At 59.1% G+C, this 57,671-nt stretch carries 51 protein-coding genes (2 of these 51 cut by a window edge); 20 read left to right on the top strand and 31 right to left on the bottom strand.

Annotated elements, in window-relative coordinates:
- Nucleotides 1-640, top strand: the 3' portion of a protein-coding gene (locus QE435_RS01725) for an AAA family ATPase (RefSeq protein ID WP_349039997.1). 128 nt of this gene lie to the left of the window's left edge; only the last 640 of its 768 coding nucleotides appear in the window; its start codon lies off the left edge, out of view; the stop codon is at nt 638-640.
- A gap of 86 nt (nt 641-726) precedes the next feature.
- On the opposite strand, the gene QE435_RS01720 is transcribed toward QE435_RS01725, so the two are convergent.
- Complete coding sequence (locus QE435_RS01720; RefSeq protein ID WP_349039996.1) at nt 727-1,482, bottom strand: GntR family transcriptional regulator; 756 nt, start codon at nt 1,480-1,482, stop codon at nt 727-729.
- Nucleotides 1,483-1,641: 159 nt separating this feature from the next.
- On the opposite strand from QE435_RS01720, the gene QE435_RS01715 reads away from it, so the two are divergent.
- Both QE435_RS01715 and QE435_RS01710 read left to right on the top strand, forming a co-directional pair.
- Nucleotides 1,642-2,844 (top strand): mandelate racemase/muconate lactonizing enzyme family protein, encoded by a 1,203-nt coding sequence (locus QE435_RS01715; RefSeq protein ID WP_349039995.1) that lies wholly within the window; start codon nt 1,642-1,644, stop codon nt 2,842-2,844.
- A gap of 11 nt (nt 2,845-2,855) precedes the next feature.
- Nucleotides 2,856-3,626, top strand: coding sequence for an SDR family oxidoreductase (locus tag QE435_RS01710; protein WP_349039994.1), 771 nt, complete (start codon nt 2,856-2,858; stop codon nt 3,624-3,626).
- A gap of 20 nt (nt 3,627-3,646) precedes the next feature.
- Here QE435_RS01710 and QE435_RS01705 read toward each other — a convergent pair whose 3' ends face one another.
- Nucleotides 3,647-4,570 (bottom strand): MurR/RpiR family transcriptional regulator, encoded by a 924-nt coding sequence (locus QE435_RS01705; RefSeq protein WP_309769235.1) that lies wholly within the window; start codon nt 4,568-4,570, stop codon nt 3,647-3,649.
- A gap of 99 nt (nt 4,571-4,669) precedes the next feature.
- On the opposite strand from QE435_RS01705, the gene QE435_RS01700 reads away from it, so the two are divergent.
- The 3 genes from QE435_RS01700 (at nt 4,670) to QE435_RS01690 (ending at nt 7,947) form a co-directional block, all read left to right on the top strand.
- Nucleotides 4,670-6,034 (top strand): MFS transporter, encoded by a 1,365-nt coding sequence (locus QE435_RS01700; protein WP_349039993.1) that lies wholly within the window; start codon nt 4,670-4,672, stop codon nt 6,032-6,034.
- A gap of 114 nt (nt 6,035-6,148) precedes the next feature.
- A complete protein-coding gene (locus QE435_RS01695; RefSeq protein WP_349039992.1) occupies nt 6,149-6,625 on the top strand; it encodes a GAF domain-containing protein in 477 nt (158 codons plus the stop codon).
- 95 nt (nt 6,626-6,720) lie between these two features.
- Nucleotides 6,721-7,947, top strand: a complete 1,227-nt coding sequence (locus tag QE435_RS01690; protein WP_349039991.1) for an amidohydrolase family protein — start codon at nt 6,721-6,723, stop codon at nt 7,945-7,947.
- Nucleotides 7,948-8,144: 197 nt separating this feature from the next.
- On the opposite strand, the gene QE435_RS01685 is transcribed toward QE435_RS01690, so the two are convergent.
- From QE435_RS01685 to QE435_RS01660, 6 genes are all read right to left on the bottom strand, one after another.
- The gene (locus QE435_RS01685; RefSeq protein ID WP_309769232.1) at nt 8,145-8,840 is read right to left on the bottom strand and encodes an ROK family protein; all 696 of its coding nucleotides are present in this window, start codon (nt 8,838-8,840) and stop codon (nt 8,145-8,147) included.
- A gap of 18 nt (nt 8,841-8,858) precedes the next feature.
- The gene (zwf, locus tag QE435_RS01680) at nt 8,859-10,229 is read right to left on the bottom strand and encodes a glucose-6-phosphate dehydrogenase (protein WP_349039990.1); all 1,371 of its coding nucleotides are present in this window, start codon (nt 10,227-10,229) and stop codon (nt 8,859-8,861) included.
- Nucleotides 10,230-10,246: 17 nt separating this feature from the next.
- Complete coding sequence (gene gnd / locus QE435_RS01675; RefSeq protein ID WP_349039989.1) at nt 10,247-11,251, bottom strand: phosphogluconate dehydrogenase (NAD(+)-dependent, decarboxylating); 1,005 nt, start codon at nt 11,249-11,251, stop codon at nt 10,247-10,249.
- A 13-nt stretch (nt 11,252-11,264) separates the two neighbouring features.
- Entirely contained in the window at nt 11,265-13,682 is a 2,418-nt protein-coding gene (locus QE435_RS01670) for a glucan 1,4-alpha-glucosidase (RefSeq protein WP_349039988.1), read from the bottom strand.
- A 331-nt stretch (nt 13,683-14,013) separates the two neighbouring features.
- Nucleotides 14,014-15,384 carry a HAMP domain-containing sensor histidine kinase gene (locus QE435_RS01665; protein WP_349039987.1) on the bottom strand — a complete coding sequence of 457 codons (1,371 nt, stop codon included), beginning with the start codon at nt 15,382-15,384 and terminating at the stop codon, nt 14,014-14,016.
- Nucleotides 15,381-16,043, bottom strand: a complete 663-nt coding sequence (locus QE435_RS01660; protein WP_349039986.1) for a response regulator transcription factor — start codon at nt 16,041-16,043, stop codon at nt 15,381-15,383. Before QE435_RS01660 ends, QE435_RS01665 begins: the two co-directional genes overlap by 4 nt.
- A 134-nt stretch (nt 16,044-16,177) precedes the next feature.
- Here QE435_RS01660 and QE435_RS01655 point away from each other — a divergent pair, with 134 nt between their 5' ends.
- A complete protein-coding gene (locus tag QE435_RS01655) occupies nt 16,178-16,684 on the top strand; it encodes a hypothetical protein (RefSeq protein ID WP_349039985.1) in 507 nt (168 codons plus the stop codon).
- A 136-nt stretch (nt 16,685-16,820) separates the two neighbouring features.
- Here QE435_RS01655 and QE435_RS01650 read toward each other — a convergent pair whose 3' ends face one another.
- Complete coding sequence (locus tag QE435_RS01650; RefSeq protein WP_349039984.1) at nt 16,821-17,468, bottom strand: TetR/AcrR family transcriptional regulator C-terminal domain-containing protein; 648 nt, start codon at nt 17,466-17,468, stop codon at nt 16,821-16,823.
- 84 nt (nt 17,469-17,552) lie between these two features.
- Here QE435_RS01650 and tet(30) point away from each other — a divergent pair, with 84 nt between their 5' ends.
- Nucleotides 17,553-18,758: a tetracycline efflux MFS transporter Tet(30) gene (gene tet(30) / locus QE435_RS01645; RefSeq protein WP_349039983.1), complete on the top strand. Its 1,206-nt coding sequence runs from the start codon at nt 17,553-17,555 to the stop codon at nt 18,756-18,758.
- Nucleotides 18,759-18,829: 71 nt separating this feature from the next.
- Here tet(30) and QE435_RS01640 read toward each other — a convergent pair whose 3' ends face one another.
- The 8 genes from QE435_RS01640 to QE435_RS01605 all read right to left on the bottom strand — a co-directional run bounded on the left by QE435_RS01640 (nt 18,830) and on the right by QE435_RS01605 (nt 28,349).
- Complete coding sequence (locus tag QE435_RS01640) at nt 18,830-20,038, bottom strand: amidohydrolase family protein (protein WP_349039982.1); 1,209 nt, start codon at nt 20,036-20,038, stop codon at nt 18,830-18,832.
- Nucleotides 20,039-20,104: 66 nt separating this feature from the next.
- Nucleotides 20,105-21,082 carry an ABC transporter ATP-binding protein gene (locus tag QE435_RS01635; RefSeq protein ID WP_349039981.1) on the bottom strand — a complete coding sequence of 326 codons (978 nt, stop codon included), beginning with the start codon at nt 21,080-21,082 and terminating at the stop codon, nt 20,105-20,107.
- Nucleotides 21,079-22,077: an ABC transporter ATP-binding protein gene (locus QE435_RS01630; protein WP_349039980.1), complete on the bottom strand. Its 999-nt coding sequence runs from the start codon at nt 22,075-22,077 to the stop codon at nt 21,079-21,081. The genes QE435_RS01635 and QE435_RS01630 overlap by 4 nt, the downstream gene beginning before the upstream one ends.
- Nucleotides 22,074-22,970, bottom strand: coding sequence for an amidohydrolase family protein (locus QE435_RS01625; protein ID WP_349041108.1), 897 nt, complete (start codon nt 22,968-22,970; stop codon nt 22,074-22,076). Before QE435_RS01625 ends, QE435_RS01630 begins: the two co-directional genes overlap by 4 nt.
- 604 nt (nt 22,971-23,574) lie before the next feature.
- Entirely contained in the window at nt 23,575-24,768 is a 1,194-nt protein-coding gene (locus tag QE435_RS01620; protein ID WP_349039979.1) for an amidohydrolase family protein, read from the bottom strand.
- 21 nt (nt 24,769-24,789) lie between these two features.
- Nucleotides 24,790-25,737 carry an ABC transporter permease gene (locus QE435_RS01615; RefSeq protein ID WP_306929778.1) on the bottom strand — a complete coding sequence of 316 codons (948 nt, stop codon included), beginning with the start codon at nt 25,735-25,737 and terminating at the stop codon, nt 24,790-24,792.
- A 13-nt stretch (nt 25,738-25,750) separates the two neighbouring features.
- Complete coding sequence (locus QE435_RS01610) at nt 25,751-26,716, bottom strand: ABC transporter permease (RefSeq protein WP_349039978.1); 966 nt, start codon at nt 26,714-26,716, stop codon at nt 25,751-25,753.
- A gap of 73 nt (nt 26,717-26,789) precedes the next feature.
- A complete protein-coding gene (locus tag QE435_RS01605; protein ID WP_349039977.1) occupies nt 26,790-28,349 on the bottom strand; it encodes an ABC transporter substrate-binding protein in 1,560 nt (519 codons plus the stop codon).
- A 249-nt stretch (nt 28,350-28,598) separates the two neighbouring features.
- On the opposite strand from QE435_RS01605, the gene QE435_RS01600 reads away from it, so the two are divergent.
- The 4 genes from QE435_RS01600 to QE435_RS01585 all read left to right on the top strand — a co-directional run bounded on the left by QE435_RS01600 (nt 28,599) and on the right by QE435_RS01585 (nt 33,468).
- Entirely contained in the window at nt 28,599-29,288 is a 690-nt protein-coding gene (locus tag QE435_RS01600; protein ID WP_306929782.1) for a GntR family transcriptional regulator, read from the top strand.
- A gap of 11 nt (nt 29,289-29,299) precedes the next feature.
- Nucleotides 29,300-30,886, top strand: coding sequence for a gamma-glutamyltransferase family protein (locus QE435_RS01595; protein WP_349039976.1), 1,587 nt, complete (start codon nt 29,300-29,302; stop codon nt 30,884-30,886).
- A 4-nt stretch (nt 30,887-30,890) separates the two neighbouring features.
- Nucleotides 30,891-32,132, top strand: coding sequence for an amidohydrolase family protein (locus tag QE435_RS01590; protein ID WP_349041107.1), 1,242 nt, complete (start codon nt 30,891-30,893; stop codon nt 32,130-32,132).
- Between the two features lie 97 nt (nt 32,133-32,229).
- Nucleotides 32,230-33,468 carry a Xaa-Pro peptidase family protein gene (locus QE435_RS01585; RefSeq protein ID WP_349039975.1) on the top strand — a complete coding sequence of 413 codons (1,239 nt, stop codon included), beginning with the start codon at nt 32,230-32,232 and terminating at the stop codon, nt 33,466-33,468.
- A gap of 35 nt (nt 33,469-33,503) precedes the next feature.
- On the opposite strand, the gene QE435_RS01580 is transcribed toward QE435_RS01585, so the two are convergent.
- From QE435_RS01580 to QE435_RS01535, 10 genes are all read right to left on the bottom strand, one after another.
- Nucleotides 33,504-34,415, bottom strand: coding sequence for an ABC transporter permease (locus QE435_RS01580; RefSeq protein WP_349039974.1), 912 nt, complete (start codon nt 34,413-34,415; stop codon nt 33,504-33,506).
- Nucleotides 34,412-35,497 carry an ABC transporter permease gene (locus tag QE435_RS01575; RefSeq protein WP_309769212.1) on the bottom strand — a complete coding sequence of 362 codons (1,086 nt, stop codon included), beginning with the start codon at nt 35,495-35,497 and terminating at the stop codon, nt 34,412-34,414. Before QE435_RS01575 ends, QE435_RS01580 begins: the two co-directional genes overlap by 4 nt.
- A complete protein-coding gene (locus QE435_RS01570) occupies nt 35,494-37,080 on the bottom strand; it encodes an ABC transporter ATP-binding protein (protein ID WP_349039973.1) in 1,587 nt (528 codons plus the stop codon). Before QE435_RS01570 ends, QE435_RS01575 begins: the two co-directional genes overlap by 4 nt.
- A 6-nt stretch (nt 37,081-37,086) precedes the next feature.
- Entirely contained in the window at nt 37,087-38,187 is a 1,101-nt protein-coding gene (locus QE435_RS01565; protein ID WP_349039972.1) for a BMP family ABC transporter substrate-binding protein, read from the bottom strand.
- A 28-nt stretch (nt 38,188-38,215) separates the two neighbouring features.
- On the bottom strand, nt 38,216-39,595 hold the full coding sequence (locus QE435_RS01560) for an amidohydrolase (protein WP_349039971.1): 1,380 nt from the start codon (nt 39,593-39,595) through the stop codon (nt 38,216-38,218).
- Between the two features lie 5 nt (nt 39,596-39,600).
- The gene (locus QE435_RS01555) at nt 39,601-40,275 is read right to left on the bottom strand and encodes a glutathione S-transferase family protein (protein WP_349039970.1); all 675 of its coding nucleotides are present in this window, start codon (nt 40,273-40,275) and stop codon (nt 39,601-39,603) included.
- Nucleotides 40,272-41,117, bottom strand: coding sequence for an aromatic ring-hydroxylating dioxygenase subunit alpha (locus QE435_RS01550; protein ID WP_349039969.1), 846 nt, complete (start codon nt 41,115-41,117; stop codon nt 40,272-40,274). The genes QE435_RS01555 and QE435_RS01550 overlap by 4 nt, the downstream gene beginning before the upstream one ends.
- Nucleotides 41,114-41,767: a Rieske (2Fe-2S) protein gene (locus QE435_RS01545; RefSeq protein WP_349039968.1), complete on the bottom strand. Its 654-nt coding sequence runs from the start codon at nt 41,765-41,767 to the stop codon at nt 41,114-41,116. Before QE435_RS01545 ends, QE435_RS01550 begins: the two co-directional genes overlap by 4 nt.
- Nucleotides 41,768-41,942: 175 nt before the next feature.
- On the bottom strand, nt 41,943-42,176 hold the full coding sequence (locus tag QE435_RS01540; RefSeq protein ID WP_349041106.1) for an acylphosphatase: 234 nt from the start codon (nt 42,174-42,176) through the stop codon (nt 41,943-41,945).
- A 199-nt stretch (nt 42,177-42,375) separates the two neighbouring features.
- Nucleotides 42,376-43,896, bottom strand: a complete 1,521-nt coding sequence (locus QE435_RS01535) for an MFS transporter (RefSeq protein ID WP_349039967.1) — start codon at nt 43,894-43,896, stop codon at nt 42,376-42,378.
- Nucleotides 43,897-44,034: 138 nt separating this feature from the next.
- Here QE435_RS01535 and QE435_RS01530 point away from each other — a divergent pair, with 138 nt between their 5' ends.
- Nucleotides 44,035-44,976: a LysR family transcriptional regulator gene (locus QE435_RS01530; RefSeq protein WP_306929802.1), complete on the top strand. Its 942-nt coding sequence runs from the start codon at nt 44,035-44,037 to the stop codon at nt 44,974-44,976.
- A gap of 70 nt (nt 44,977-45,046) precedes the next feature.
- On the opposite strand, the gene QE435_RS01525 is transcribed toward QE435_RS01530, so the two are convergent.
- Nucleotides 45,047-47,323, bottom strand: a complete 2,277-nt coding sequence (locus QE435_RS01525) for an FdhF/YdeP family oxidoreductase (protein ID WP_349039966.1) — start codon at nt 47,321-47,323, stop codon at nt 45,047-45,049.
- Between the two features lie 70 nt (nt 47,324-47,393).
- Complete coding sequence (locus QE435_RS01520; protein ID WP_349039965.1) at nt 47,394-48,467, bottom strand: catalase family protein; 1,074 nt, start codon at nt 48,465-48,467, stop codon at nt 47,394-47,396.
- A 212-nt stretch (nt 48,468-48,679) separates the two neighbouring features.
- Between QE435_RS01520 and recQ the strand changes: the two genes are divergently transcribed.
- Together recQ and QE435_RS01510 are read left to right on the top strand one after the other, a co-directional pair.
- Nucleotides 48,680-50,539 (top strand): DNA helicase RecQ, encoded by a 1,860-nt coding sequence (recQ, locus tag QE435_RS01515; RefSeq protein WP_349039964.1) that lies wholly within the window; start codon nt 48,680-48,682, stop codon nt 50,537-50,539.
- Nucleotides 50,540-50,662: 123 nt separating this feature from the next.
- Nucleotides 50,663-51,385, top strand: coding sequence for a L,D-transpeptidase (locus tag QE435_RS01510; RefSeq protein WP_306929809.1), 723 nt, complete (start codon nt 50,663-50,665; stop codon nt 51,383-51,385).
- A gap of 7 nt (nt 51,386-51,392) precedes the next feature.
- On the opposite strand, the gene QE435_RS01505 is transcribed toward QE435_RS01510, so the two are convergent.
- Nucleotides 51,393-52,010, bottom strand: coding sequence for a hypothetical protein (locus QE435_RS01505; protein WP_349039963.1), 618 nt, complete (start codon nt 52,008-52,010; stop codon nt 51,393-51,395).
- Between the two features lie 203 nt (nt 52,011-52,213).
- Between QE435_RS01505 and QE435_RS01500 the strand changes: the two genes are divergently transcribed.
- The 5 genes from QE435_RS01500 to QE435_RS01480 all read left to right on the top strand — a co-directional run bounded on the left by QE435_RS01500 (nt 52,214) and on the right by QE435_RS01480 (nt 57,471).
- Nucleotides 52,214-53,743, top strand: a complete 1,530-nt coding sequence (locus QE435_RS01500; RefSeq protein WP_349039962.1) for an ABC transporter substrate-binding protein — start codon at nt 52,214-52,216, stop codon at nt 53,741-53,743.
- A 141-nt stretch (nt 53,744-53,884) separates the two neighbouring features.
- Nucleotides 53,885-54,826, top strand: coding sequence for an ABC transporter permease (locus QE435_RS01495; RefSeq protein ID WP_306929814.1), 942 nt, complete (start codon nt 53,885-53,887; stop codon nt 54,824-54,826).
- Between the two features lie 15 nt (nt 54,827-54,841).
- A complete protein-coding gene (locus QE435_RS01490) occupies nt 54,842-55,723 on the top strand; it encodes an ABC transporter permease (protein ID WP_349039961.1) in 882 nt (293 codons plus the stop codon).
- A gap of 1 nt (nt 55,724) precedes the next feature.
- Nucleotides 55,725-56,927: an amidohydrolase/deacetylase family metallohydrolase gene (locus tag QE435_RS01485; protein ID WP_349039960.1), complete on the top strand. Its 1,203-nt coding sequence runs from the start codon at nt 55,725-55,727 to the stop codon at nt 56,925-56,927.
- A gap of 46 nt (nt 56,928-56,973) precedes the next feature.
- Nucleotides 56,974-57,471 carry a RidA family protein gene (locus QE435_RS01480; RefSeq protein ID WP_349039959.1) on the top strand — a complete coding sequence of 166 codons (498 nt, stop codon included), beginning with the start codon at nt 56,974-56,976 and terminating at the stop codon, nt 57,469-57,471.
- A gap of 15 nt (nt 57,472-57,486) precedes the next feature.
- On the opposite strand, the gene QE435_RS01475 is transcribed toward QE435_RS01480, so the two are convergent.
- Nucleotides 57,487-57,671 carry the 3' end of an IclR family transcriptional regulator gene (locus QE435_RS01475; RefSeq protein WP_306929821.1) on the bottom strand. 634 nt of this gene lie beyond the right edge of the window, so 185 of the gene's 819 nt are visible here — the last part of the coding sequence; its start codon lies beyond the right edge, outside the window; it ends in the stop codon at nt 57,487-57,489.

Raw genomic sequence — 57,671 nt, 5'->3', positions numbered from 1 at the left:
TGATTTCGGCACGCCATTGACGATCATCGTGGGCGAAAACGGGACGGGAAAGTCTACTCTCATTGAAGCGGTGGCCGCCTTGTGTGGCTTTGACGAGGCCGGCGGGGGCAAGGGGTACATGCCTGTCGATCATTCCCGGGCGGTCGATCGCAGCGGCGCGTTGCTTGGCGCTGCACTCCGAGCGGCATGGTTGCCAAAGGTGACAACCGGCTGGTTCTTCCGCGCTGAATCCTTTTTTTCGGTGGCGCGCTACCTCGATGAAGCCGCGCGCGACGCCTATGCTGCGCCTCCAGACTTTTTGTCCTGGAGCCATGGCGAGGGCTTCGTCCGTTTCTTTGAAGAGCGGATGTCGAGGCAGGGATTGTATCTTCTGGATGAGCCCGAAAGCGCGCTGTCTCCCAATCGCCAGCTGGAATTGCTGCGGCTGCTTCACCGCGTTCAGCAATCAGCCAGCGCCCAGATTATCATGGCCACCCATTCCCCGATCCTAATGGCGGTTCCGGGCGCGCGACTTCTGGAGATCACGCGTGGCGGCCTCGTGGAGACGAGGCTGGAAGAGACGCGACACTTCAAGCTCTATCGTGACTTCGCAAGCGATCCGGGCGACTTCATCCAGCGGGCGTTGAGTGAGGAAATCTAAGGCCGAAGTCATGGACAGCTAGTGTCCTAACATTATCTGGCGCCCATGTTAGATCCTGGCGAATGTGGCTTGCCGCGACATCTTCATCAGGTCTTGAAGATCGGCTCGATGCTGCAATCCAGAAGCCGTGGATCAATGCCCGCCTCCATCTCCACGAACATGGAGTCGACAAAGCCGATCAACGTGTCGGTGGCGCCAAGTGCCGTCTCAAGATGCCTGTTGGCAACGGCGTTCAACACCGACAGATGACAGTCGACTGTAGTCGAAAGGTCGGCCTTTCCGGCCGTGACCGTGTGATGGATGAAACCGATGCGGCGGTAGATCGTGTGCAGCGGTCGCAACGTGTGCTCCAGAAACGGTTCACTCGCAGCAGCGAGCAAAAGCTGATCGATCCTACGATCAAGTACATTGAAATCGGTGAGCGTCATATCATTCCGGCGTTCGCGCAGAACATGTTCGATATGCAGCATCTGGTTGCGGTGGGACAGACTGGCACGGTCGATCGCCAGGCGCACGACGAAGCGCTCCATGTCGCGGCGCAGCTTTAGAAGCAGGCGTTCCCGCGCGAGATCAATCGGCGTCACCTTTAGACCATGACGCGGCAGAACCGTCAGCAGCGTATCGGTTGCCAATCGGCTGACCGCGTTGTGAACGGGCGTTCGTCCAAGACCTGTCGCGTTTTGCAACTCTTGCAAAGTCAGTTGCTGACCGGGCTTCAGTTCGCAATTGATCAGTAATTCCTCGATCTTTTCATAGGCCAGCTCAAAGAAATTGATCCTGTTGGCGCGCTTCGGCTTGACATCTTTCGTGACGAGCGTGGGCTTTGCCTGCTTGCGTACCATCTTTCCCTATTTCCAACCGGAGCAAAACGTTATGCCGGTTTATACCTAAAACATGTTGTGATATTTTACCACCAAGGATACGACTGCTGGCTGGAGGCGGCTTGGAGGGTTGCCACCATCATGCTGATGATCGTGGAACGACGTCGCCGGGAGGAGTACATGAAGATTACGTCTATCGAGACATTAAGAACGGAAGAGTTTGCGAACGTTCTTTGGGTCCGCGTTCACACCGATGCCGGACCGATTGGTCTCGGGGAGACCTTCTACGGCGCAGGTTCGGTCGAGGCTCATATTCATGACGTGCTTGCGAGCCGACTGTTAGGGTGTGATCCACTGCGGATTGAGGCGCACGCGCGTGAAATGGTCAACCTGCCGATGGCGCAGGCGTCTACCGGCGCGGAATACCGCGCGGCCTCGGCGATCGACCTTGCTCTATGGGATATTTTCGGGAAGGTGTGCGACCAGCCGGTCCATCAGATGCTGGGCGGTCTGTGCCACGATCGCATCCCTGTCTACAATACCTGCGCGGGTTACGGCTATGTTCGTTCCAACAAGATCAGGCCAGTCGATACCTGGAACTTCCGCGACGATGCGGAAGGCCCCTACGAGGATCTAAAAGGCTTCATGACCGACGCGGGGGCGCTCGCCGAAAATCTGCTGGAGCAAGGTATTTCGGCGATGAAGATCTGGCCTTTCGATCCAGCCGCGATCGAGAATGACGGTCGCTATATCACCGCTGAGCAGTTCCGCGCCGCCATCAAACCTTTCGAGCAAATCCGCAAGCAGGTGGGCGATCAGATGCGGATTATGGTGGAGTTTCACAGCCTGTGGAACCTGCCGACCATCAAGAGGATCGCTCGCGAGTTGGAAGCATTCGACCCGACGTGGTACGAAGACCCGATCCGGATGAACTCCGTCTCGGCGCTTTCGGAGCTTGCTGCCTCGACGAGCGTTCCTATCTGCGCCTCCGAAACGCTCGGCTCGCGCTTCCCCTATAAGGACATGCTGGAATCTGGCGCCATCGGCATCGTCATGACCGATCTGGTCTGGACCGGCGGGTTGACCGAAGGCCGCAAGATTGCGGCGCTGGCGGATACCTATCACCGGCCCTATGCCCCGCATGACTGTACAGGTCCGGTTGCCTATGCCGCTGCCGTCCATTCATCTTTCTCCCAGACCAACACGATGATTCAGGAATCGGTCCGGGCTTTTTACACAGGCTGGTATAAAGAGCTTGTCACCCACGTCCCGGTGATCGAAAACGGGTTCATCTTGCCCATGGATGGGCCAGGCCTCGGCACTGAATTGCTGCCGCAGGTTTTTGAACGGTCGGACCTGACGGTTCGCCGTAGCATGCTTTGAGGGAGAAAATGATGAGCAACCAGTCTATTTTTGATCTTACGGGTCGCACCGCACTCGTCACCGGCTCGTCGCGCGGTCTGGGGCGCGCCATGGCCGAAGGCCTCGCCGTCGCTGGTGCCCGCGTCCTCATCAATGGCACAGACCCGTCTCGCGTCGCAGAGACTGTGGAAGAGTTTCGCAGCGCGGGGCACGACGCTCAGGCTGCGTCCTTCAACGTCACGTCGGAAGAGGAGGTAAAGGCGGCCTTCGAAAGCCTGGATGCCGCGGGGATTGCAGTCGATATTCTCGTGAACAATGCCGGTATTCAGTATCGCAAGCCAATGGTTGAGCTGGACACCGCCGATTGGCAGCGGGTGATCGACACCAACCTCACAAGTGCCTTCGTCATTGGTCGCGAGGCAGCAAAGCGTATGATCGCGCGCGGATATGGAAAGATCGTCAATATCGGCTCGCTGACCAGCGAACTCGCCCGTGCGACCGTCGCACCCTATACGGTCGCCAAGGGCGGCATCAAGATGCTGACCCGGGCGATGGCGGCGGAGTGGGCGCAGCACGGTATTCAGGCCAATGCGATCGGCCCAGGCTACATGCTGACCGACATGAATGAGGCTCTGATCAGCAATCCTGAATTCGATGCCTGGGTGAAGGGGCGCACGCCGTCGAAACGTTGGGGCAAGCCCGAAGAGCTGATCGGCACCGCCGTCTTCCTGTCCTCATCGGCCTCGGACTATGTGAATGGTCAGATCATCTATGTCGATGGCGGGATGCTGGCGGTTCTCTAGCGGCGTCGTGGGGTCACGGTTCAAAGTTGATCAAAAGGCTTTCCCGCCATCGGCGCCGTTTTGGTGAAAAGCAGATCCTGCTCTTGCCATTGCTCCTCGAAATCAGCGATGGACCGCGCGCTCATTTCCGGGTTGAGCGCGCCCAGTTCTGCAGAGATGGCCTCCGCAAGCCCGATGCCGGGAACGACGGTAGCGTAAAAAGAGGTGCTTTCCGCCGGGGCCAGCAGCAGGTAATCGGCGTTTTTTGCCAGTGCATCCACGGCAGCATCGGTAATCACGCAGGTGGTTGCGCCCTTGGCCTTGGCCTGAGCGGCTGCCCTAATCGCGGAATTATAGAGGCGCCAGAATGTGAAGATGATGACGACATCGTTTTCCTTCACGTCACCCAAAGCGTTGGCGATCATCACTCCGTCCGTTGCCAGCTCCATGCGATATCCACAGAGCGTGGCGTGGTGTGCGAGGATGTTGGCAATCGATGCAAAACTGCCTGATCCGAGAACGATTCGGCGTTTTGCGCCTGCAATAAGTTTTGCAATCTCCTTGACGGAGTTGCGGTCAGTACGCCGGCGCAACGCCGTCAGCTGCTCGATCTGCCGGTTCATGGCCGCATCGAACGGGCGCTCGTTGCCGGTTTCCTGCTGATGGACGACGCTGACCTCAGGTGCTGAAAGCTTGCTCATAAACCGCGTGCGGATTTCCTGCCGAAGCTCCGGCCATCCCGAAAAACCAAGGCTTTGCGCGGTTCTGGTGATCGTCGCAACGTTGACGTCAGCCTTTTGGGCAAGCTCGGAGGCGGATGCAAAAGAAGCATGCCGCGGATCGTTGATCACGGCTTGCACCACTTCATGAGCGGCGGGTGTCAGAGAAAATTTCTCATCGAGATGACGCAGCCAGTCCTCAAGTGTTCCTGCAAAATCACCTGCAGCGTTTTTTGCATATTGCATTCACAAATCTTCCTGTGCAAAAAATGTTGCGCGACGAAACGACGCGCACACCATCCGCAAAGCGGCGGAGGTGACACACTATAATGATGGGGACTGCGAATGTATAATACTGCTGCAAGACTGGAGAGGCTGCCTGTCGGGCGCTTTCAATACAAGCTGCTCATGATGGGCGGGCTGGGCTACATGTTCGAGGCGTGGGATGCGGGCATTATCGCCTTCCTGTTGCCGGCGCTGCGCGCGCAGTGGCAACTGACCAGCCTTCAGGTTGGCTATCTCGCCAGCAGTACCTATGTCGGCTTCCTCATTGGCGCTCTCATTGCTGGAGCGATTGGCGACCGATATGGACGTAAGAACGTCATGCTTTGGGCGCTCGTCCTGTTTTGCCTCGCAAGTCTCGCGGGCGCTGCCGTCAATGATTGGCATCAGTTCTTTGCGTTGCGTGTGGTCGGCGGCATCGGCATGGGCGCCGAGGCGGCGATCATCGCGCCGTTCCTTTCGGAATTTGTCGGCGCAAAGTATCGCGGACGCTTCACGGCCTCGCTCGCAGCTTTCTTCTCTTTCGGCTTCGTTATCTCGGCCGTTCTCGGATATCTGTTGGTTCCCGCCTCAGATGATGGCTGGCGCTATGCGTTGATCGTGACAGCGATGCCGGTCGTGGTGGTTTTGTGGTGGCGCCGTGGCTTGACGGAATCGCCGCGCTGGCTGGAAAGCCAAGGTCGCCATCAGGAGGCTAACGACATCGTCACCGGCATCGAGAAGCAATATGAGGGCCGCGGCGTCGTTCTACCCGCGCCAGCACCGGCAGCGCAGGTCTCCGCAACGCCCAATACATCGCTGATGGCAAACTTCAAGGCGCTGCTTTCGCCGCGCTTCCTGCGTATCACCATCATGACCTGGCTTCTCTGGGTGTCGGTAACCTTCAGCATTTACGCCTTCATGACATGGATTCCGAGCCTGCTCGTGGAGCGCGGCATGACCATGACGAAAAGCTTCTCCTTCTCGATCCTGATCTATGCGGCGCAAATACCCGGTTACTTCACCGCCGCCTGGTTCTGCGAGAAGATCGGCCGTCCCTATACCATCGTGCTCTACATGGCGCTGGCCGCTGTTTCGGCTCTCTCGCTGGCTTTTGCGACCGGTGACACGCAGGTCATCGCGCTTGCCATGACGCTCTCCTTCTTCATCAATGGCGTTGCGGCTGGAGAATACGCCTATACGCCGGAAGTGTTTCCGACGCGCATCCGTGCGACCGGCGTGGGTACCGCCTCTGCCATCGGCCGTATCGGCGGGATTGCAGCGCCAATACTTGTGGGTGCCGTCTATCCGATCGGCGGTTTCGCTGGCGTGTTCGGCATGACGACCGTTATCTTGTTCATCGGCGCCATGTCCGTTCTCCTCCTCGGCATTCCGACTAAGAACCGGTCGCTCGAGGAAATCGAGGCGGAAGAGTTTGCCGCGCGCTGAGGCGTAGATCGAAGGAGCTAGGGCGTCCTTTGTGCGTCCACTAGGACGCACGGCGCTCCAGGCGCATCAGGGAGCGGCAATGGCTGCTCCCTCATCAGCAAAAAGGATTACGACATGCACAATGAGATCAGCCTTTACCAGGCCATGAAGCTCCCCGATCAGCCGGCACCCTTCTTCCAGGCGCTCGATGATCTGTTTCAGCGGGACATCGGACATGTCCTCTTCACCCTCCTGGCTGTCGATGGGGGGGAGGTCGTTCGCATCTATTCCTCCGACCCTGACCATTATCCCGTCTCTGGCCGCAAGCCGATGACCGACACCCCCTGGGGCCGGCACGTCATTGGTCAGCACAAGAGCTTTCTCGCCAAGGATATGGACGGTATCAAATGGGCTTTCTTCGATCATGAACTCATTGCGAGCCTCGGGGGCGGCACGCAGATCAATGTGCCCGTCGTCTTCGACGGAGCTTGCATCGGTACGATCAATCTGACCCATCGCGCAGGAGTTTATGACGAGCGCCATCTCGAGCGCGCTGAGGCTTTGGCGCCTTGGTTGGTGCCATACTTCCTGCTGGCCGCAAAACAGATCTGACGACGCGGACCACGTGATAAAACACAGAACTAAAGCGTGAGAGCGCATCCGAACGATCGCGCGATGCTTTAAAAACATGATTGAAAGTCAATGCCATGAGTTCAATTCTTCTGAAAAACGCCCGGATCGTTGATGGATCGCAGGCGGAACCGACCGCGCCGATGGATGTCCTGATCCGCGACGATCTCATCGTAAAAGTCGCGCCAGCCATTTCCGAAACGGCCGACCGCACCATCGACCTCACTGGCAAGATCCTCATGCCGGGACTGATCGATGGCCATGTGCATGTGATCGCCACCAAGCTCGATCTGGGTGCCAATGCCGATCTACCCAACTCCCTCGTTGCGCTCCGCTCTGCGAACATCATGAAGGCAATGCTGATGCGCGGCTTCACCACGGTGCGTGATCTTGGCGGTGCCGATCACGGTCTGGTCGAGGCGCTTCAGGAAGGGACGATTGTCGGTCCGCGGCTGATCATCTGTGGAAAGGCGTTGTCACAGACCGGTGGTCATACGGATTACCGCGGACGGTTCAACCGACGTTCCGTCGAGCATTATCCTGATCAACTGGGTGCGCTCGGTCGAATTTGCGATGGCGTCGACGCCGTTCGCCAGGCATGTCGTGAGGAGGTCAAGGGCGGCGCGCAGTTCATCAAGCTCATGGCCAATGGCGGCGTCTCCTCGCCGACCGACCCGATCGCCAACCTCGGCTTCTCGAAAGAAGAGGTTCTTGCCGCCGTTGAAGAGGCGGAGAATGCACAGACCTATGTGGCCGCTCATCTTTACACCGATGCCGCCATTCGCCGCGCCATCGAATGCGGTGTCAAATCGATCGAACATGGCAATCTGATCACGCCGGAAACGGCGCAACTTGCCAAGGAACGCGGCGCCTTCGTCGTTCCGACCAACATCGTTTATGACCGTCTGGCGAAGGACGGCGCTTCGCTCGGCCTGCCGCCAGTCTCTGTTGCCAAAATCGAGGATGTGCGCAGCGCTGGCTTCGAAGCTTTAAAGGTGCTGCATAAGGCAGGCGTGACCATAGTCTATGGCACGGATTTGCTTGGCGAGATGCACGAGCATCAATCGGAGGAATTCGTTCTTCGTGGCGAACATCTACCGGCCGAAGATGTCATCCGTTCCGCAACACTGGATGCGGCAAAGGCGCTTGGTTTTGAAGGCAAATTGGGAACCGTGGCCGCGGGGGCTTTCGCCGATCTCATCGTCGTGGACGGCAACCCTCTCGACGATCTCTCGGTCTTGACCGGGCAGGGCAAGCACATGCCGTTTATCATCAAGGGCGGTGAATTCGTCAAGCAGAGCTGATGCTGTCAGAAAAGCGCGTCCTAGAGCATTTCCATTTAACAAGGAACGCTTTAGGACGCCAGCCACGGCTACAGTTGTCGAGTGGTCACGAGCTGCTCGACATCTCTTTGGGCGCGCTTACAGCATGTCCCAAGATTTCCAAATCCGCTCCCCACGTCCTGGCTGTGGTAGGGTAATTTGGCGCAAAACCAGAAACATCACGCGATCAGCTCTTTGTCCTTCCACAGGCGGAAGCCGCCCTCGAAGGCGAGTGTATTGTCACCACGACGGCACTTCGGCGGAAGTGAATCGAGTTTTTCCACATTGCCGCCGCCGATCACCACATAGTCGGGCTCGAGTGCTGCCGTGAGCGCCTCAACGACATCGAAGACCCGCTTTTGCCACTTCTTGTGGCCCTTCTTTTCGCGGTAGGCTTCGCTCACATAATGTTCGTAGCTCTTGCCCTTGCGATAAGGGAGGTGGGCGATCTCCATCGGTTGCGCGACGTTCTCCACGATCATTGCCGCTCCAAGCCCGGTGCCGAGCCCAAGAAACAACATGCGTCCGCCCTTGTAGGATCCCAATGCCTGCATCAGGGCGTCGTTGATGATGCGGACGGGATGACCGAATGCGGTTTCATAATCGAACCCGACCCAACCATCGCCGAGGTTCACGGGGTCACGAAGCGGCTTGTTATGAACAACAGGCCCGGGGTACCCCATCGAGATCACGTCATATTTGATGTCCTTCGCCATGGCTTTCACGGCCGCGACCATGTCGGAGGCGGTCATGGACTTCCCGCTTTCAGCCTTCTGTTCCTCGCCACCCGCGCTGGAAAGGATTTTGACGTGGCTGCCGCCGATATCGATGGACAGGACAATGCGATCTTCGGTCTCTGAAATATCTTGCGTCATATCTATCTTCTCCAATCGTCAGGCAGGGTCGACCCAACCTCCGGGCGGTGCGAAATTCTCCATATCGCTTGGCCCCCAAGTCCCAGGCGTATAGGTTGGTGGAATGGCCTTGTCGTCCAGGATCGGCTCAACGATCTTCCACGCCAATTCCGCTGCATCCTGCCGGGTGAACAGTTGCCGGTCACCGGCCATGGCATCGCCGATCAATCGTTCATAGGGCGCCATATCGCCGATGCCGTCATCAAGCGCGGTGAGTTCGACTGCTTCGCCTCGCATTTTTTCGCCTGCTGCCTTGCGGCGCGCGCCGACACCGATGGAAATATCTGGCCCGAGGCGAAAGCGGATATAGTTAGCCGATGCATCCGTGATCTCATCAAAGAGGGTTACAGGTGGCCGCTTGAAGCGGACGACGACTTCCGTAGCGTGGGCGGGCAGGTTCTTGCCTGCGCGGATATAGAATGGCACGCCGTTCCACCGCCATGTCTCAACGCGGAAGCGAACGGCGGCAAAGGTTTCCGTCGGTGAGGAGGGGGCCACACCCGGTTCATCGGTATAGCCTTCGAATTGACCCCGTACCACATCGTCTTTCGAGAGTGGCGGCATGGCCTTCAAAACCTGCACCTTCTCATCCACCAGATCGTCGGAGGCACCGGTCGCAGGCGGCTCCATGGTGAGAAGCAGGAGAACATTGACGAGGTGGTTCTGGATCACATCGCGAATGCAGCCCACTTCGTCATAGAATTTGCCGCGCCCCTTGATGCCGAAATCCTCGGCCATGGTGATCTGAACGCTCTCGACGTGGTCTCGATTCCAAACCGGCTCAAGGAAACTGTTGGCGAAACGAAAATAGAGGAGGTTCTGAATGGCTTCCTTGCCGAGAAAGTGGTCGATGCGGAAGATTGCGTCTTCCTCGAAGACTTTGTGCAGCACCTCGTTCAGCTTCTTTGCCGAAGCAAGATCGCGTCCGAAAGGCTTTTCGACCATCAGGCGGGCGTCTTTGGCAATCCCTGCCTGATCAAGACCATCGGCCACGGTCTCAAACAGGGATGGCGGGATCGCGAGGTAGTAGAGCGGGCTTTTATGCTCGGTCAGCGCCTGCTTCAACTTGTCGAATGTCGATTGGCTGCGGTAGTCGCCAGACACGTAAGACATTTTCTCCGCCATCTTGGAGAATACGGTCTCATCGATATGGTCGACATGTTTTGAAACGGCGTCTCTTGCACGCGCGATAAGCTGGTCGCGCGTCCAGTCGTCAAAAGCAACACCGATGATCGGCGTGTTGAGCGCGCCGCGCTTCACCATCGCATAGAGCGAGGGGAAGATCATCTTATGGGCAAGATCGCCGGTGGCACCGAACACCACCAGTACGTCTGACTGCGCTTGTGCCATGGCTCTTGTCTCCCGCCTTACTTGGCTTTTTCCAGATGGCCGCCAAAGGCGTGGCGCATGGCGGAGAGCACCTTGCCGGCGAACTGCGCCTCACCGCGTGAGGAGAAGCGTTCGAAGAGCGCCGAGGCGAGAACAGGGGCGGGCACACCCGTTTCCACGGCGGCCTGCAGCGTCCAGCGGCCTTCGCCGGAGTCCGAGACACGGCCATCATAGTTTTCCAGATGCGGGTCCTGCTTGAGGGCCTCTGCCGTCAGATCCAGCAGCCAGGAGCCGATAACCGAGCCATGGCGCCAGACTTCTGTTACGGCGGGCAGGTCGACATCGAAACGATAATATTGCGGGTTGGCAAGAGGTGCTGTTTCCGCATCCGCCTCCCGTTCGCTATTGCCGGCATTGGCTGCTTTCAGGATATTGAGCCCCTCAGCATAGGCGGCCATGACGCCATACTCGATGCCATTATGCACCATCTTGACGAAGTGCCCGGCACCCGCCGGGCCGCAATGGAGGTAGCCTCTTGGCGCGGTCCCCGTATCCGGATCTTCCGCAATATCCTGACCAGCGCCGGGGGCGAGCGAGGCGAAGATCGGGTCGAGCCGCTCCACGGCTGCCTTCGGGCCACCGATCATGAGCGAGTAGCCCCGCTCAAGGCCCCAGACGCCACCCGAGGTGCCGACATCGATAAAATTGATACCGAGTGGCGCAAACTCCGCGGAAAGGTTGATGGCTTCATGGTAAAGCGAGTTGCCGCCGTCGATGATGGCATCGCCATTATCGAGCTTCGAGGCAAAGTCCCGTGCAATTTTCGGGGTGATGGCGGCGGGCAGCATCAGCCAGACGGCGCGCGGCTTTTCGAGTTTGGAGATGAGGTCAGCGGCCGAGGAGGCACCCTTGGCACCTTCTTTGACGAGCGCTGCAACATTGTCTGCGTTGACGTCGAAGACGACGCAGTCATGACCTTGCTTGAGCAGGCGGCGCACCATATTGGCGCCCATGCGGCCAAGACCTACCATTGCGATCTGCATATCATTCTCCATGTTAAATGCGTGTGGATTCTTCCGATTCCGCCACAACGTGAACGGTAAAGTTAGTATTTTCCCAATGCCCGCGGTCCTGCCAGTAGAAGGTGAAGACAATCGTCTTGTCCTCATCCTCGTGGCTCAAAGGCAGGTCGGCATAGTATGTTCCAAGCCCTGACGGCACCATCGGTGTGTCTGTAACCGTCGCCCAGTCATCTATGCTCCAATGCACCAAAGCGTCTGCCTCCGTTTCAAGTCTCAGCGTCTTGCCGAGCGGGATGGAGGACAAGCGATTGTTGAAGCGCCATATCCGCAGATCCGAACGGGTCCTGTTCTTGATATAGCGTTCCACGCCCTGGGGCGGCATGTCGAAGACCGCTCCGTCTGTCAGAGAACGAAGCAGCTTGATGTGTTCGGAATGCGCCCAGACCAGAGGCATGGCGCTGCCGGACGGGCGGCCGAGGAAAAGCTCTTTCTCCGGAACATCGGGGCCATCCCAGACCTGCTCCGGGAAAAGTCCGCCCGAACCTGCCGATCTTTCCAAAGTCGATAGAAGGCCTTCAGCGGCCTCACGCCGGCCAGCTGCGAGTTCGTAATGCGCGCGTTCCCCAGCTAGCAGAGGCCAGGGCCTGCCTTGGCCGGTGCCATCGAATGGCGCACCATCTTCGTGCTCTCCATAGCCGTCGCCGGTATAACGGTACCATAGCGGACCTTGTGGCAGATCGGCCCGCAGGCTGTGATCGATGGCTTTGATGGTGTCGACAATATGTGGATCATCCGGCGCACGCAGACCGAAGCGTACCAGCGCCAACGCGTCGGGGCTCAAAACGTCCGCCGTCGGCAGGAGGGCCCGATCCGGTGTCTGGTTGCGGATTTCGATGTCGCCCGAAGCGCTCACCTCATCTGTGACACCGATGGGCGCGATGCGGACGTAGTGACCGGAGATGCCGACCGCGGCGCAAAAATCCTTCTCGCCCGCAAAGGTCCATTTTTCGATCTGGTCGTTCCAGCAGTCGGCTGTTTCGCGCAGATGATTGGCTGCCACCTCATCTCCTTCGAGGGATAGAAGGTCGGCGGCTGCCAGTAGTGCTGATACTTCAACGGCAAGAGTAAAGGGGCTGTAGCCTGCATCCTCCTCCCAGCGGTCTTCGGCGGTGGCGGGGCCGTTGGTGATGATGTAGTTCGCGGCGCTGCGCAGCATTGGCATGAAGCGCTTCAATGCCTTCGCATCGAGATGTCCGAGACGGCGCAGCATATCGGTGAGCAGAATGGGAAAGGCGCATTCATCCATCTGGATGCCGGGCCAATAGGGTTTTCCATCGAGCCAAAGGTTTTGCGGCCAACGGCCCGAGGGCTGCTGGACGAGGCGAAGGTAATCGAGGATGGCGATCGCCTCCTCGGCATTGCCTGCTGCGAGAAATCCACCTGCTGTTTCCACCAGATCCCGGGGCCAAACGAGGTGATAACCGCCAAGATCGTCGTCGCCCTTCGAAAAGCCCCAAGGAATGGAGAGGCTGGCCACGACAGCGCCAGGGCGGTCTGCTGCTCGGTGAGAGGCGAGAACCGCGGTCGAAACCCGGTAGGTATTCACGCCGTTCTGCTCTTCTCGATCAAGCGGAGCAAGCTTCTCCTGCCAGGCCTGCCAGTTGGCAACATAGTGCTGCTGCGCCTTGTCGAAGCCATCCTTCAGGCTTGCAGTCGCCGCAGCCGCAGCTTCGAATTCGGTTTGACCAAAACCAATGGCAAGCGTGGCCTCGGTGCAGTCGCTGGTGAAAGCCAGCTCACCAGCGAGCGCGACATTGCCGTCATCGGCGCGCTGATACTGTTCTGCAATTCGTCCATGCTGCTTCAACTGCCGCCAACCATCCGACACGCCGACGAAGCCGGCGCTCAAGGCTCGCCATGGGATGTCTGATACCAGCGCCAGATAGCGGGAGCGGCCAGTGGCGAAAAGCACCGGCTTGTCCTCGAACTCACCGATCCAGGCTGAGTTCAGCTGTCCAGCGTTCACCAGGTGTGGGGCCAGCAGAGCTGTAACCCTGTAGTCGCGCACATCTCCCTTAAGCGCGGCGAAGCGAACGCGTTGTAGCACACAGGCTCGGGCGGGATCGGTAATTACCTGCTTCTCGATGCGATAAAGTCCGTCTCGCGCCGTATTTGTGATGGAGAAGGCAGGGATGCCAGGAGCAACAGTTGTCGTCTCGGCGTCGCAGTCGCGCTTTTCCTCTGAGAAATAGCCGTCTTTTCCGGTGACAACGAAGCCGAAATCACGTGTGCAGGCGCTATCGACGCGGGGGTAGTAAATTTCGTTTAGAACGCCGTGGCTCAATGTGAACCAGACACGCGAGTGTTTGGAAAGCGCGGTGCCGATGCCATTCTTCGCACTTGAGGTCCAGCGCGCGTCTATGCCAGGCGCTCCGGGAGCGGCGTCTAACATTCGGCTCACACCCAGTCCGGGTGGCTCCAACTCATTTTTGTTGTTTGTTGGAAAATCACTAGAGGAAGGACTGGCCATTTCAAGAATGCCTTAATGCGCTGCGAAATGAATAGCTTAACTTCAAAATTTGTAACATGGGCGCTCATACCACCCACGTTGTCTAATGCATACTCCAATACCGGGGGGTATTGGGCAACTTACATTTCTTTAATTCTCAGACAAACCCCGATGCGTTTATCGCTTTATCCAGCGCCATCTTCATCAATGCCTATATCAAATCCGCTGCAATAACGAGATTGACCCGGTTTCGGTTGCACCGATGCGCGACGACTTATGACGATATGTGACTGGAGATCGGGAGCGTTACGATGGCCTGAAAACCGCTCTCACTATTTTGGAGCCTTACGGTGCCGCCATAGAGTTCAGTGATTTCCTTGGATATACCCAAACCGAAGCCACTGCCCTGTATACTCTCATCCAGCCGCATACCCGGCTGGAACGCCTCGTTGATCCTGTCTTCGGAAATGCCCGGGCCGTCGTCTGTCATCGTGATCTCGACAAAACCGCCCTTCCGCACGGAAGAAACCGTTACGGCTGTGGACGCCCATTTGAACGCATTGTCCAGCAGATTGCCGAGAACTTCGTCCACGTCTTCCGCATCGCAGCGGAGGCTGGTCTGATCCTCAACCTCGCAGCGAATTGACAAAGCCTTGTCCCTGTAAATGTTTGAAAGAACCAGAATGAGGTCGTCGAGACGAGGGCGAAGCAAGACGTGCCTGCTTGATAGCTGCCCCGCCGCCGACTTTCGCGCATCGGCAAGATGATGCCGGATGCGACGGTCGATGCGCTGGACGAGATCTCTCAAACCGCCATTCGTATCGTTGTCGTCGTTCAATCCGAGCGTGAGGCTGGCGACCGGCGTTTTAAGCCCATGGGCCATATTGGCGAAATGAATCCGCGCCTCCTCAAGCCGCCGCTCGTTTAATGCAATCAGCCGGTTGATCTCCTTCGATACGGGCTTCAACTCCTCCACGTCCCCTTCAGGAAGAGTTGAGCGGTTTCCGGCTGACACCTCTCCAATGTCGGCCGTCAAGCGTTTGAGCGGCTTAAGGCCGAACCGGACCTGTAAGTAAGTGCCAATGAGGAGCGTTATACCAAGAAACGCCATGGCTGGCACGAGCCACATGAGGGAACGGAACGCGGGATCGGTCAACGCAGCGTTAGGCGCAGACGCCGTGATCTGCACAGGCTGGCCATTAATACGAGTGAACAGGGTGCGTGTGTAAAGCCTACGTCCGTTATCGTCTTCCATATCACCCGGCCTAGGCCGCGCCGACGCGAGATCGCGCCAATCCGCCGGGCGTCCGCCAGGTTTGAGGACGCGACGCTCCAGAGAACGGGATGAGATCGTCGATGTCTCTGACTTGATCTGCCAATACCATCCGGAATTTGGTCGATCAAAAGGCGGTCCGTCCAGTTGAGAAGCCAGCATTAGCTGGCCGTTTTCGCTCATGGTCAAGCCGCTGCGCAAACCTTCAATCTGGGTATCGAGCCGCTGGTCGATCTGTTCGCGAACGACCCCGGCAACGATGAGCCAGAGGATAACGGATGCGACGAGAATAGCGCCCGCCACAAACACGGCGGAGAATGCCGTGAGTCGTCCGGCAATCGAGCTGGGGCGGGAAAGGCGCGGCCACCTCATGACGCAGCCGTCATCATGTAACCCCTGCCACGCACGGTCTGGATGAACTCGGCGCCGATCTTTCGCCGCAGCCTTGCCACGATGACTTCGATGGAGTTCGAGTCCACTTCGGCGTCGCCATCATAGACGCGTTCCATCAACTCGCTTCGGTCCACGATAATCTCTTTGCGCAAGATCAGGCAGGAGAGTACGCGCCACTCCAGGGCGGTCAGCTTCAAGGGAACGCCATCCTTCTCGAAGGTTCCGAGCTGGGCGTTGAAGGTGATCGATCCACAGGTGACGATGGCGCTGGCATGATTGTTGGCGCGCCGAACCAAAGCGCGCAGCCGCAGGACCAGTTCCTCGACCTTGAATGGTTTGGTGAGAAAGTCGTCGGCGCCAGCTTTGAAACTTGCCACCTTATCCGGCCAGCCATCTCTGGCGGTCAGCACAAGCACCGGAAATGTTCGGCCAGCGTCGCGCCAGGAGGCGAGCACCGAAACGCCGTCGATCTTGGGCAGCCCGAGATCGAGGACCGCGACATCGAAGGCTTCGGTCAGCCCTGCATGCTGACCGTCTTCACCGTTGCGCGCAATATCGACAACGAAGTTTTCGTTTCTGAGACTGCTGGCAATCCGGTGTGCAAGGTCGGTATCGTCTTCGACAAGAAGGACACGCATGAGGAAATTCTACTCCGTGGGATCCGGCTTTCTTATGGTGCTGGACGCTTAACTCAAGCTGAACGGGATGGTTCAGGCTGGTGGTGGTGGGGCTTTGGTAGAAACGGGCATTCCAATCACAAAGGAGACCAGAAATGTCTGTTACACCTGAAACCGAAAACAAGCATCACGAAGACATCAAGCACGTCCATCCGCATCCGAAGAAACGTTCTGCGGCTGCCTTAACCGTTGGTGCCATCGCCCTTTTGGCAGTCGGTATTGCCGGAGGTGCAGGTGCAATGAAGTTGACGCGCCCCACTGCAGAGCTTGCGCCCATCGCACCCGTCGCGATTTCGGCCATGCCAAACGACAGCCTCACCAGCGTCAAGGGCAAGGTGGTGGAAATCTTCGGCAACAAGTTCATCATTCAGGATGAAAGTGGCCGCGCGCTCGTGGAAACGGGACCGGAAGGAAAGGGTGGTACCATCGTCAACAAGGACGAGGTCGTGACCGTCCAGGGCCGCTTCGACGATGGCTTCCTCCATGGCAGCTACATCGTCCACGAAGACGGAAAGACCGATCAACTCGGCCCGGCGGGTAAACCGCCTCGCGGACCAGAAGGTGGTCCTCGGGGACCGGAGGGCGGCCCCCACAGGCCCTAATCTTCTGATATCCCTTTAGCGAAAGCGAGTAGATGAGATTCGATAGGGTCGCCCGGTGTCCCGGGCGACCCTATCATCATGGGTGGAATCAATGCGGTGGTTTGGAGCGTGAGATGAGGGATCGCACGGCTTGCCCTCACACTGATTGCTTACGCCGCAACGTTTCCTGCAAACCTGCCACAAGATAACCAAGCCCGCTCTCGAACACAGCTTCGGTGTTGACCGTCCCGACCTCGCGAAAGGTTTCTAGAGCGTCGGTTAGCAAGGGAAACGGCGCAATGTCTGCATCGAAATCAGCTTTTGGCTGGTCGCGGTCGATCCGTTCACGCTCCTGCTCTCCCTGTTCTTCAAGAACATAACCCACTACATAGCGCGTCACGCAGATGGCGATGCCAAAGGCCTCTTTCGCCGAAAAACCCGCATCTACATAGAGTTGCAGTACCTTTTCCGCATCGGCAAAATCGGCGACGGATGGTCGTGTGCCTGCGGTCAATCGCGCGCCATCGCGCATAGTCAGCAACGCTTTGCGGACGCTGCGGGCATTGGCTAGGGTAAATGCCACCCAGTCCTGGCCTGGTTTGGGAAGGCGATCGTGATGATAGCGCAGCAGCATCTCCGAGTTGATCGCATCCAGCAATTCCGACTTGTTGCGGAAATGCCAGTAGAGTGCCGGCTGCTGAACCCCCAGCCGCTCCGCAAGCTTTCGCGTGGATAGCTTGTCTATCCCCACTTCATTCAGCAGCAGCAGAGCCTCATCGACAATGCGCTCGCGTCCAATCGCCATGAAAACACCTCTTGACTTATCAGTGATAAGGGAGCTTATCACTGATAAATTTATCGCTGATAAAGCCTACAAGGACGCCTCTCCATGAACAAGGCCCTCATCGTTATTCTCGCAGCCGTTGCGCTCGATGCGATCGGTGCTGGTCTGATCTTCCCCATTCTTCCCGATCTCTTGCATGAAGTAACGGGAGGAAACGACATCGGATTTCTCTATGGGCTTATGCTGGCAGTCTTCGCCATCATGCAATTTGTCTTCTCGCCGGTTCTGGGCGCGCTCAGCGATCGGTTCGGGCGGCGTCCGGTTTTGCTGCTTTCTCTGGCTGGAACTCTCATCGATTACCTCGTCATGGGCCTTTCACCACTCGGCTGGGTGTTGGTGGTGGGCAGAGCGGTTGCTGGCATAACCAGCGCCAATATGGCGGTGGCGAGCGCTTATATTACCGACATTACTCCTGCCGATCAGCGTGCGCAGCGGTTTGGCACGATTGGTGCGGTGATGAGCACGGGCTTCATCATTGGCCCGGTCATCGGAGGTGTGATGGGTGCCTGGTGGCTGCGCTCGCCCTTCCTTGTGGCGGCGCTGTTCAATGGGCTCAATTTTCTCGTCGCACTGTTCGTTTTGCCGGAAAGCCGGTCAGCGAACGAAACCAGGTTCGAGCTGAAAGAACTCAACCCCTTGCGACCTTTGCTCTGGTTGTGGAATTTCAAAGAACTCCTGCCGCTTGTTATCGTCTTCGTGGTGTTCGGTCTTGTCGCCGCCATACCAGGGACGATCTGGGTCCTCTACGGTGCCGAGCGGTTTGGGTGGGATTCCGTTCATCTCGGCCTGTCGCTATCGGTTTTCGGCGTTAGTGGCGCACTGGCCCAGGCCTTCCTTGTCGGGCCGTTATCGCGCCGCTTCGGCGACCTCGGGACCTTGATGATCGGCGTCGCCTTCGACATGTTGGCCTATGTTCTGATGGCCTTCGCCACCCAAAGCTGGATGGGGTATGCCGTGGCACCGCTCTTTGCACTCGGGGGTGTTGCGATGCCGGCGCTACAGTCGCTGGCAACCAGCCGTGTGAGCGATGAGCAACAGGGACAGTTGCAGGGTGTTTTGGCGAGCCTGATGAGTCTTGCCGGTATCGCCGGACCGGTTCTGACGACCGCCTTGTTCTTTTCAACCCAAACGGTCTGGATCGGCACGACATGGATGGTGGGAGCCGCGCTCTACCTTCTGGCGTCACCGCTTTTTGCGACGGTAAAGGCGCCGAAGCCTGTGGACGAATATCAGCGCGAGACGCTCGTTTGAAATGACATCGCAGCACGTTGCAGGCCGGGGTTCGTCCCGGCCTGCTTTGGTATAGGCTGGGTCTGCTGCTGCTAACGCTTCACCCGCCCGTTTTCGGCAAGCAGGCGGCCGTTCTTGAAAACCTTGTGTCGCGTCGGAAAGGCAATCACGGCCTCCGGCACATGCTCCGCTGCCAGGGAGACGAAATCAGCTTTCGCACCGATTTCAATCCCATAGCCGTCTAGCCGCAAGGCTTTTGCACCCGCAGCCGTCACGATGTCGAAGGCAGCTGAGAGCTCGTCGTCGGTGTAGAAGCCAGATCTGTAGCCGATGATTTCTGCACGGTGGAGCATGTCGCCATCACCATAGGGCCACCAGGAATCGCGGATATTGTCACTGCCGCTGAAAACCGTCACGCCTTCGCGGCGCAGCAGAGCGACCGGTGGGAAATTGTGGTTGCCGGGGGCATTGGTCATGATCGAGACGCCGCTTTGCGCGATCCGGGCTGCAATCTTTTTCGCCGCATCCGGTGCAAGGTCGCCCAGACCATAGGCATGACTGACGGCGACATGCCCTTGCATTCCGAGTGCAATGGTGCGGTCGCAAATTTCCTCGATGGTGAAAGCGCCCATCGAGCCTGCGTCATGCAGATGGATATCGATATCGACGCCATGCTTTTCCGCAACGCCGAAGACCACGTCGAGATGGCCGTTCACGTCGCGGTCGAAGCTTGCGGGGTCGAGCCCGCCTACAAGATCTGCGCCAAGACCGATGGCGGCATCGAGAAGCTCTGGCGTTCCCGGGTTTTTCAGGATGCCGCTTTGAGGAAAGGCGACGAGTTGGATATCGATCATATCCCGATACTCCTCGCGCACAGCGAGGATGGTTTCCAAAGACTTCAGCCCGACCGAACCATCGACCATCACGTGGCTACGCATCTGGGTCGTGCCTTTGGAAATGCAAAGATCGAGCTGATTGCGCGCGCGCTCCGCCATCGGCTCGGCCTTCGCCATGTTCTCAGCCTGGAAGGCGACACGTTCATGAACATCAAAGCCATTGGTGCAGGGGCGATGCGGCACCCACTTCCCGCCATAAAAGCTGGTATCGAGATGGATATGTCCTTCTACGAAGCCCGGCAGCAGAAGATCGCCGGAAAGGTCGATCGATGAGGCGGACGCCGCGCCCAGCGAAGTGGGACTACCTGCTGCTTCAATGGCTGTGATCCGGCCATTGTCTACGTGAATGTCGCGCAGGGACCCGTCGGCCAGCTTGGCATTGGTGAAGATGGTTGTGGTGGTCATCGGGGTTTCCTTTCCGTATTTTGCACCATGAGGCGCAAGTATTCGCTTGCTCATCACAGCACTTGTTTATTCTGGCGCCAGATGGCAGGCGATCTTGCCGCCGCCATCGCGTGTTCGGACCTCCGGCGCAACCTTGCTGCACAGCTCGGTGGCGATGGGACAGCGTGGATGGAAGGCGCAGCCCTTTGGCGGATCGAGCGGACTTGGCGGCTCGCCGCCCATCAGCGCGCGATCGCGATTGGGGGCTGCGACATCGGGGATGGTTTGCAGCAGAAGCCGCGTGTAGGGATGTTGAGGATTGGCGAAGAGTGCCTCTGTTTCCGCTTCCTCCACAATCCGGCCGAGATACATGACAGCGATGCGATCGGCCATGTGCCGGACGACGGCGAGATTGTGGCTGATGAAGAGGTAAGTCAGACCAAGCTCATCCTGCAATCTGCGCATCAGATTGAGGATTTGTGCCTGGACGGAGACATCGAGTGCCGAGGTCGGTTCGTCGCAGACAAGGAATTCCGGCTCGCTGGCGAGCGCTCTCGCAATCGAGATGCGCTGTCTCTGACCGCCTGAAAACTCGTGCGGAAAACGCCCGGCATCGTCCGCAGACAGGCCGACGGTTCGCAACAACTCCGCCACGCGCGCATCGATCGCCTCCCTGCCTTGTCGAAGGCCGAAGACTTGAATGGGTTCGGCAATGATGTTGCCGACCCGCCAGCGTGGGTTGAGGCTGGCGTGCGGATCCTGAAAGATCATCTGGGCTTCGAGCGGCTTGCCACTGTTTACGCCCTTCTCGGCCGGCGCAAAGACGATGGCGCCCTCGCTTGGGTCATACAGTCCCGTCACCAGTCGGGCGACGGTGGATTTGCCACAGCCGGACTCTCCGACGAGAGCAAGGCACTTGCCTTTCTGCACTGTGAAGGTCACGTCCTGGACGGCGCGAAGATAGCGCTTCGGCTTGCGGTCGATCACACGGTTCAACCAGGGAGCGGAGACGTCGAAGACACGCGTCAGCTGATCGACTTCCAGCGCACTGTCAGGGCTTCTCATGCAACACCTCCATCGTGGACGAGACAGGCGACGCTGCCGTGATCATTGCGCACAAGCGCGGGTTTCATCTGCCGGCAGCGGGGGCCGACATCCGGACAGCGGGGATTGAACGCGCAGCCTTCAGGAATGGCGTTGAGCCTGGGCATGGCGCCATCGATCTGGGTCAGCCGCTCGACACGGGCGCCAAGTGCGGGAATGGAACCCATCAAGCCGCGCGTATAAGGGTGCTTAGGGTTGCGCAGCACCTTGTCGACCGGGCCGACCTCGATCACCCGGCCTGCATACATGACGGCCACGCGGTCGGCGGTTTCGGCAATCACACCCATGTCGTGGGTGACGAGCATGACGCCCGCGCCCTTTTCGCGGCAAAGCTTGCGCAGCAGCGTGGTGATCTGCGCCTGAATGGACACGTCGAGCGCGGTGGTGGGTTCGTCGGCAATGATCAATTGCGGATCGCCCGCAAGCGCGAGCGCTATGACGACGCGCTGGCGCATGCCACCGGAAAACTGATGAGGATAATGATCGATGCGCTCATCCGCGCCCGGAATGCCGACCTGTTTCAACAGGTCGACGGCGTGGGCGCGTGCTTGCGCGCGGCTGCGGTTCGAGTGCAGACGTATCGTCTCGATCAGTTGCTGGCCGACCGAGAAGAGCGGGTTGAGCGAGGTGAGCGGATCCTGAAAGATTGCGCCGACCATGCGGCCACGAACCGTGCTCATCTCCAACTCGCTCAGAGTATCGGTGCGCGTGCCGCCGATGCGGATTTCGCCCGCAGCAATCCGTCCCGGCGGTTCAAGCAGCCCAAGAACGGCCATGCCTGTCATCGACTTGCCCGCGCCGGACTCGCCGACGACTCCTAAAATTTCGCCTCGCTCGACGGTGAGCGAGACGTCGGAGAGGGCGGTCAGAATGCCTTTGCGGGTCGGGAACTCAACGGACAGGCCTTTGACTTCAAGAGCCGGCATCGCTGTCGGTGTCTGAGTGGCTGAGGTCATTGCGACACCTCGCTGGCGTGATGCGTGAGCGGATAGCTCGGCGGGAAAATCTCCTCGACCGGCGGATGCTGAAACGTCCGTTCGGGATATTTGGCGACAAGTCCATCAAATTGACGCTGTGCCTGACGCCTGGCGGCGATGAGGTCGATGCCCGCCACCTCTCCGTCACGCATCGAAACCCGTCCATCGACGATGGTGGCGCGGGTAACGCGACCGGTGGCGCCGTAGACAAGCGTCTGGATCGGATCGATCCGTGGCGCGATCATACTGTCGGCCATGTCGAAAACGGCGAAATCGGCTTTCGCGCCCGGCGCGATACGGCCGAGATCCTGCCGCTTCAGCGCATCGGCGCCGGCAACGGTGGCGGCATCGTAGAACTCTACGGCGGAACCGGCATCACCGCGGCTCTCGGCAAGCCGGTTCATTATCAGACCGACCGACATGTTGAGAACCATATCGGGAGGGGCGGTGTCGGTACCCATGCCGATCCGAATGCCCATCGCCTTCCGGCGGGAGAAGGATTTGAGCGTCGAGCCGTGGCGGGCAGAGACGAGCGGACAATGGGCGACGGTCACGCCCTGTGCAGCGTAGCGCGCAAGATCGTCTTCTGTCGCGACGGTCGCGTGCGGCGCGATCAGGCGAGGCGAAAGAAGGCCAAGGCGATCCAGCCATTCCGGAGCCGTGACACCGTGCAGGCGGCGCATGGTTTGCAATTCCATCTCGCCCTGCGCCATGTGAAGGCGAACAGGCATATCCATATCATTGGCATGAGCAAAGGTCTGACGCAGCAGCGTTTCGGTACAGGTTTCCACGCGATCCGGTGCGAACTGCCCGAAATCAGGCCATTGCCGCTGCCGTGAATGCGTTGGGCAAAGGACGCGGCCTCTGCCAATTCCGCCAGTCCCCGCTCTTCATCGAAGACCGGCTGCATGGCGCCGCTTTCATCAAGGATGACCCCGCCGCTGCGGTAGGCGGGGCCCAGCCAGACGCGGATACCGAGCTCTTCCGCTGCATCTGCTGCTGCTTCGAATTCTGCAACCGTCTCGCCCCAGGCACGGTAAAACAGCGAGGCAATCGGAAGTGCCGACGTAATGCCGTTCAAGAGAAGCTGCGCAAAGGCGTAACGCTTCTGAAAGGCAAGTTCATCCTGGCTGTACATCTCGTAGGCGCGGGGTGCGTAGTCCGCGACCCAGACGCGACCCTTCTTCCAGCCGGGCTGGTTGTCCATGGCGAGAACGGTCGTGTCGAGATCGGAGAGCGCGTCCAGATCGACAAAGCCCGGACCGATGAGAGCGTCGCCCATGTCATAGCGAGCCGAGACGTCGCCCTCGAAATCTCGACCGACCCAGAGAATTGTGTTGTTGTCGATGACGACTTCGCCGTCCGGTATGAGGCGCCTGCCTTCGGGCAGGTCGGCAACCACAAAACGAGCCTTGAGTGCCCAGCGCCCCGGCGGTCTTTTACCGAGCGGAAGCATCGACCAGGATGAGGGCGCGTTCATGGGCGCTCCTTCAGGCTCGTGCCGTCTCGGGCGGCGACATTGCCAGCGGTGACCACGAGCTTGCGAGGTTGATGCGTGACGATCGCTTCGCCGACCGTTTCCCCTTCAACGATGACGACATCGCCACGGCCGCCAATCGTGAGTGAATGGTCTGCACGATCCATGGCTTGAGCACCGCCAGTGGTGCAGACATCGAGCGCCCAAAGCAGTTCATCATCGCGGCGCAGGTTGTTTTTCATGCCGAGCAACATCGATCGCTCCAGCATGTCGCCATTGCCATAGGGCCCCCAGGTATCACGGAAGCCATCGACACCGGCGCCGAAGCGGACACCGGCGGAGCGCAAACGGCGCAGAGACGGGACTTCGCGCGAGGGCGGGGCCGTCGTCAGGATCGGCACATCGAGTTCGGCGCAGGTGTCGATCAGCCCCTGCGTCATGTTCCAGTCCGGATCGCCAAGGCAGAAGGCATGGCTGACGGCGACCTTTCCTTGCATGCCGAGCGCACGGATGCGCTCGAAGATCAATTCCATGGAGAAGGCACCGAGTTCGCCGCTTTCATGCAGATGGATATCCACGCCCTTGCCGTGCTTCTCGGCGATGGCAAAGATCGTATCGAGATGACCCTTGGGATCACGATCCATGCCGCACGGGTCGAGACCGCCAACGAGATCGGCACCCATCGCCATGCCGGCATCCAGCAGTTCCGCCGTGCCGGGGCGGCGCATCAGGCCCGATTGAGGGAAGGCGACGATTTCGATTTCGACAATGCCCGCCAGCTGGCGCCGCGTCTCCATCACGCCTTCCAGAGCGACCAGACCTTGATCGGTGTCGATATCCACATGGGTGCGGATGAGCGTCGTGCCGTAGCCGACCGATTGCAGCGCCTGGCGCATGGACTGGATATGAGCGTCCAACCCATAGTCGCGCTTGACCTTGCGCTCGTTGTCGATTTTGTCGATCAGACGCGGACCGACTTCATTGACGTACCAAGGGTAGCCCAGCAGAGATTTATCGAGATGGGTATGAGCATCGACAAGGCCGGGAATGGCGAGACGTCCGCCGGCATCCTCGACAGGCAGGCCCTCGGCTGCGAGATCCTGGCCGATGTCGGCAATCCGACCGTTGCGGATCAGAATATCGGCGGTGTCGCCGCCCATCGGTCTTGCGTTAGTAATCAGAAGGTCGCTCATGGACATTGTCTCCGCACGGTTTCAGCGCAGTTTGGGATTGAGGGCGTCGCGCAGCCAGTCGCCGAGCACGTTGATCGACACAACGAGCAGACAGAGCTGCAAGCCTGGAAAGAGCACGATCCACCAGAGCCCGGAGAAGAGATACTGGTTGCCGATGCGGATCAGCGTGCCGAGCGATGGTTGTTCGGGCGGCATGCCGACGCCAAGGAAAGAGAGCGTCGCCTCGATGAGAATGCCCAGACCGAAGTTCAACGTTGCCGTGACGAGCAGCGGCGTCGTGGTGTTGGGAAGAATATGCTTCAGCATGATCTTCCATTTGGACAGCCGGATCAGCCGGGCGGCCTGAACATATTCCTTGTTGCGTTCCACCATGGTCTGAGCGCGCACGGTGCGCGCATATTGCACCCAGGCCGACAGCGAGATCGCAAGCACGATAACACCGGAGGCCCCTGCTTCCCTGAGCGACGGCGGCAGTGCCTGTCTTGCCAGTGCTGACACGAGGATGGCGATCAGCATCGTCGGCATGGAAAGAAGGACATCGCCTGTGCGCATCAGCAGACCGTCGGCCCATTTGCCGTGATAGCCGGCGACGAGGCCAAGCATCGTGCCAATAACAAGCGAGACCAGAACGGAGCTTGCGCCGATAATGATCGAGGCACGGGAGCCGTAGAGTATGGCTGACAGCATGTCGCGCCCCTGAACATCGGTGCCGAGAATGAAGGGCCATTGGCCCTCCGGCATCCAGATCGGGGGAATTTCGGCGTTCAGCAGGTCGAGTGACGCGAGATCATAGGGGTTCTGCACCGTGATGAGCGGGGCGAAGAAAGCTGAGGCGATCAACATCAGAAGCAGGATTGCTGCGGCAATCGCCGAGGGGTGGCGCTTGAAACTCCACCACAGGTCGGATTGGAGCATCCTTGAAAGTCGAGAAGGACGGGAAACGGCGGCGGTCTGTTCGATGGCGGTCATGATAGTCTCCCGGTCATGCTGCGCGCAGCCGAGGGTCGATGACGGCGTAAGCGATGTCAACCAACGTGTTCAGCGTGACGAAAATGAAGGATACGATGCAGAGATAGGCCGCCATGACGGGAATATCGACGAAGGTCACCGCCTGCATGAACAGCATGCCCATTCCCGGCCACTGGAAAACCGTTTCGGTGACGAGCGCGAAGGCGATCAGGTTACCGACCTGCATGGCGGTAAGTGTCACCACCGGCATGAGACAGTTCTTCAGCGCATGGCGAAACCAGAGAGCGCGTCTCTTGACCCCGCGTGCGCGGGCGAACTTGATGAAATCGGTCCGAAGCGTTTCCAGCATTTCGGCGCGCACCAGCCGCATCACCAGGGTGATCTGGAAAAGCGAAAGCGATAGTGCGGGCAAAACAATCGCTGCGCGTCCTGACGGGGTCAGGAGCCCGGTAGACCACCAGCCGATGCGCACGACCTCTCCGCGACCATAACCCGGCAACCAGCCAAGGGTAACGGAAAAGGTCAGGATCAGCAGAATGCCAACCAGAAAGCTTGGGAGGGACACGCCGACGATCGACGAGAACTGCAAGGCTTCCGCCCACCAGCGCCCGCGTCCGATGGCGGTAAAGACGCCAAGCGGAATACCGATGGCGAGCGACAGGAAAGTGGCGATGAGCACGAGCTCGAAGGTCGCGGGAAACCGCTCGGCAATCAGTGTCAGCACGGATTGCTGGTTGCGCCAGGACAGTCCGAATTCCCCTTGGGCCGCATTGGTCACGAAGCGGACATATTGAACGAGAAACCCGTCATTGAGACCGAGCCGGGCGCGCAGCTCGTCGCGTTCGACCTGGGTGGCGCTTTCATTGACCATGATCTCCACGGGATCGCCGAGGAAACGGAAAATGAGGAAGGCGAAGAAGGCAACCGTGAGCATCACGAGAACGGCGTTGCCGATCCGCTTGATGAGGAAGGCGAGCATGACACCCTGTCCTTTGTCCGAAGAAAGAAAGCTGGCCCCCGCGACACGTCTGCGCGGCGAGGGCCATCCGCTGTTACATTTTCACCAGCCAAAGGCGGGGAAGATTATCCGAGAAGAGCGGGAAATCCTTGACTTTCGCGCTGGTTGCCCAGGCAAGCGGCTGCTGGTGCAGCGGGATCATCAGCGCGTGTTCCTTGGCGATCTTCAGGGCATCTGCCGAAAGAGCAAGGCGCTTCGTCCGATCCAGTTCCACAGCGGAGGCTTCCGTCACCTTGTCGAACTCCTTGTCCGACCATCCACCCCAGTTGAAGATGCCGAAGGAACCTTCCTTGGTGTGGAGAACCTGCGAGGTCAGGCTGTAGGCATCGAGCATCGGCAGTGTCGCCCAACCGAGCGTATAGACATCGACCTTTCCGGAAGAGCGCTTCGGTGTCTGCACGGCGCGAGGTCCCTGATCGAGCTTCGGCTTGAGCCCGACGCGCGACCACATTGAAGCGACCGCCTGACAGACCTGCTCTTCATTCACCAGCGTGTCGGAGCAGTTAAAGTCGAACTCGAAACCTTCTGCACCCGCTTCCTTGAGCAGCGCCTTGGCCTTCTCCGGATCGGCCTTGAGCGGCGTATCGAGGGCGGCGTCGTAACCGGGGATCTGTGGAGCGACCAGCGTGCCTGCATTGCGAGACTTGCCGCGCATGACGCGCTTTTGAATGAGGTCCAGATCGATGGCGAGCTGCATGGCCTGGCGCACACGCAAATCCTTCATCGGGTTCGGCGCACCGGACAGCAGCGTATCGCGCTGGCTGAAGCCGATCATGACGGTGCGCAGATCGGTGCCTTCCAGAAGCTTGACCTGCGATGCTGCAGCCTCAAGACGCGGCAAGTCCTGAACCGGTGCCTGATCGGTAAAATCGATATCGCCGGAGAGCAGTGCTGCAACGCGCGTGGCGCTGGAGGCGATCGGCGTCAGTTCAATGCGGTCGATATTGTGCTCAGGCTTATCCCACCAGCCATCATATTTGACGAAAACCGTCTTGGCGTCGGGCTGTCGGCTTTCGACCTTGAACGGGCCGGTGCCGTTTTCATTATAGGTCGCATAACCTTCGGTGCCGGAGCCGACATCCGTCGGCGCTTCCGCTTTGTTGTCCTTCAACCATTTGGCGTTGAAAATATAGATGGTCGTCAGATCGTTCAGGAGCAGCGGGTAATTGGCCGTCACATCGATTTCGATCGTATGAGCATCGATCACGCGCGAGCCTTTATAGGCCGGGATATTGCCGCGCAGTGGCGACTTCGGATCGGTGGCGCGCAGGAGCGAGGCCTGGACGTCGTCCGCGGTGAAATCCGCGCCATTGTGGAATTTTACGCCCTCGCGGAGCTTGAAGCGCCACGTGGTGGGCGAGATGATTTCATAGGATGTGGCGAGTGCCGGCTCGAGCTTGAGATTGCGGTCATAGCGCATCAAGCCCTCATAGGCGTGGTTGAGCACGCCAAGAGCAAAGCTGTCTCCGTAGGAATAGGGATCGAGGGAGCTGATATCGCGCGAGGCGCCCCATTTCAGCGTGTTGGCCGTGGCCGGCATGGTCAGAGCAAGAAGCGCAAGGCTCGTTCCCAGTAATATGCGTTTGCTTAACATTATGGTTCCCTTTTTATGGATTCATCTTGCATTCAATTTCAATCGAAATTGCATGCGATTTTGACGTTCCGCTCCGTTTTTCTTCGGGCTGGCAATGTCTGTCGCGCCATTCTATGTGGCTGTAGAACAAGGCTAAGCAACTTCGCATGCAATTTCAAGCCAAAAATTGTATGCAATTAAATTGGATGGATTCGGTACAAAATTTGTGCGATATACGGCCTAAATGTATACGAGCGGGATTTGACATCGATGTCCACGAATCTGACCAGAAGCGACGCGATCTATGCCTCGCTGCGTCGCGCCATACTCGAGCAGGCGCTGAAGCCGGGCACGAAACTGCCGGAAGATTCAATCGGGGATACATTCGGCGTGAGCCGCACGAGTGCCCGCAATGCTCTGGTCCGGCTGTCTTCGGACGGCTTGGTGGAGATCAAGCCGAACCGTGGCGCTGCCGTTGCCATGCCGACCCTCGAAGAGGCCGTGGAAGTATTCGCGCTGCGCCGCTGCCTAGAGCGGGAGGTCATCGACCGGCTATGCAAGCGCATGCCGAAGGACGGCATCGATGCGCTGGTAAGCCATGTGCGGGAAGAGGAACGCGCCTTGCGCGCATCGTCGCCGCGCTCCATCCGGCTGGCTGGGGAGTTTCACATCCTGCTGGCAGAGCTGACTGGCTCCAAGCTTTTGATCGAATTCATCATCCAGGTCGTCTCCCGGTCGTCGCTCATCCTTGCACGTTTCGGCAGACCACATTCGGCGGAATGCGGGATCGATGAACATATCCAGTTGATCGAGGCGTTGAAAAATCTCGATGTCGAGGCTGCGACCCACATCATGGACCACCATTTGCACGCGGTCGAAGATCGCGCCAAAGCCGATGACGAGGATGACGGTCCGGATATCAGCGAAATCCTCAGCCGCTACATCTCGGCCTCGGAGTGAGGTTGGGTAGAATGGCGACGCGTAAGGGCATCTTTTCACATCAGAACACGCACGCTGCCCGGTCACGGCAGGGCATGGTCACGACGCCACATCGCGCGGCAAGCGAAGCCGGTGCCAAGGTGTTGCGGCGGGGCGGCACGGCGATCGAGGCCGTGATTGCGGCGGGGGCGGCACTGACGGTTCTCTATCCGCATTTTTGCGGACTGGGCGGAGATGCCATCTGGATCGTGGCCGATAGCGAAGGACGACGCGACGCGATCATGGGTATCGGGCAAGCGGCTGAGGCGCTGCCGAAGCTCGATGTTATCCCGACTCGTGGCCCTCTCTCCACCTTGACGACGGCGGCGCTGGTCGACAGTTGGGGCCAGGCTCTAGACTATTCTCATGCCCATTGGGGTGGCACCGAGAGCTTCGCGAGCCTGCTGGGCGATGCGATAGAATTTGCGGCGGGCGGCTTTCCCGTCAGCCAATCCCAGGCCCACTGGCACCAGTTTCGCAAAGACGAGATCGATGGATGGCCGGGCGTTTCCAGCTTCTTCGTGAAGGAAGGCATCCAGCGCCAGCCGCAGTTGGCCGCCGTACTGGAAGAGATCGCCCTTCAAGGCTACCGGACATTTTACGAGGGCGAGGTGGCTGACCGCATTGCCAAGGGGCTTGAGGCGGCAGGCAGCCCGATCCGAAAGCGCGATCTGGAAAAGACAGGCGCGACGATGGCCGCCCCCTTATCGCTCACCTACCGCGATTTCGAACTTCTGGCCCCGCCGCCGCCCAGCCAAGGTGTTACGACACTGTCGATCATGGGCATCCTGTCGAATTTCGCGATGCATGACACCGGTCCGGATACTTCGCAGTTCTATCATCTCTGTGCAGAAGCGATCAAACAGGCCTTTCTGGAGCGGGGCGGTATCGCTGACCCGGACTTTGTCGAGCAGGACTGCGCCGCCTGGCTGGCGCGGGATTGTCTCGAGGCGAAGGCGGGGAAAATCAATCGCAATGTCGCCTTGCCTTGGCCTGCACCCTTTCGTAATGGCGATACGGTGTTTCTCGCGGCGACGGATGCGCAAGGCCGCTCCGCCAGCCTTCTTCAAAGCACCTATTACGATTGGGGCAGCGGCGTGCTGCTGGAAGATACCGGCATCCTCTGGCAGAACCGCGGCGCGGCGTTCAGTCTCGACCCAAAGAGTCCCAACGTGATCGCGCCTGGCAAGAGGCCCTTTTATACGCTTAACCCCGGTATTGCGCTGCGCGGCGGAAAACCAGCGATCCTCTACGGAACGCAAGGTGCCGACGGTCAGCCGCAGACGCTCACTCTGCTGCTCAGCCGGCTGATCGACCACGGCCTTGATCCGCTTTCGGCATTGTCAGCGCCGCGCTTTCTTCTTGGACGCACATTTTCAGACAGCCGGGACAATCTCAAGATTGAGCAATCTGTCGGCTCAGACGTGATCGATACGCTTGCACGTTATGGCCACGGCGTCGTCGCTATTCCAGAACTCAGCGCGCTTGCGGGTCAGGCAGGGATCATCAAGATTGGTGAGGATGGCTGGATCGACGGCGCGCATGACCCTCGCAGCGATGGTTGCGCAGTGGGAGTATAAGCACATGCGCGCCGATGTCCTTCTTCGAAATGTTCGGACCGCAGCAGAGCCTGGCGTCATCGACATCGCCATTCGCGATGGGCTGATTGTCGACATGCGCCGCAACATTCGCTGCGACGCCATTGAAGAGGAGGATTTTGACGGTCGGTTTGCCTTTCCGGGCTTCGCCGATAGTCATGTGCATCTGGATAAGGCCTGCATTCTGGAGCGCTGCACGATCTGTGAGGGCACGCTGGAGGAGGCGGTGCGCGAAACGGCGAAGGCCAAGGCGGGCTTTACGCAGGAGGATGTCTACGACCGCGCAAGCGCCGTTGTGCGTCAAGCGATCATGCATGGCACCAACCGCATGCGAACTTTCGTCGAGATCGACCCGCGCGCCGGCATGCGGTCCTTCGAGGCGATCAAGCGGGTTCGGGAGCGATTTGCTTTCGCCATCGATATCCAGATTTGCGCTTTCGCACAGGAAGGATTGACGCAGGAGCCAGAGACGGAAGCCATGCTCGACGAGGCACTTCGCACCGGCGCGGACCTCGTTGGGGGATGTCCCTACACCGATCCCCGCCCGGAAGAGCATGTGCGTCGCATCTTCGCGCTCGCAAGGAGGCACGATGTCGATGTCGATTTCCATCTGGATTTCAGCCTAGACCCCGCCAAGACGGATCTTCCGGCGGTGATTGCCGAAACCACGGCCAACGCCTATTCCGGCCGTGTCACCATCGGGCATGTCACCAACCTTTCCGCTCTTAATCCCGAGGATCGATCCCTTATCGCCCGAAAAGTTGCCGAGGCTGGCATCGCGCTCGTCGTTCTGCCAGCGACCGATCTCTTTCTGATGGGGCGAGGCCGAGCGGCAAATATCCCCCGCGGCATTACACCGGCTCATCTCCTTTCGGCAGATGGAGTTCGGACAGCGGTTGCCACCAACAATGTGCTCAACCCATTCACGCCTTTCGGCGATGCCTCGCTCGGGCGAATGGCCAATCTCTATGCCAATGTGATGCAGCTTTCGCGCGATGACGATATCGATCAGGTTTTCGCCATGGTCAGCGACCGTGCGGCTTCGATCATGGGCGTTGATCATCGGTTACGGATCGGTGGGGCTGCCGATATCGTCATTCTGGATGCTGATGATCCCCGTCATGCCGTGCGTTCTTCGGCACCTGCGATTGCGGGCTGGAAGGCCGGACGAAGAACCTTTGTTCGTCCGAAGCCCGTCATTTTCGACACGGCATCATCCGATCCTTAGGAACTGCCTTTAAGTCACTGTGGTGAGGGATCGTGAATGCGGCTGGCGACATCCATCCCCCTCAGCTAAACCGAATTGAGTTTTCGTGGAGGCAGCGTTGAGCGATTTGGACAGGAAACGGGCGGAGCGGCTGATGCGCGATGCCGGCATTGATGCGCTGGTTCTCTTCCAGCCGGAAGCCTTTCAATATGCGATCGGCGCGCCCGCGGGCGTCGCCACCATGTGGGGCAGGGCAGGCGCCGCGGCTGCGCTGGTTCCGAGTGATTCCCAGCATTCACTTGCGGCAGTCGTCAGCGATCATGCCGCGCCAGTGGTATTGCAAAGGGCTCCGGATGTTGAGGTCCGCACGCATCGCATTTGGATCGACGGGGTCGATCTGTCGGGCGTCAACGATATTTCCGGCATCGATGGCGCGTATCGGAGTTCGGGCGTGGGAGGCCCGAGACCGGAAACTTTCGATCGGTCGGAATGCTTCAACCTCTTGGCCGAGCTGTTGACGGAGAGGGGTCTCAGCAATGCGAGGATCGGGGTCGATCTCGAATTTATGCCCGCCGCTGATTTCGAGGTTCTGAAGACGTCTCTTCCATCTGTCAAATGGGTCGATGGCTCCCTCAAGCTCAGGCGCTTGCGCGCCATCAAGACCCCCCGTGAAATCGAACGCCTCCGGCGCGCCGCCATGGCGGCAGAGGCTGGTCTCAAGCGCATGATGGACGCCGTGGCTCTTGGAGTCTCGCTCGCGAGCCTCTCGGCGGCGTGGAAGGCGGGTGCGCAGGAAGCCGCTGCGGCAGGCGGTTTTACGCTGAGCGGGCATTGGGACTACATCTCTGTCGGACCGGACCTGTCGAATGGCGCTGCAAAGGTCACGCCGGGTGATTTGATCAAGGCCGATGTCGGGACGCTCGTCGAAGGCTACTCATCCGACGGCGCGCGCACCGTGACCTACGGTCCGGCATCGCCATTGGCGCAGGATATCTTCAAGGCGCTGGAGACCGCATTCTATGCTGGGCTGGAGCAGATCAGCCCCGGCAACACCTTCGGCGCGGTGCATGACGCTATGCTCCGCTCAATGAGGCGCGATGGATTCGGTGAATACTACCGCGGACATTTCGGCCACTCCGTCGGTGGTGGCGTCGGTATCGAGGAATGGCCGTTCTTTTCTGCCGGTAATCGGGAGATTATCGAGATCGATATGGTGGTTGCGCTCGAAGCGCCGTTCTATGGGCAAAACTTCGGAGCGCTGATGATCGAGGATCAGTTTCTGGTAACGCAGAGTGGGACGCAATGCATGAACAGCCTGCCGCGAGGTCTGCTTGATCTTGCCAAGGGCAGTGCGTGAGCGGTGCGCTCACGCTCGTTCTCCTGCAAAAAACGCTACCGTTCGAAAGGCTCTCCAAGCGAGGCAACGCCGTTCAGCTTCAACAGCCGCTTGTTTGCGGAGATGATGCCGAGCACGATGATGGTGACGAGATAGGGCAGGCTGGAGAGAAACTGCGACGGCAATTCCACGCCGGTGGCTTGTGCCGCAAGGCTCATCAGCGACACTGCGCCGAACAGGCATGCGCCAAGGAAGATGCGGCCCGTCAACCATGTGCCGAAGACAACGAGCGCAATCGCGATCCAGCCGCGCCCCGCAATCATGCCATCTGCCCAGAGTGGCGTGTAGACGACGGAGGCATAGGCACCGGCAAAGCCAGCCAAAAGGCCGCCAAAAGCAATCGCCGCCACGCGCACGCCTATCACCGAATAGCCGATCGCATGTGCGGCTTTCGGATTTTCCCCAACCGCTCGGATCACGAGGCCCGCCTTGCTGAAGGCGAACCCGGCCCAGATGGCGAGTGTCAGAAGAAGCGAGAGCCAGACGACGATATCCTGGACGAACAGGCCGCCGATAACAGGAAGATCGGAAAGGCCTGGAATGGCAAGTTTCGGCAGCCCCGTGACCGTCAGGCTCTCATAGGTCTTGCCGAAGAGCGCCGAGAGGCCTTGCCCGAGAATGCCGATGGCGAGCCCTGTTGCGACCTGGTTGGCGCGGAAACCCAGGGCAACAAGTGCGAAGATAAGGGAGAGGAGGACACTGGCAAAGCCTGCCGCGAGGAAGGCGAGCGTATGGCCGCCGCCGTGATAGACGACGATAAAGGCGATGACGGCCCCTAGCGCCATCAACCCCTCGACACCGAGATTGAGGACGCCTGAGCGTTCGACAACGAGTTCGCCCAAAGCTGCCAGCAGAAAGGGCGTTGCCGCGGCCAGCATGCCGGAAAGGATAAAATCGACAGCGTTCATGCCGGTTTCCGATCTGCAGATTTCGGCCATTCGAGGCGATAGCGGACGAAGGCGACTGCGATGAGATAGGTCACGAGCAATGTACCCTGGAAGACGCGCACGGCCGCAATCGGCAGTTCGGCCGAAACCATGGCATTGTCGCCACCAATATAAATCACTGCCATGACGAGCGATGACAGGATGATGCCAATCGGATGCAACCCGCCGAGATAGGCGACGATGATGGCCGCATAGCCGTAGCCGGTGGAGATCGAGCGCTGCAACTGCCCAATCGGCCCTGCCACTTCCGCCGCGCCCGCAAGACCAGCAGCAAAGCCGCCAATCAGAAGCGAGAGCCAGATGGCGCGCCCCTGGCTGAAACCGGCATAGTCAGCCGCGCGCGGGGCAAGGCCGCCGACCTGCAGCTTGTAGCCGAGAAAGCTCTTCTGCATGAAGACATAAGCTCCGAGCGAAAAGAGGATGGTGAGCGGAAAGGACCAGTTCACTCGGGTGCCGTCGATCAGGGTCGGCACCATGGCGTCGTACTGAAACATCACCGATTGCGGGAAATTGAAGCCGTTCGGGTCCTTCCATGGGCCGAGCAGCAGATAGTTCAGCACCTGTGCCGCAACGAGGCTCAGCATCAGGGAGACGAGAATTTCGTTGGCGTTCAGCCGCACACGCCAGAAGGCCGTGATCGCTGCCCAGAGCGCGCCGCCGATGGCGCCGCAAAGCAGCATGGCAGGCCAGATCCAGCCGCCGGTTGCTTCCGGATAATAGATGGGAATGGCGGAGGCGAAGATTGCGCCGAGAATGAACTGTCCTTCGGCACCAATATTGAACACCTTGGCGCGGAATCCGATCGCAAGCCCCTGCGCGATCAGGAGCAGCGGCCCCATTTTCAGAAGCACTTCAGAAAACGCGGACCAAGAGAGGAAGGGCTCCAGCAACATGGCGTAGAACACGGCAGCGGGGCTTTTGCCCATGACCGCGTAAAGCGCGAGATTGACGAGGGTCGCAATTGCGAGGGCTGCAAGAGGTGCGAGGATCGTCGCAGTTAGCGAGGCACGTTCGCGCCGAACGAAGTGAGGGAGGGCGCTCATGCGGAAAGCTTTCCGGCAGTGGGGTTTTCGGTAAGGGCGGTCGCGTCTGCGCTAATCATAAAGCGGCCGACATCTTCGACACGCGTTTCGGATGTCGTGAGCGACGGGCTGAGCGTACCGGCATTCAGCACCTGAATGCGGTCGCAGATCTCGAAGAGCTCTTCAATCTCTTCCGATATGACGAGGATCGCCATGCCGGCATTGCGCAGAGCAATCAGCTTTTGGCGGATGGCCATGGCGGCGCCGATATCGACACCCCAGGTGGGCTGAGCGAGGAAGAGCAGTTTCGGTCCCAGCATGATCTCACGGCCAACGATGAACTTCTGCAAGTTGCCGCCGGACAGCGCACCAGCCTCTGCGTCTGGTCCCGGCGTGCGGACGTCGAAATCGCGAATGCAGGTCTCGGCGAAAGCCTTGGCACCGCTGTGGTCGATCAAGCCATGGTCAAGCAGGTCGAGCGGATGAGCGGTCAAAAGCCCGTTGAGGGTCAGCGACATTTCGGGAACGGCGCCGCGGCCGAGACGGTCTTCCGGGACAAAGGCGAAGCCGAGTTTGCGACGGGCCGCAGCATCATGGCGACCGACATCTTCGCCCATCATGAAAATGCGATCCTTCGCTTCTCGACCAAGACGCGTTTCGCCCGAAATAATGGAGGAGAGTTCCGCCTGTCCATTGCCTGAGATGCCAGCGATCCCAAGAATTTCTCCGGCCTTCACTTCCAATGTCACGCGTTTCAACGGCATGGCAAAGGGGTCGTCCGGCTCATAGTCGAGACCGATCAGTTCGAGGCGCTTCTCGCCGGACGCCACGACCGTTGGCGGCTTGATCTCCGGCATGTCGCGACCGATCATCATGCGGGCAAGGTCGTGGGCGTCATGTTCGCGCGGATCCACATGACCGGTGACTTTTCCGCCGCGCAGGATAGTGGCCCGGTCGCAGATCGCCCGAATCTCTTCAAGCTTATGGGATATGAAAAGGATCGAGACGCCGCGCTCGCGCAGGCGCTTGAGTGTCTCGAAAAGCTTCTCCACCGATTGAGGCGGCAGGACCGAGGTCGGCTCGTCTAGAATGATGAGCTTCGGGTCGGTCATCAGGCAGCGGATGATTTCTACCCGCTGTCGCTCGCCGACCGAGAGCGCATGCACATGGGCAAGCGGATCGACCTCCAGGCCGAAGTCGCGTCCCAATGAACGCACCCGCTCGATCAGTTCGCTCTTCTTTCCGGGCACCACGAGCGCGATGTTCTCGACGACTGTCAGCGTCTCGAAGAGGGAGAAATGCTGAAAGACCATGCCGATGCCCTGGCGGCGGGCCTCGGCGGGCGAAGCAAGCCGGATCGGCTCGCCTCGCCATGTGACAATGCCCTCATCCGGCGTTTCCACACCGTAGATCAGCTTCATCAGCGTGGACTTGCCAGCGCCGTTTTCGCCGAGAATGGCGTGGATCGAATGCTCTTCCACGTCCAGATCGATCGCCTGATTGGCGCGGATCTGGCCGTAGCTTTTCGACAGGCCGCGCAGCGAAAGCAGTGGTGCCTTCGCCGCTTCACTGTTTGACGATGCAGGCAAGGTCGTCTCAGACATGATGGGTCACTTCGGCAGAGGAGTGGTGACGCCCTTGACGTGCCAATCCATGGCAATGATTTCCTTGTCCGTCAGCGTTTTGCCGGCTGCGACGCCTTCAGAGCCATCGGCCTTGGTGATGGGACCTGTGAAGGGCGAGAAGCTGCCATCGGCAATCTTTGCCTCGGTCTCCTTGATCTTCGCCATGGTGTCGGCGGGAACGCTGGTGTTCCAGTCAACGACCTTGACCACCTTGTCCGACATGCCGAGGAAGGCATTAGCGCCCTTGAAGGTACCGTCCATGTGCGCCTTGACCTGCGCCAGAAAGTAGGGGGACCAGTCAGTCGCAACGCAGCCGAGATAGGTCTTCTGAGCGTAGCTCTTCATCGAAGAGTTGAGGTTGAAGGCGTAGACGCCGGCCGCTTCGCAGGCCGAGATGACGGACGGCGTGTCCTGCGCGTTGGAGAAGATCACATCGCAACCCTGCGCCATCAGTGCCTTTGCGGCTTCCTGTTCCTTGGCGGGGTCGAACCAGGAGTTGACCCAGACGACGGAGACTTCGATATCGGGTTTGACGGCTTGGGCACCCAGCGCGAAGGCATTGATCGAGGTGATGAGTTCCGGGATCGCGAAGGCCGAGACCGAGCCAAGCTTGCCGGATTTGGTCAGCGCGGCGGCTGCCATGCCCATCAGATAGGTGCCCTGGAAATATTTGGCAGCGAAGGGCGAGAAGTTCGGCGCGACCTGAAAGCCAGAGGCGTGCAGCACGCTGACGTCCTTGTTGCGACGAGCAATTTGCAGCGCGCCGTTCTGATAGCCGAAGGAACCGGCGATCAGGAACTTGTTTCCGTCAGCAACGGTCTTGGTCATGATGCGGTCGGCATCGGGACCTTCCGGAATGTTTTCCAGAATGGTGACTTTCACCTTGTCGCCATAGGCCGCCTTGACCGGCTCAAGACCGGCCGCCAATGCATGTCCCCAGCCGACATCGCCGATGGGCGAGGGGACCACGAGTGCGATGCCGAGTGGCTTGTCAGCTGCAAGTGTGGCACGCGCGCCAACAGCGCTGGCAAGACCGGTGAGTGCGACGCCTTTCAGGAGCGTGCGGCGGTTGAGTGCGTTGATCATGAGGGTTCCCCTTGTTGGTTGTGTTGTTTCAAAAATCGATGGTGGCGAGCGCCGCTTCTGCGTCGGCAAACAGTTTTCCTTCATCCAGACCGGCAAACTCGCCCTTCGCCCATACGATACGGCCATTGATCATGGTCATATCCGTCGGCGCGCCGATGCCGACTTTGGCAATCAGGCTCAAGGGATCGTGTCGGGTGCCGACGTAATCCATGCGACGGGTGTCGATAGCAAAAAGATCGGCGGCCATGCCGGGTGCCAACCGACCAATATCGGCACGGCCGAGCAACTGCGCACCGCCCGTTGTGGCATAACCGAGAAAGTCTGCAGGTGCGGGCACAGGATGGGCGCGCGTCGATGCCGCCAGGCATTGCAGCATGTAGGCGGAATGGATGCAGTGCATGAGGTTGGAATTATCATTGGAGGCGGCACCATCGCAACCAAGACCCAGCGGCACGCCGAAGGCGCTCATGGCCGGAATGTCGGTCACCTCCGCGCCGACCAGATAGACCGGCTCAGGGCAATGGGCCACGCCCGTTCCCGAATCCGCCATGGTGCGCAATTCGTCGTGGGTCAGTTCCCAGCAATGGGCGTAGAAGGTATCCGGTCCAGCAAAACCCATCTCGTGCAGATAGTCGACCGTGCGTGCGCCGTGGCGGGCAAGGATCACGTCGCTCTCGCCCTCGCCGACATGGGTGTGGAGCCGGACGCCCTTGTCGCGGGCAAGGCGCACCGATTCGACGAAGGTCTCACGATAGCCGTTCACCGGCTGGCAGGGGGCGACCACCACCTGGCACATGCTAAAGGGCGAGGTGTCGTGGTACGTCTCGATCAACCGGGCGCAGTCGGCGATGAACTCATCCGTCGTCTCCCGCATCTCGTCGGGTATGGTCGATCCTTCCGACTTCGGCAGAGAGTTGCCGCCACGACCGGCATGGAAGCGCATGCCGAAAAGATCGGCTGCCTCGAATTGCCGGTCGATCAGCCTTTTACCGGCATGACGCGGGAAATTATACTGATGATCGAAGGCCGTGGTGCAGCCGTGCTTGATCATCTCGGCCATGGCCGTAACGGAGGAATGATAGAAGCAATCCTCGGTGAGCCGCGAGAAGATCGGGTAGATGCGATCCAGCCATTCAATGACTGAGAGCTTCGTCCAGTCGAGATCGGCGCGGTTGCGCACGAAGCACTGGAAGAAATGGTGGTGGGTGTTGACGAGGCCGGGATAGACGAACCAGCCGCTGGCATCGGTGATCTCGATACCCTCTGGGAGCGGTCCGCTCGCAAGATCCTCGCCGATGGCCTTGATCGCGGGACCTTCCGTCAGGAGATCGACATTGCGGCGCACGGACATGGCCGTCCCGTCATTGACGATCACAGCAGCACAGTTTTGTAGGAGATGCCCGGCCATACGCTTTACGCCTCTGCCGTTTCGGTCAGCGCTGGCGTGTCATGCGGGTCCGGCTTCAGCTCGTGCAGGCGGTGGATGCCAGGCATCTCGATAAATCCGTCGAGTGATCTGATGGCGCGCATCCAAAGACGAATGGAGGGATAGGCATCGAGCGAAACTCCGCCATCGGGCGCGAGCGCGACATAGGGGAAGCAGGCAATGTCGGCGATGGTCGCCGTGTTGCCAACGAGGAACGTCTCACCCTTCAATCGCTGTTCGAAAAGGGCAGCCTCCAGTTCCCGAAGCGCGAGCACGCCCGACGCACGCAGGGCGTCGATATCGCCCGGACGATGCAGCATCTCATGCAGGCGTGCGCCGCCGAGACTTGCAGTCAGGCGGGCGGAGAATGAAAGCCATTGCTGGATGCGCGCAGCCGTTGAGGGCTCGCTGGTGCCGAGCCATACAGGCGCAGCCTTGCCCGCGATGTAAACCAGGATCGCAGAGGATTCAGTCAGAACCAGATCGCCGTCGACCAATATAGGGATCGAGCCTGCGGGGTTCAGCGCCAGAAATTCCGGGCCGCGATGTTCGGCACCGGGATGGAAATCGACAGCGCGAAGCGTCAGTTGCTGGCCCGTTAGCGCGGCCATGAGGCGCACTTTGTAGCAACTCGGTGAGAGAATGTAGTCGTATAGGATCATTGGGCTACCAACTGTGCGCCGTAGGTGAAGTCATGGCGTTTCAGCCAGCGGCGGTAAGCGACGGACGTGAGATCGGCGCGCGTGGGTATCTCCATGCCGGGGTCTAGCGGCAGGCGTCGCGGGATCTGGTTTTCGAGGATGGACCGGTCTTGCAGGAAGATCATCTGCTGGAAGTGGATGAGATCGGTCATTGGCGTCTCATCGTCATAAAGCGCCATCCAAGGCCACACGTCGCAAAGTTCTTCGGTCAGTGGCTGGACGAAAAGGGTTATCACGTCCCATTCGCCAGGTTTTGGTGGGCACGTCTTGTAGAGAACGGAGCAGGTAGGTGCAGGCACCCGGTACATGTATTCCGTCGTAATGCCACCGCTGGCCGACTTAGCTGCCTGCGGCTGATAGAATTTCACCTGCGTTGCCCACACTTCGTCGGCGTCCTCGCGGATTTCGACCTTGTAGTTCTCTACCTCCGTATGGGGCTCGGAGCCGAGAATATCGGTGTGGACGAAGGGGAAATGGGCGATGTCGAGGAAATTCTCCACAGCGCGAAGCGGAGAGCATCGAACGCGAACAACACCGACATCGACCAGTCGGCGGCCCGGCTGTTCGGCTTCCGGAATGTCGAAGAGCGGTTTTTCAGGTGCGCCGAGTGAGGACCAGACATGACCGTATCGTTCGGTTACGGGAAGAACGCGGCCATCGGCTGTTACCACCGACGCCTTGCCTTCGCCGTTACGGGAGACACGGATTGTCTCGCCCATCAGCAACGTCTCTTGCCCCGCAGGCAGCAGCCGGCTGACCAAGCCGACAGGGTACCATTGATCGATCATCGCGTCGCGGCTCATGCGGCTTCTCCCCGGCTGGCAGCAGACTCGGCCTGGCGGCGCAGCACTTCCAGCGCATTCGACGCGGCAATCTTCTGCGCTTGGCTGGCACCGCTCTCGATCAGCAGATGAAGGAGAAGCATACCGTCTTCGCCGGATGGCGCGATCAGCAGGCGTGCCTTCATCCCGTCAATCGCCCAGTCGATAGCGTTTTCTCCAAGGTCAGTACCGATGCAGGCGGCAAGCGTTTCGGCCGTGGTGGAAAGCGCGATGCTCCGCAGCGCGGTCAGTCCATCATTCGACGGCATGTCGGCTGTGTTCTCATCTGCCGTCACCCAGATCACGCCGTCCCGCTCGCCAGCCCTGTAGGTCGCGACGCGGATTGCGTCCGGCGGTGTCAGGCTGGGATGGGCCGGAATGGCAAGACATTTGCCGGATTTTCCGTAACGCCAGCCATGATAGATGCAGGACAGTGCCTCGCCACGAACAAACCCGTGTGAAAGTCGCATGCCACGATGCGGACAGCGGTCAGCCACAGCAGAGACCGTACCGCTTTGCGCTCGCCAAATCGCCAGTGCTGCGGTGGCTAAACGCGCCGGGATGACCGACGCCACCGGCAAGTCCGACGACAGCGCGACCGGCGTCCAGACAGGGGCAATTTCCTTGGGCATTTCAAAGTTCCGAATGATTTGAGAGGCTTGGCCCCAGCAGAAAGAAGATGTCAGCAGGCAAGGCCGCATGGCATGTGAGGCACGTTTGCATAAAATTTCTGCACTTGCAACTGTGGCTGATATTTACGCAAACACTCTTTTTAGGGTGTCTCTACTCTTTTCCATCAACGGCTGTTTAGATGCTCTGGTCTACAGCTTCAGCGCGCTGAATATCCTCGACCCAGACATTGATGGGCCCAAGGGAGCATCCCATTTCCATCGCGTCGATCAGCTCCACCGGCCCCGACAGGATCAGTTCGATGCGTGCCTGATCGGCATGCTGGATGTGCTGGTCCAGGCCGAGCTTGGCGGCATGACGATTGATCCAGGGTAGAAAGCTTCTTGTGTCCAGGCTGCCAAGAATGGTCATGCGTTCCTTGCGAATGGCAGGGCCGTTATCCCAGGGATGGTCTGGGGCAGGAAACTGATGATGCGATATGACCATGATATGCTCGACCTGTAGAGCCCCCGATGGGCCGTCGCTGGTGTTCTCCCAAGATAGACGACGGCGCGCAAGTGCGAAGTTGCGCGCCGTCCTTGGCCTTGAGGCCTTGTTCGGTGAACAAGGATTATAACGTCTTTGCGGCGATTGCCTCGTCTTTCGCCTGGTTCAGGGACAGAAAAACGACGATGGCGGTGATGGTGGTGATGGCCGACAACAGGATCAGCACCGACGAGAACGCCTGGCTATAAAGCGATTGGAGTTGACTGACAGTGGAGCCGGGCAATGCGGCAAGAGCGCCTGCCAGATTGCCGATGGCGAGGTTTTGGCCGGCATTTTGTGCCGAGCCCTGGAGACCTGCAGCGCTAAGGCGTCCGGCAATCAACAGTGAGAGGATGGCACCGATGACCGCAAGGGCCACACCTTCGCCAGCCACCCGCACGGTGGAGAAGATGCCCATCGCCATGCCCGCGCGCTCCTTCGGCACCACGTCGACGGCAAGGCCGTCCATCAAACCCCAAGGCAGGCTGATTCCGGTGCCGATCATCATCATCGGGAGGACGAGCAGAGCCGCCGGGGTGCCGGATGGCAGGGTGGAAAGCCAGCCGAGGCCACAGGCCGTCACGACCAGCCCCGTGCCGCATAGGGTTGCGGGACGCAGCCAGCGCGTTAGCCAACCGGCGACGATCGGAAGCACAAGAAGCGGCGCGGAGAGCGCGATCATCAACTCACCGCCCGCAACGGCGCCCATTTCCTCGACGCCGACGAAGCGTAATGGCAGCAGAACCAGGAGAACCACGAAACCATAAGCAGGCGCTGCCGCAAGCAGTTGGACGCCGACGAAACGGCGATAGCGGAAGAGCGATAGATCAAGCATTGGTCGCGCTACCGTTCTTTCGATATGGATGAACAGGACGAGGCACAGCGCCGCTGCAACGAGAAGGCCGACGACCAGACCATCGCTCCAGCCGCGTTCGGGAACCAGCAGCATGCCATAGGTAAATAGGGCGAGCATGGTGGTGAAGCCAAGCGCACCCCGCCAGTCCAGCCCCCGTGCAGCCGGATCGCGGCTCTCTTTCAAAACCATGGAGCCAATCAGGAAGGAAGGCGTTGTCAGGAGCACGACAGCGAGGAAAATACTGCGCCAGCCGAAGCTTTCAATCATCGCCCCTGAAACCACTGGGCCAAGGGAAAGACCGACGCCGAAGCTTGTGCCAAGGACGCTGAAGGCCCGCATGCGATGAGCGCCATCGAATTCCTGTGCAAGTGCCGCCGCACCCCCTGCGTAGGCAGCCGCAGCCGCAAGACCCTGGCCACCGCGAAGCAGATCGAAGAGCAAAATATCCGGCACGATTGTCAGCGCCAGCGAGAAGAGCGCGAAACTTGCCGCACCGAACAAGAAGACGCGGCGGCGCCCGAGGCTATCGGCCAATGCGCCAGCCGCCATCAGGGTGGAACCGAAGGTCAGCATGAAGGCATTGGTGGCCCACGCGGTCGCCACTGGCGAGGCATGGAGCGCTTGTGCAATCGATGGAAGCGCGACTGCCGTGCCGGTGAAAGTGAGTGGCATGGCAGCGGCAGCCAGGCAGACGGCGAGCAAAGCGAGATGTGGATGCGCGCGATGGCGCGCAGAAGCATTATGTCGCATGAAATATCCTCCTGAAAATCAGGGCGTAATTAACAACGGCCAAAGCCGCGGACATTCAATATACTTGCGCTCGAATGTCCGATAAGCTTCGATTGCATCCGATTAATCCAGAATAAAATTCTTGAATGGGAGTATCCGATGGACCGTCTTGCCGGCCTCTCCGCTTTTGTTCGAACGGCCGATCTCGGCAGTTTTGCCGCAGCCGGTCGGATATTGGGCCTGTCGCCCTCTGCCGTCGGGAAGGCTGTGAGCAAGCTTGAGGCTCAACTCCAGGTGCGACTTTTCCAGAGAACCACCCGCAGCCTCCGGCTGACGGAGGAGGGGCGGGCCTTTCACGAACGGTGTCGGCATATTCTCGACGATCTAGACGATGCGCATGAGAGCTTGATGCGCACCCGCGAAGCGCCGCGCGGCGTCATCCGCATGTCCTGCCCGATCGTCGCCTATCATCTGCTGTTGCCGGTGATCCCGGACTTTATGACGCGCTATCCCGACATCACACTGGATCTGGATTTCAACGATCGCATTGTCGATTTGATCGAAGAGGGTGTGGATGTCGCAATCCGTAGCGGTGAGTTGCCGGATAGCCGGTTGATGGTGCGCTCGCTCCGGCCTTTCCGCCTGCTGCTGGCGGCGACGCCTGCCTATCTCGCCCGCCACGGTACGCCTGGCTGTCCGCGTGATCTTGCAGACCATGCCAGCATTGGCTTCCGCTATCCCAACAGCGGCAAGATCCAGACGTGGCCGCTACGTCGGCCAGAAGGCGAGCCGGAACCGAGGTTACGCTACGTGCTGACCTGCAACAACATGGAAGCGTTGCGGGGCGCAGTGCTGCGCAATCTAGGGATCGGCTGCATGCCGGATTTTCTGGCGGAAGCGCCAGTCCGTTCCGGCGATCTCGTCCCGCTGCTTCTAGACCATCTCGATGCGCCCGGTCAGTTCAACCTGATCTGGCCGTCCAGTCGGCATCTGTCGCCGAAGGTTCGCGTTCTCGTTGATTTTCTTGCCGAACGTCTGTTCATGTCCGAGCCTTGCCTCTCCTACGGACAAGGCTCGCGTGCTGCCGACGAGACACCGTAAAGCCCGAAACCAATGGGATGATGTCTTCGATTTTGCCTCTATGCATAGTCCACATTGCGCTTGAGAACTCTCACGCCTCAATGCGAACGGGTACGGCCTTAGAAGCTGGCGTTTTCGACAGTTCGTCGTGATGGTCTATAGCGATAAGCACGTTGGCTTCGGGGTAATAGGCGCCAATTGTTCCTCGCGGCAGATTGTGCTCCCTGACCTTCAATCCGGGCAGTTCACGCCGCACGCCGTCATTGAAGTCGCTAACGAGCTTAACCTCCTGTCCCTCGGATAGACCTTGCGACAGGATGTCGTCACGACACATCAACAGCACGTCGCGCGTTCCTTCGATGCCGCGGAAGCGATCCGAATAGCCGTATATCGTGGTGTTGAACTGGTCGTTCGACCGCATTGTGATCAGGCGAAAGCGGCCGTCCGCATCATCGAACGAAAGAGCATTGAGCTGCTTTGGGGTGGTAAAGACCGCTTTCTTTTCCTCCGTCTTCCAGACGCGGTTATGGGCCGTATTGCCTCGATAAAAGCCACTCGGTTCGAACATGCGCTGGTTATAAGCTTTGAACTGGTCTGGATAGGTTGCTTCGATGAGGTCTCGGACAAGGCTGTAGTCGGCGGTCCATTCGTCCCATTTCAGTTTTGGATTGGGCGCGACGGTCGCTTTGGCGATGCTCGTGACGATCGCCAATTCGCTTTTCAGATGCTTCGATGCTGGCGTGCGTTTGCCGACGGAGCCGGAGATATGCGAGAAGCTGTCTTCGGTCGTCACCGATTGCGGACCGGATGCCTGCTCGTCTCTTTCCAGTCGCGAGAGGCAGGGCAAGATATAGGCTTTCTTTCCCGGAAAGAGATGGCTTCGGTTTAGCTTGGTAGAGACGACGACCGTCAGATCCTGGCTTGCCCATGCGTCTTCCATGGCCTTCTGGTCCGGCACAGCGCGCACAAGGTTGCCGCCAAGCGAGATCGTCGCTTTGATCTCGCCCGACATCATGCCCTTAACGGCGTCGACAATGGTCACGCCATCTTCTGTCGGCGGATCGAAGTCGAACAGCGTTTTCAGCTTATCCATCGGGATCAGCTTGGTCTTCTCGGCGATGCCTACGGTGCGCTGGCCCTGAACATTGGAATGACCGCGCACGGGACAGCATCCAGCACCTTCGCGACCGATATTGCCACGCAGCAGAAGCAGGTTCACCACCATTGCGACGTTGAGCGCGCCTTGCGAATGCTGGGTCAGCCCCATGCCATAGACACCGATGACCCGCTCTGCCTGGATGTAGAGTTCGCCCGCGCTTCGGATCGCCGCCTCGGTAAGCCCGCTCTCGCGCTCGATGACTGGCCAGTCGGTGTTGCGAACGAGGTTGATGAAACTGTCCAGGCCGACGGTGTGCTCTTCGATAAATTCTACATCGAGGATTCTCGCTGCTCCGGAACTGACCGCCGCATCATCCGCCTCGATGACCACCTTGCAGAGGCCAAGAATGGCGGCGATGTCTCCCCCGGCCTTCACCTGAAGATATTCGTCCGAGATCTGCGTTTCTCGGCCCGTCAGCATGTCGACTGGGCTTTGCGGATTGACGAAGGAGACGAGCCCCTGTTCGACCACCGGATTGAACGTGACGATCTTCGCACCGCGCTTTTTCGCTTCCTGCAGAGGATGGAGGAAGCGGGGACTGTTCGATCCGGGGTTCTGGCCGAAGAAGAAGAAAGCATCGGCCTTTTCAAGGTCTTCCCAAACGACGGTGCCGACCGGAGAGCCGATGACCTTTTGCAGGCCGACCGACGTGGTCTCGTGGCACATGTTCGAGCTTTGGGGCAGGTTATTGTTGCCGTAGGTTCTGGCAAGCAGCGCGTAGAGATAGGAAGCCTCCAGGCCCGCATGTCCCGAGGAATAAAAGACAACACTCTCGCGTGGAAGGGACTTCAGGGTTTGTCCGATATCTTCGAAGGCTTCTTCCCATGACACTTCGACATAGCGATCGCTGGTGCCGTCATACCGAAGAGGATGCGTCAGCCGTCCTGTCTGCTCAAGATCGTAGTCTTTCCAGTTGCGAAGCGATTGGACCGTGTGATCGATCCAGAAATCCGGCGTGCATCGCGCGCTGGTCAGGTCCGAGATCGTTGCCTTGGCACCGTTCTCGCAGAACTCGAAAGGATGGTAATTGGCAGGCTTCGGCCATGCGCAGGAGACACACATCACGCCGCCGGGCTTATTTTGCCGTGACAGTTCCTCGAGCACCATCGGCGAGGGTTTGTCGTCACCCAGAATTCGCGCGATTGATTTCACCGATCCCCAACCGCCGGAGGGACCTTCAGATTCAGGGTTCGGGATGGTGTCGGTCATGATGTCTTCCATTCAAAAAGGAACGAGCGCCCCGCGGAAACGGAGCGCCTTCAGCAATCATCGGGCGCGCTTATTGGGCGGGCTCATGGAACGGACAGCCGTTGAACCTCGCGCGGAACTCGGCTGAGTGGCGGTAGGTTTCCTTCCGCGCACGGTTTATATTGCCGAGTGGCTGGTGATCGGCGAGACCCGTCCAGACACTGAACCGCATCTCCTCATCCACCTTCTGCACCTTTTCGTCACTCCAGCTGTCCTGCGGACGCGCGGTGATGGTGGCAACGGTGACGAAAGGCGCTTCTGCTTCCTTCCACTCGACCGTGGGGTCTTCGATCGGTTGTTTTTCAAGATCGCGACAGAGCTGAACCTGAAACTCCCAGACGCCATGGGTCTCTTGCATTTCTGCCTGGACCGTTTCGCGAATGGCGTCTTCTCGAACGCTGACGTCGATCTCAGTTCCGGTCCGCTTCGTCAGATCGGGCGAAACAGGTTTCAGCCGAAACTTGGCGACATAGTCGCCGTAGCGGAAAGGCGTGACGCTGAAATAGGTTTCGCCGAGCGGATCGACATCGGGTGCGCCGCCGAGAGACTGGATGGCCGGGCTGGAGACACCGACCGCTTCAAGACCCTTGTTGACGGTCTGAAGCACGCTCGACATCACCACCTTGGTGGCTTCCATCTTGTCGGTCGTCTTCGCGAGCAGCTTGAGGCTGGAGAGAAATTTCTCCGCGTTTGGCGCCTGGAAGACCGGACCGTTGACCATGACGAAGTCCTGCGTCGAGCCTTCCGCATCCGGCAACCGTTGCCCTGCGACATCCAGCACCTTCAACGCCATTCCGCGAGGAAGCGACACGGCATCGGGCAGAATATCGCCTGCATTGGTGGAAAGGCGCATATAGGCCTTGTGGGTACCCGGTGTAGCGAATACGCCCTGTGCCAGCTCTGGCGGAAGGTTTGGATTCACCACCATCTCCGCTTCGATGATCCCGTGCGCCTTGGCATGGACAGAGCGGACCGCGTGCCCATAGTCCTTCGCCGTGGTTTCGAGAATTGTATCGAACTGTTCGATCAGGCCTGAAACGGTTTCCGGCTCCTTGTCTCGAACGGTCTCTAGATCGGCGGAATAGCGGATGGGCTGGGCTGTCAACGTTGCGCTCCTCGCAAAAATGAGAAACGCCTTCCTGTGAACTAAGGTTCCTCACCAACAGCCGCGTCATGGATGGAGTCTGGATCCGGTGGGGTGCATTGACCGTCGCTCGGCAGTTCCTCGATTGCGCGTACTCACAACCTGATTTTTGACAAAGCTCGCGCTTGGCGGCGCTCTGTGGCATAAAGTGCCTTCAGCCAACGAGCGATTCCATGCCGCAGTCCCACAGCCCTACCAAAAGTCTTTTTGCCGAGAGCGGAAGCGAAGCGCCGCTTTCACTGCTGAAACGCGTCTATGGCTACGCTTCATTTCGAGGCCGCCAGCAAGAGGTTGTCGACCATGTGATGGCTGGTGGCGATGCCGTTGTGCTATTTCCAACGGGCGCGGGAAAATCGCTGTGTTTCCAAGTTCCGGCGCTTTGCAGAGACGGGCTTGGCATCGTTGTGTCGCCTTTGATTGCGCTGATGCGCGATCAGGTCGAGACGCTGAAGCAACTCGGTGTCCGGGCGGCGGCGCTCAACTCCTCGCTGTCGCGCGAGGAATTCATGGATGTGCGCCACGCGGTCCAGAACGGTGAGCTCGATCTACTCTATGTCACGCCTGAACGGATTGTTACGCCGGGCTTCAAGGACTTTATAGGGCGAGCGAAAATTGCGCTGTTCGCCATTGATGAAGCACATTGCGTATCGCAATGGGGCCATGATTTCCGGCCTGAGTACCGCGAACTTGGCCGTCTCGCAGAAGAGTATCCTGGCGTTTCGCGCATGGCGCTGACGGCGACTGCCGATCCTCATACGCGTGATGACATCATTGAACGGCTGCAACTCCAATCCGCAGGTGTCTTCACCACCTCCTTCGACCGGCCCAATATCGCCTATGAAATTGTCGAGCGGGATCAACCGAAGCAGCAATTGCTTCGCTTCCTGTCGCGCCACAAAGGATCGAGCGGCATCGTCTATTGCCTTTCCCGCGCCAAGGTGGATGAGACGGCGGAGTGGCTGAACACGCAGGGCGTCAAAGCACTCGCCTACCATGCCGGCATGGAGCGGGAGATGCGCGACCGCCATCAGGACGCGTTTCTGAAGGAGGAAGAACTTTGCCTCGTGGCAACCGTCGCCTTCGGCATGGGCATCGACAAGCCGAATGTGCGCTACGTTGCCCATCTGGATTTGCCGGGATCGGTCGAGGCCTACTACCAGGAGACGGGGCGTGCGGGGCGAGACGGATTGCCTTCCGACGTCTGGATGGCCTATGGCATGGCCGATGTCATCCAGCGCGGGCGGATGATCGATGAGGGCAATTCAAGCCCAGAGATCAAGCGGGTGGAGCGCGCCAAGCTCAATGCGCTGCTCGGCATTTGCGAGACGGCGGGCTGCCGTAGACAGGCGATCCTTAAGCACTTCGGCGAATCCCACGGTGGGAATTGCGGCAACTGCGACACTTGTCTCAAGCCGGTCGAAACATGGGACGGGACCGAAGCCGCAATCAAAGCGATGGCAGCGATCTACCGTACCGGCGAACGCTTCGGTACCGGCCACCTCGTCGATGTTTTGCTCGGCAATGAGAATGACAAGACGATCCGTTTCGGTCACGTCGATATGCCGGTTTTCGGCGCGGGCAAGGATTTGCCGGCAAAAACCTGGCAATCCGTGTATCGCCAGCTTCTTGCCGCGGGACTGATCAGCGTTGATCATGGCGCTTATGGAGCTCTCAAGCTCGAACCGGAATCGCGCGCCGTCTTCAAGAAGGAGCGAGAGGTTCGCTTTCGCAAGGACCGGCCGACGACTGGCAAGGCGTCCCGGTCGTCCTCGGCAAGTTCAGCGAATGCGAAGTCTGGATTGGAGGGTGCCGACCTCGAACTCTTCCAGGCATTGCGTACCGTTCGCATGGAGATCTCCAAGGAACTCGGCGTGCCACCCTATGTGGTTTTCCCGGACACGACACTGGTTGCGCTTGCGACGGAACGGCCATCAGACGAAGACGAGATGCTGGATATTTCCGGCGTCGGACCCTCCAAACTCGAGCGTTTCGGCGAGGCGTTTCTTGAGGTGATCAACGCGCATTCACGATGACCGTGGCACTTTTGGCGCAGCGCTCGTCCTATCTTAGCCTGATGCCATGGATGTGATCCTCCATCGCTTGCCACGCGGTCTTGCATGGGCAAGAAGAAGGCGCAATTTCTATGGATTTCCCACATGACACTTCTTCAGCGCGTATCCCGTCGCAGCTTCATTTTTGGAACGCTTTCCGCAACGGCGGCCCTTGCGGGCTGCCAGACCAACTCCACGCCCGCCGTGGTGCCGCAAGCCGCTCGGCGGCCTATCGTTCCGCCGGATGAGGCGGAGTTGCAGCAGCGCTACGCGGCGTTGGAGGATGGCGGACATATGCTTCCGGCGATCCCTTACCAGCAGATCGACCCGAAATATTACCGTCAGCGCGTGCTGGATCCGACCGGCGAAAAGCCGGGCACCGTGGTCGTCGACACGCCAAACCGCTTCCTCTACGTGGTCGAGCCGGGCGGTACGGCCATGCGTTACGGTGTGGGTCTAGGCCGCGACGGCTTTGCCTGGGAAGGTGAGGGGATCGTTCATTGGCGCCAGGCTTGGCCGCGCTGGAAGGTCCCTGCCGAAATGGTGGCCCGCCAGCCGAAACTTGCACGCTTCTCCGTCGAAAATGGCGGCATGGATCCGGGGATCAAGAACCCGCTTGGTGCCCGCGCGCTCTATATCTTCAAGGACGGCAAGGACACGCTCTACCGTCTCCACGGCTCGCCGGAGTGGCAGTCGATCGGCAAGGCCACCTCTTCGGGCTGTGTTCGCCTCGTCAATCAGGACGTGATCGATCTTTACCAGCGCGTGCCATACCACGCTCGGATTGTCGTCCACCAAGGCCCGCTCAGCGCCCGCGCCACAGCGTAGCTCTGCGCTATCGAAGAAGGCCATCGCGGTCGAACTCCTCCCAACCGGAGAGTTCGGCCGAACTGCGCTCCGCCGAGCGGCCTGACTTCGCCTTTTTGAGCGAGCGTGTCAGCTTGGCTTGATGCGCCGCGCGCCGTCTGTTCTCCACCTTCGCGGCGAGATCATGTTCTCGCCATTCGTCGATGATGCCGCTGTTAAGAAGGTCCTCGACCACCTTCGGCTCGAAGACGTGGAAGGTGATCCGTTTCGCCCGGCCACGCAGCCTCACCGTCCTGATGCCGCCGCTCGGCAGGCGTCCGTCCTCAAGCCAGCGTCGGCGTTCTGTGGTCGAGATAGTCAGAATATCTTCGATCTCGCGCGGCAGCACCGGCAGGCTTTCCATGGTTTCGAGCAATTTGGAGACCTTGGCGAGCGCCTCCTTGAAGTCGTCCTCGTCGTCTTCTGGAATCGCCAGTGTGAGAACCATGCCCGTAATGTCCAGAGCTTTCCGAGTGGCAAAGGGCAACTTGGCGCGCAACTCCATCAAGATACCCTTGGCACGCACCGACGATCCCAGCGTTACCGCGGGCGGCAGCGTCCAGGACTCCTTCAAAGGCGGTACAGTGTTGGATTTCTTCCTCGGCATGAGGGCTTAGATGGGGCTGGCACGCGTGATGGTCAACATGTGTGCCCGCTCTTCACCATTGTATGTCGCGCTGCGTACCCGCTCTTTATCAGTCCGGCTTTCGTCGATCAGCAACAAGCGGATTGACAGACCTTTCCTTTCCGTTATTCTCTTATAAAAACCTATATAACATAATAATGGAACAATGAAGCTGGGAGTATGACATGAGACTGAAGCTTGCATTCCTTCTCGCCACCGCAATGATCGTCAGCCCGTCGGTCCTCTTCGCGCAGGATCGTGGCGGCGTGATCAATGTCGCAACGATCGGCGAGCCGCCGACGCTGGATCCGATGGCGTCTACCGCCGATCTCGTGGGCATCGTCACCCAGCATATCTTCGAGACGCTCTACACTTTCGACAAAGAATGGAAGACGACGCCGCTTTTGGCGGAAAGTCTTCCTGAGATAAGCGCTGACGGTAAAACCTACACGATCAAGCTGCGCTCGGGCATCAAGTTCCACGATGGTTCGGACATGGCGTCGGATGACGTTGTCGCCTCACTCAATCGCTGGATCAAGGTCGCTTCACGCGGCAAGCAGGCTGCGTCCTTCATCGACAAGATCGAAGCGACCGATCCCTTGACCGTCACGATCACGCTGAAGCAGCCTTATGCGCCGCTTGTTTCGCTTCTCGCCTTCAATAACTCTGCCGCCATCATTCTTCCTAAGGAAAAGCAGGACGAGCCGATGAAGGAGTTCATCGGGACCGGCCCTTATATGCTGAAGGAGCGCAAGGCCGACCAGTATATCCAGCTCGTTCGCTTCGATGGCTACAAGTCCCGCGAAGGCGATAGCAATGGTTACGGTGGCGCGCGACATCAGTATCTTGATGAGATCCGCTTCGTCCCGGTACCGGATGCAAACACCCGCGTCGAGGCAGCGGTTTCTGGTCAATATGATTATATCGACTCGATACCGGTCGAATCCTTTGACAAGATCAAGTCCTCCTCCGCAACCGAACCGGTCGTGCTGAAGCCATTCGGTTATCCTGTCTTCGTCTTCAATACGGCTGAAGGGCTTGCGAAGGATGTCGCCATGCGCAAGGCGATCCGACAGGCGCTCAGCATGGAAGACATGTTGGCAGCAGCCTTTGGCAGCACGGATTTTTATGCGCTTGACGGCGATATCTACCCGAAGAACTTCATTTGGAACACGGATGCGGGTGTCGAGGGCAACTACAATATTGCCGATCCGGAAGGTGCTGCAAAAGCTGCCAAGGCCGCAGGCTATGATGGCGAAAAACCAATCCGTATCCTCACCAGCCGGCAGTATGAGTTCCACTATAAGATGGCACAGGTCGCCGCCGAATATTTGAAGCTTGCAGGCTTCAAGGTGGATATGCAGGTGGTCGACTGGGCAACGCTTACCCAACGCCGCGCAGACAAAGCGCTGTGGGACATCTACATTACCCACAGTCCATTCCTGCCCGAGCCAGCTCTGATCGGCTCGCTCGCGCCGACATCACCAGGCTGGTGGGATACGCCGCTGCGCAAAAAGACGGTCGAGGCTTTCTCGGCGGAATCCGATCCTGAAAAGCGCATCGCGCTTTGGGCTGACGTTCAGAAGGCCATGTATGAGGAAATCCCTTATATGAAGATCGGTGACTTTAATGCGGTTGCGGCGAAGTCGAAGAAGATCGAGGGCATCCAAGCCGCACCTTGGCCTTACTTCTGGAATGCTTCCATCAAGAAGTAATCATTCAAGGAACCGGCGTCGCGCCAGTGCTCATCTCGTGTTCAGCAAAACCCAGAGAGAGCCTGCGCGATACCGGAGCGCTCTTCGCCACCGCGTTTGCAAACAGACTCTTTTACCCTGCGACAAGGGAAAACGAAGCCTATGATCCGATATATCCTTCAGCGCCTCGCTGGCATGATCGTTGTGATGTTTCTCGTCGTCACGATCGTCTTCATCATTGTGCGCGTCACACCGGGCGATCCCGCAGCCGTCATGCTTGGGCCGGACGCGTCGGCGCAAGACATTGCCGATCTGCGGACACGTCTTGGGCTCGATCAGTCGCTTGCCGTGCAATATTTCTACTATATAGGCCAGATGCTGAAGGGTGATCTTGGGCAGTCTATCTTCCTGAACATGCCGGTCACGACGGCGCTCCTTGACCGCGCTGAACCAACCTTCTTTCTCACGCTGTTTTCGTTGCTGATCGCCAGTATCATCGCCTTGCCGATCGGTATTTATGCCGCCTATCGCCGCGGGTCCTTCGTGGACCAGGCTGCAACCACCGTTGCGATGCTCGCGGCCAGCATTCCGAGCTTCTGGCTTGGCCTCATCCTCATGCAGTTCTTCGCCGTCAGGCTGAACCTTTTTCCTGTTTCCGGTTACGGCGGCCCAGGCTCAAGCTTCCTTGACCGCATGTATCACCTGACGCTTCCGGCTTTCGCGCTGGGTTTGGTTTCATCTGCTCTGATCCTCCGCTTCACCCGCGCGTCGATGCTCGATGTGCTGGGCGACGATTATATTCGCACCGCTCGCGCAAAGGGTGTGGTCGAACGGCGCGTAGTGATGAAACACGCGCTGAAGAACGCGCTCATCCCCATCCTCACCGTCATCGGGTTGACAGCCGCGGTGCTGATTTCAGGTGCCGTGGTCACCGAGACGGTCTTCGGACTTCCCGGTGTCGGCAGCCTTGTGGTTTCCGCAGTTCTTCGGCGTGATTATCCCGTCATTCAGGGCGCGCTTCTGGTCATTGCGGCGCTCTACGTCCTCATCAATTTCGCGATCGACATGCTCTACCTGCTGATCGATCCGCGCGTGCGCTACTAAAGGGGGCGGGAACCGATGACGGATATTGCCACAACCACGCCAACGCAGCCTTCATCCAGCGAAGGCACGAAGTTTCTGAAGCGCTTCCTGAAACGCAAGACGGTTGCCTTCGGCCTGATCGTGCTTGTCATCTTCGTTCTTCTGGCGGCACTCGCGCCCTGGATCGCGCCTTACTCGCCATCCAAGCTGTCTATCGTCAATCGTCTGAAGCCGCCGAGCGAAACATTCTGGTTCGGTACGGATGAATTTGGCCGCGACGTCTTCTCGCGCACCATTTACGCAGGCCGTTTGTCGCTGCTTGTTGGCGCCTCCGTCGTTGCTCTATCTGCGATCATCGGCGTGACGCTCGGTCTGCTCGCCGGTTTTTTCAAGCGGCTGGACACGCCAATCGCGCGGTTGATCGATGCGATGATGGCATTTCCGGATATTCTTCTGGCCATTGCGCTGGTTGCAGCGCTTGGACCATCGCTCACCACGGTGATCGTCGCTTTGTCGATCGTCTATTCGCCGCGCCTCGCTCGCATCGTGCGCGCCTCGACACTCGTCATCAGGGAGCTTCCCTACGTTGAGGCGGCGCAGGCGCTTGGAATATCCACCTTCCACATCATGATACGGCATGTGCTGCGCAACCTGTTGTCACCCATTCTGGTACAGGCCTCGTTCCTGTTTGCCAGCGCCATGCTGGCGGAGGCGGGTCTCTCCTTCCTCGGGCTTGGTGTCAGCCCGGAAATTCCGACCTGGGGCACGATGATCGCTGCTGGCCGCCAATATATCGGACAAGCCGACTGGATGACCTACTTCCCCGGCTTTGCCATCATTCTTTCCGTTCTGTCGCTGCAAATGGTCGGCGATGGATTGCGGGACATGCTCGATCCAAGACTGCGAAGGGATTTGTAATATGACCGGCCAACAGGCAAAGCCGCTGCTCATCAAAAACGTCAAGCCGATGGCTTTCGGCGAAGGCGGAAAAGACGCTGCCACCGACATTTTGGTGAATAGCGACGGCAACATTGCCGCCATCGGACAGGCGCTTGCGTCCGATGAGGCAACGGTGATCGATGGTAAAGGTGCATGGATTTCGCCGGGCTGGGTCGACCTTCACGTTCACATCTGGCACGGCGGGACCGATATCTCGATCCGTCCGTCCGAATGCGGTGCAGAGCGCGGCGTGACGACGCTCGTCGATGCAGGATCTGCGGGCGAAGCGAACTTTCATGGCTTCCGAGAATATATCATCGAGCCGTCCAGAGAGCGGATCAAGGCGTTCCTCAACCTTGGTTCCATCGGGCTTGTGGCCTGTAACCGCGTGGCAGAACTGCGCGACATCAGAGACATCGATCTCGACCGCATCCTGGAATGCTATGCGGAGAACAGCGAGCATATCGTCGGCATCAAGGTTCGTGCCAGCCACGTCATCACCGGCTCCTGGGGCGTCACCCCGGTCAAGCTCGGCAAGAAGATCGCCAAGATCCTCAAAGTTCCGATGATGGTTCACGTTGGCGAGCCACCGGCACTCTACGATGAAGTGCTTGAGATTCTTGGTCCTGGCGACGTCGTGACCCATTGCTTCAACGGCAAGTCCGGTTCGTCGATCATGGAGGATGAGGACTTGTTCAACCTCGCTGAGCGCTGCGCGTCCGAAGGGGTCCGCCTCGATATCGGCCATGGTGGAGCATCCTTCTCCTTCAAGGTGGCGGAAGCCGCGATTGCGCGCGGACTTTTGCCCCATTCGATTTCGACCGACCTGCACGGGCATTCGATGAACTTCCCGGTCTGGGATCTGGCGACAACCATGTCCAAGTTGCTTTCGGTCGGCATGCCTTTCGACAAGGTGGTGAATGCCGTGACCCATGCGCCAGCTGAAGTCATCAAGCTCGATATGCAAAACCGGCTGTCCGTTGGCGCGCGCGCAGATTTCACCATTTTCGATCTCATTGATTCCGATCTGGAGGCAACCGACTCCAATGGTGATGTCTCGGTGCTGAAGCAGCTCTTCGAGCCGCGCTTTGCTGTCATCGGTGGCGAAGCGATCGCGGCGAGCCGCTATATTCCGCGCGCCCGCAAGCTCGTGCGCCACAGCCATGGCTACTCATACCGATAGGATGGCCGAGCGCCATTGCAATACATCAGATACCACAGGAGTTTGCGTGACACAGTCCCCGATCAAGATCGAAGCGAAAGCAGAGACGCCGCGCGATCGGCTTGCCGCACTCGGCATAGACCTCCCACCAGCGCCACCGCCCATCGCCAACTTCGTCACTCATGTCGTGGAAGGCAACATGCTTTATCTCTCCGGGCAGGGCCCTCGCGAAGCGAATGGATTCATGCATACCGGCAAGGTCGGTGTGGATGTCTCGGTCGAGCAGGCCTATGAGGATGCGCGGCTGACCGGCATCAATCTGTTGGCGGTGATGAACGAGGCGTTAGGCGATCTTTCTCGCGTCAAGCGGGTCGTGAAGCTGCTGGGCATGGTCAATGCCTCACCGGACTTCAAGGATCATCCGCAAGTCATCAACGGCTGCTCGGATCTGTTCAATGCCGTCTTCGGCGAGGCCGGTCGTCATGCCCGCTCGGCTGTCGGCTTCGGCTCGCTTCCGGGAAACATCACCGTCGAAATCGAAGCGATCATTGCGTTGCAGGATTAAGCGGCGAGGAGACGACTAGTGGTTGCGCCATCCCATCAACTGTTCGATCCTTGCGGCCGACGTTTTGACGCGGTCTGCGTAGCCGGTCTTGTCGGCCATGACTTTCTGCTCGGGAAGAACAATCGAAATCGTCGCAACGCAGTCTCCGCGATTGTCGACGATCGGCGAGGCGATGCAGGCGACGGAGTAATCGGACTCAC

It is taken from the genome of Agrobacterium sp. SORGH_AS 787 (assembly GCF_030819035.1).
GTDB classification, from domain to species: Bacteria; Pseudomonadota; Alphaproteobacteria; order Rhizobiales; family Rhizobiaceae; genus Agrobacterium; species Agrobacterium larrymoorei_B.
This window is presented reverse-complemented; position numbering and strand designations above follow the sequence as displayed.

Coding starts and splice junctions, on each gene's coding strand:
- QE435_RS01665 (WP_349039987.1), bottom strand. CDS start 15,384: ATGAGGTGGCCGCGCCTTTCCCGCCCCAGCTCGATTGCCGGACGACTC.
- QE435_RS01620 (WP_349039979.1), bottom strand. CDS start 24,768: ATGAGCGACCTTCTGATTACTAACGCAAGACCGATGGGCGGCGACACC.
- QE435_RS01595 (WP_349039976.1), top strand. CDS start 29,300: ATGGCGACGCGTAAGGGCATCTTTTCACATCAGAACACGCACGCTGCC.
- QE435_RS01605 (WP_349039977.1), bottom strand. CDS start 28,349: ATGTTAAGCAAACGCATATTACTGGGAACGAGCCTTGCGCTTCTTGCT.
- QE435_RS01485 (WP_349039960.1), top strand. CDS start 55,725: ATGACCGGCCAACAGGCAAAGCCGCTGCTCATCAAAAACGTCAAGCCG.
- QE435_RS01700 (WP_349039993.1), top strand. CDS start 4,670: ATGTATAATACTGCTGCAAGACTGGAGAGGCTGCCTGTCGGGCGCTTT.
- QE435_RS01545 (WP_349039968.1), bottom strand. CDS start 41,767: ATGCCCAAGGAAATTGCCCCTGTCTGGACGCCGGTCGCGCTGTCGTCG.
- QE435_RS01565 (WP_349039972.1), bottom strand. CDS start 38,187: ATGATCAACGCACTCAACCGCCGCACGCTCCTGAAAGGCGTCGCACTC.
- QE435_RS01655 (WP_349039985.1), top strand. CDS start 16,178: ATGTCTGTTACACCTGAAACCGAAAACAAGCATCACGAAGACATCAAG.
- QE435_RS01590 (WP_349041107.1), top strand. CDS start 30,891: ATGCGCGCCGATGTCCTTCTTCGAAATGTTCGGACCGCAGCAGAGCCT.
- QE435_RS01640 (WP_349039982.1), bottom strand. CDS start 20,038: ATGACCACCACAACCATCTTCACCAATGCCAAGCTGGCCGACGGGTCC.
- QE435_RS01690 (WP_349039991.1), top strand. CDS start 6,721: ATGAGTTCAATTCTTCTGAAAAACGCCCGGATCGTTGATGGATCGCAG.
- QE435_RS01555 (WP_349039970.1), bottom strand. CDS start 40,275: ATGATCCTATACGACTACATTCTCTCACCGAGTTGCTACAAAGTGCGC.
- QE435_RS01720 (WP_349039996.1), bottom strand. CDS start 1,482: ATGGTACGCAAGCAGGCAAAGCCCACGCTCGTCACGAAAGATGTCAAG.
- QE435_RS01615 (WP_306929778.1), bottom strand. CDS start 25,737: ATGACCGCCATCGAACAGACCGCCGCCGTTTCCCGTCCTTCTCGACTT.
- QE435_RS01535 (WP_349039967.1), bottom strand. CDS start 43,896: ATGCGACATAATGCTTCTGCGCGCCATCGCGCGCATCCACATCTCGCT.
- QE435_RS01550 (WP_349039969.1), bottom strand. CDS start 41,117: ATGAGCCGCGACGCGATGATCGATCAATGGTACCCTGTCGGCTTGGTC.
- zwf (WP_349039990.1), bottom strand. CDS start 10,229: ATGGCACAAGCGCAGTCAGACGTACTGGTGGTGTTCGGTGCCACCGGC.
- QE435_RS01705 (WP_309769235.1), bottom strand. CDS start 4,570: ATGCAATATGCAAAAAACGCTGCAGGTGATTTTGCAGGAACACTTGAG.
- QE435_RS01650 (WP_349039984.1), bottom strand. CDS start 17,468: ATGGCGATTGGACGCGAGCGCATTGTCGATGAGGCTCTGCTGCTGCTG.
- QE435_RS01600 (WP_306929782.1), top strand. CDS start 28,599: ATGTCCACGAATCTGACCAGAAGCGACGCGATCTATGCCTCGCTGCGT.
- QE435_RS01560 (WP_349039971.1), bottom strand. CDS start 39,595: ATGGCCGGGCATCTCCTACAAAACTGTGCTGCTGTGATCGTCAATGAC.
- QE435_RS01530 (WP_306929802.1), top strand. CDS start 44,035: ATGGACCGTCTTGCCGGCCTCTCCGCTTTTGTTCGAACGGCCGATCTC.
- gnd (WP_349039989.1), bottom strand. CDS start 11,251: ATGCAGATCGCAATGGTAGGTCTTGGCCGCATGGGCGCCAATATGGTG.
- QE435_RS01495 (WP_306929814.1), top strand. CDS start 53,885: ATGATCCGATATATCCTTCAGCGCCTCGCTGGCATGATCGTTGTGATG.
- QE435_RS01685 (WP_309769232.1), bottom strand. CDS start 8,840: ATGACGCAAGATATTTCAGAGACCGAAGATCGCATTGTCCTGTCCATC.
- QE435_RS01635 (WP_349039981.1), bottom strand. CDS start 21,082: ATGAGAAGCCCTGACAGTGCGCTGGAAGTCGATCAGCTGACGCGTGTC.
- QE435_RS01580 (WP_349039974.1), bottom strand. CDS start 34,415: ATGAACGCTGTCGATTTTATCCTTTCCGGCATGCTGGCCGCGGCAACG.
- QE435_RS01710 (WP_349039994.1), top strand. CDS start 2,856: ATGAGCAACCAGTCTATTTTTGATCTTACGGGTCGCACCGCACTCGTC.
- QE435_RS01540 (WP_349041106.1), bottom strand. CDS start 42,176: ATGACCATTCTTGGCAGCCTGGACACAAGAAGCTTTCTACCCTGGATC.
- QE435_RS01630 (WP_349039980.1), bottom strand. CDS start 22,077: ATGACCTCAGCCACTCAGACACCGACAGCGATGCCGGCTCTTGAAGTC.
- QE435_RS01715 (WP_349039995.1), top strand. CDS start 1,642: ATGAAGATTACGTCTATCGAGACATTAAGAACGGAAGAGTTTGCGAAC.
- QE435_RS01505 (WP_349039963.1), bottom strand. CDS start 52,010: ATGCCGAGGAAGAAATCCAACACTGTACCGCCTTTGAAGGAGTCCTGG.
- QE435_RS01610 (WP_349039978.1), bottom strand. CDS start 26,716: ATGCTCGCCTTCCTCATCAAGCGGATCGGCAACGCCGTTCTCGTGATG.
- QE435_RS01670 (WP_349039988.1), bottom strand. CDS start 13,682: ATGTTAGACGCCGCTCCCGGAGCGCCTGGCATAGACGCGCGCTGGACC.
- QE435_RS01490 (WP_349039961.1), top strand. CDS start 54,842: ATGACGGATATTGCCACAACCACGCCAACGCAGCCTTCATCCAGCGAA.
- QE435_RS01570 (WP_349039973.1), bottom strand. CDS start 37,080: ATGTCTGAGACGACCTTGCCTGCATCGTCAAACAGTGAAGCGGCGAAG.
- QE435_RS01695 (WP_349039992.1), top strand. CDS start 6,149: ATGCACAATGAGATCAGCCTTTACCAGGCCATGAAGCTCCCCGATCAG.
- recQ (WP_349039964.1), top strand. CDS start 48,680: ATGCCGCAGTCCCACAGCCCTACCAAAAGTCTTTTTGCCGAGAGCGGA.
- QE435_RS01510 (WP_306929809.1), top strand. CDS start 50,663: ATGACACTTCTTCAGCGCGTATCCCGTCGCAGCTTCATTTTTGGAACG.
- QE435_RS01525 (WP_349039966.1), bottom strand. CDS start 47,323: ATGACCGACACCATCCCGAACCCTGAATCTGAAGGTCCCTCCGGCGGT.
- QE435_RS01660 (WP_349039986.1), bottom strand. CDS start 16,043: ATGCGTGTCCTTCTTGTCGAAGACGATACCGACCTTGCACACCGGATT.
- QE435_RS01500 (WP_349039962.1), top strand. CDS start 52,214: ATGAGACTGAAGCTTGCATTCCTTCTCGCCACCGCAATGATCGTCAGC.
- QE435_RS01575 (WP_309769212.1), bottom strand. CDS start 35,497: ATGAGCGCCCTCCCTCACTTCGTTCGGCGCGAACGTGCCTCGCTAACT.